The organism is Ruegeria atlantica (assembly GCF_013032455.1).
GTDB lineage: Bacteria > Pseudomonadota > Alphaproteobacteria > Rhodobacterales > Rhodobacteraceae > Ruegeria > Ruegeria atlantica_B.
Genome location: NZ_WQCF01000012.1, coordinates 53,642 through 100,816, shown reverse-complemented (window position 1 = coordinate 100,816; position 47,175 = coordinate 53,642). Strand labels below are relative to the sequence as shown.

The 47,175-nt window shown below is 57.4% G+C and carries 54 protein-coding genes and 1 pseudogene; 21 read left to right on the top strand and 34 right to left on the bottom strand.

The genetic code is table 11. From position 1 onward, the window contains the following. Positions 1–71 (top strand): annotated as a pseudogene (locus GOW93_RS20800) (electron transfer flavoprotein subunit alpha); the annotation flags it as partial. A 60-nt stretch (positions 72–131) separates the two neighbouring features. Here GOW93_RS20800 and GOW93_RS17925 read toward each other — a convergent pair. Continuing rightward, positions 132–950, bottom strand: coding sequence for a DUF6473 family protein (locus tag GOW93_RS17925; RefSeq protein WP_254443674.1), 819 nt, complete (start codon positions 948–950; stop codon positions 132–134). A 163-nt stretch (positions 951–1,113) separates the two neighbouring features. Here GOW93_RS17925 and GOW93_RS17920 point away from each other — a divergent pair, with 163 nt between their 5' ends. After that, positions 1,114–1,989, top strand: coding sequence for a 3-hydroxybutyryl-CoA dehydrogenase (locus GOW93_RS17920; protein WP_170387274.1), 876 nt, complete (start codon positions 1,114–1,116; stop codon positions 1,987–1,989). A gap of 94 nt (positions 1,990–2,083) precedes the next feature. Here GOW93_RS17920 and GOW93_RS17915 read toward each other — a convergent pair whose 3' ends face one another. Genes GOW93_RS17915 through GOW93_RS17885 form a run of 7 tightly spaced genes read right to left on the bottom strand, consistent with a single transcriptional unit; the run spans position 2,084 to position 7,504 of the window. Next, on the bottom strand, positions 2,084–2,983 hold the full coding sequence (locus GOW93_RS17915) for a lysophospholipid acyltransferase family protein (RefSeq protein WP_170387272.1): 900 nt from the start codon (positions 2,981–2,983) through the stop codon (positions 2,084–2,086). A 39-nt stretch (positions 2,984–3,022) separates the two neighbouring features. Continuing rightward, on the bottom strand, positions 3,023–3,292 hold the full coding sequence (locus GOW93_RS17910) for an HPr family phosphocarrier protein (RefSeq protein WP_170387270.1): 270 nt from the start codon (positions 3,290–3,292) through the stop codon (positions 3,023–3,025). A 2-nt stretch (positions 3,293–3,294) separates the two neighbouring features. Continuing rightward, positions 3,295–3,702, bottom strand: coding sequence for a PTS sugar transporter subunit IIA (locus GOW93_RS17905; RefSeq protein WP_170387268.1), 408 nt, complete (start codon positions 3,700–3,702; stop codon positions 3,295–3,297). Next, a complete protein-coding gene (rapZ, locus tag GOW93_RS17900; RefSeq protein WP_170387266.1) occupies positions 3,699–4,580 on the bottom strand; it encodes an RNase adapter RapZ in 882 nt (293 codons plus the stop codon). The genes GOW93_RS17905 and rapZ overlap by 4 nt, the downstream gene beginning before the upstream one ends. Next, complete coding sequence (locus tag GOW93_RS17895) at positions 4,577–5,047, bottom strand: HPr kinase/phosphorylase (RefSeq protein ID WP_170387264.1); 471 nt, start codon at positions 5,045–5,047, stop codon at positions 4,577–4,579. Before GOW93_RS17895 ends, rapZ begins: the two co-directional genes overlap by 4 nt. Before the next feature lie 4 nt (positions 5,048–5,051). Beyond that, on the bottom strand, positions 5,052–6,767 hold the full coding sequence (locus GOW93_RS17890) for a sensor histidine kinase (protein WP_438826202.1): 1,716 nt from the start codon (positions 6,765–6,767) through the stop codon (positions 5,052–5,054). A gap of 32 nt (positions 6,768–6,799) precedes the next feature. After that, positions 6,800–7,504 carry a response regulator transcription factor gene (locus GOW93_RS17885; protein WP_170387263.1) on the bottom strand — a complete coding sequence of 235 codons (705 nt, stop codon included), beginning with the start codon at positions 7,502–7,504 and terminating at the stop codon, positions 6,800–6,802. Positions 7,505–7,851: 347 nt separating this feature from the next. On the opposite strand from GOW93_RS17885, the gene GOW93_RS17880 reads away from it, so the two are divergent. From GOW93_RS17880 to GOW93_RS17870, 3 genes are all read left to right on the top strand, one after another. After that, positions 7,852–9,450, top strand: coding sequence for a phosphoenolpyruvate carboxykinase (locus GOW93_RS17880; protein ID WP_170387261.1), 1,599 nt, complete (start codon positions 7,852–7,854; stop codon positions 9,448–9,450). 363 nt (positions 9,451–9,813) lie between these two features. Next, on the top strand, positions 9,814–10,104 hold the full coding sequence (locus tag GOW93_RS17875) for a hypothetical protein (protein WP_170350384.1): 291 nt from the start codon (positions 9,814–9,816) through the stop codon (positions 10,102–10,104). 111 nt (positions 10,105–10,215) lie between these two features. Next, positions 10,216–10,680: a hypothetical protein gene (locus tag GOW93_RS17870; RefSeq protein WP_254443673.1), complete on the top strand. Its 465-nt coding sequence runs from the start codon at positions 10,216–10,218 to the stop codon at positions 10,678–10,680. On the opposite strand, the gene GOW93_RS17865 is transcribed toward GOW93_RS17870, so the two are convergent. Beyond that, complete coding sequence (locus GOW93_RS17865) at positions 10,677–11,444, bottom strand: sulfite exporter TauE/SafE family protein (RefSeq protein ID WP_170387259.1); 768 nt, start codon at positions 11,442–11,444, stop codon at positions 10,677–10,679. The two genes, GOW93_RS17870 and GOW93_RS17865, sit on opposite strands and share 4 nt — an antisense overlap. Positions 11,445–11,589: 145 nt before the next feature. On the opposite strand from GOW93_RS17865, the gene GOW93_RS17860 reads away from it, so the two are divergent. From GOW93_RS17860 to GOW93_RS17850, 3 genes are all read left to right on the top strand, one after another. Then, entirely contained in the window at positions 11,590–13,281 is a 1,692-nt protein-coding gene (locus GOW93_RS17860; protein WP_170387257.1) for an acyl-CoA dehydrogenase family protein, read from the top strand. Positions 13,282–13,460: 179 nt separating this feature from the next. Continuing rightward, complete coding sequence (locus GOW93_RS17855) at positions 13,461–14,015, top strand: hypothetical protein (RefSeq protein WP_170387255.1); 555 nt, start codon at positions 13,461–13,463, stop codon at positions 14,013–14,015. A 31-nt stretch (positions 14,016–14,046) separates the two neighbouring features. Next, positions 14,047–14,439, top strand: a complete 393-nt coding sequence (locus tag GOW93_RS17850) for an META domain-containing protein (protein WP_170387253.1) — start codon at positions 14,047–14,049, stop codon at positions 14,437–14,439. Here GOW93_RS17850 and recO read toward each other — a convergent pair. Next, positions 14,423–15,148, bottom strand: coding sequence for a DNA repair protein RecO (gene recO / locus GOW93_RS17845; protein ID WP_170387282.1), 726 nt, complete (start codon positions 15,146–15,148; stop codon positions 14,423–14,425). The genes GOW93_RS17850 and recO overlap by 17 nt on opposite strands. Positions 15,149–15,315: 167 nt before the next feature. Here recO and GOW93_RS17840 point away from each other — a divergent pair, with 167 nt between their 5' ends. After that, positions 15,316–15,567, top strand: a complete 252-nt coding sequence (locus tag GOW93_RS17840) for a hypothetical protein (RefSeq protein ID WP_170387251.1) — start codon at positions 15,316–15,318, stop codon at positions 15,565–15,567. Between the two features lie 108 nt (positions 15,568–15,675). Here GOW93_RS17840 and GOW93_RS17835 read toward each other — a convergent pair whose 3' ends face one another. The 11 genes from GOW93_RS17835 to folK all read right to left on the bottom strand — a co-directional run bounded on the left by GOW93_RS17835 (position 15,676) and on the right by folK (position 24,919). Continuing rightward, the gene (locus tag GOW93_RS17835; RefSeq protein ID WP_170387249.1) at positions 15,676–16,005 is read right to left on the bottom strand and encodes a DUF1491 family protein; all 330 of its coding nucleotides are present in this window, start codon (positions 16,003–16,005) and stop codon (positions 15,676–15,678) included. Continuing rightward, a complete protein-coding gene (era, locus tag GOW93_RS17830; protein WP_170333705.1) occupies positions 16,002–16,910 on the bottom strand; it encodes a GTPase Era in 909 nt (302 codons plus the stop codon). The genes GOW93_RS17835 and era overlap by 4 nt, the downstream gene beginning before the upstream one ends. A gap of 368 nt (positions 16,911–17,278) precedes the next feature. Beyond that, the gene (gene rnc, locus GOW93_RS17825; RefSeq protein ID WP_170387247.1) at positions 17,279–17,959 is read right to left on the bottom strand and encodes a ribonuclease III; all 681 of its coding nucleotides are present in this window, start codon (positions 17,957–17,959) and stop codon (positions 17,279–17,281) included. Continuing rightward, complete coding sequence (gene lepB / locus GOW93_RS17820) at positions 17,956–18,792, bottom strand: signal peptidase I (RefSeq protein ID WP_170387245.1); 837 nt, start codon at positions 18,790–18,792, stop codon at positions 17,956–17,958. The genes rnc and lepB overlap by 4 nt, the downstream gene beginning before the upstream one ends. Before the next feature lie 57 nt (positions 18,793–18,849). Continuing rightward, on the bottom strand, positions 18,850–19,269 hold the full coding sequence (gene acpS / locus GOW93_RS17815) for a holo-ACP synthase (protein ID WP_170387243.1): 420 nt from the start codon (positions 19,267–19,269) through the stop codon (positions 18,850–18,852). A gap of 1 nt (position 19,270) precedes the next feature. Then, entirely contained in the window at positions 19,271–20,248 is a 978-nt protein-coding gene (locus GOW93_RS17810) for an NADPH:quinone reductase (protein ID WP_170387241.1), read from the bottom strand. A gap of 39 nt (positions 20,249–20,287) precedes the next feature. After that, on the bottom strand, positions 20,288–21,034 hold the full coding sequence (locus GOW93_RS17805; protein WP_170387239.1) for a pyridoxine 5'-phosphate synthase: 747 nt from the start codon (positions 21,032–21,034) through the stop codon (positions 20,288–20,290). Continuing rightward, positions 21,027–21,725, bottom strand: a complete 699-nt coding sequence (locus tag GOW93_RS17800; RefSeq protein ID WP_170387237.1) for a DUF2062 domain-containing protein — start codon at positions 21,723–21,725, stop codon at positions 21,027–21,029. Before GOW93_RS17800 ends, GOW93_RS17805 begins: the two co-directional genes overlap by 8 nt. A 16-nt stretch (positions 21,726–21,741) precedes the next feature. Further along, positions 21,742–23,874 carry a RelA/SpoT family protein gene (locus GOW93_RS17795; protein WP_170387235.1) on the bottom strand — a complete coding sequence of 711 codons (2,133 nt, stop codon included), beginning with the start codon at positions 23,872–23,874 and terminating at the stop codon, positions 21,742–21,744. A 26-nt stretch (positions 23,875–23,900) separates the two neighbouring features. Next, positions 23,901–24,254 (bottom strand): DNA-directed RNA polymerase subunit omega, encoded by a 354-nt coding sequence (gene rpoZ, locus GOW93_RS17790; RefSeq protein ID WP_170333724.1) that lies wholly within the window; start codon positions 24,252–24,254, stop codon positions 23,901–23,903. A gap of 95 nt (positions 24,255–24,349) precedes the next feature. Next, positions 24,350–24,919 carry a 2-amino-4-hydroxy-6-hydroxymethyldihydropteridine diphosphokinase gene (gene folK / locus GOW93_RS17785; protein WP_170387232.1) on the bottom strand — a complete coding sequence of 190 codons (570 nt, stop codon included), beginning with the start codon at positions 24,917–24,919 and terminating at the stop codon, positions 24,350–24,352. A 139-nt stretch (positions 24,920–25,058) separates the two neighbouring features. On the opposite strand from folK, the gene GOW93_RS17780 reads away from it, so the two are divergent. The 6 genes from GOW93_RS17780 to GOW93_RS17755 all read left to right on the top strand — a co-directional run bounded on the left by GOW93_RS17780 (position 25,059) and on the right by GOW93_RS17755 (position 28,881). After that, positions 25,059–25,631 carry a LabA-like NYN domain-containing protein gene (locus GOW93_RS17780; protein WP_170387230.1) on the top strand — a complete coding sequence of 191 codons (573 nt, stop codon included), beginning with the start codon at positions 25,059–25,061 and terminating at the stop codon, positions 25,629–25,631. 189 nt (positions 25,632–25,820) lie between these two features. Then, positions 25,821–26,771 carry a 4-hydroxy-3-methylbut-2-enyl diphosphate reductase gene (ispH, locus tag GOW93_RS17775; protein ID WP_170387228.1) on the top strand — a complete coding sequence of 317 codons (951 nt, stop codon included), beginning with the start codon at positions 25,821–25,823 and terminating at the stop codon, positions 26,769–26,771. Then, positions 26,768–27,220: a DUF3429 domain-containing protein gene (locus GOW93_RS17770; RefSeq protein ID WP_170387226.1), complete on the top strand. Its 453-nt coding sequence runs from the start codon at positions 26,768–26,770 to the stop codon at positions 27,218–27,220. The genes ispH and GOW93_RS17770 overlap by 4 nt, the downstream gene beginning before the upstream one ends. Next, positions 27,217–27,801 (top strand): class I SAM-dependent DNA methyltransferase, encoded by a 585-nt coding sequence (locus GOW93_RS17765; RefSeq protein ID WP_170387224.1) that lies wholly within the window; start codon positions 27,217–27,219, stop codon positions 27,799–27,801. The genes GOW93_RS17770 and GOW93_RS17765 overlap by 4 nt, the downstream gene beginning before the upstream one ends. Then, complete coding sequence (gene rnhA / locus GOW93_RS17760) at positions 27,794–28,261, top strand: ribonuclease HI (RefSeq protein ID WP_170387222.1); 468 nt, start codon at positions 27,794–27,796, stop codon at positions 28,259–28,261. Before GOW93_RS17765 ends, rnhA begins: the two co-directional genes overlap by 8 nt. Continuing rightward, entirely contained in the window at positions 28,258–28,881 is a 624-nt protein-coding gene (locus GOW93_RS17755) for a trimeric intracellular cation channel family protein (protein WP_170387220.1), read from the top strand. Before rnhA ends, GOW93_RS17755 begins: the two co-directional genes overlap by 4 nt. On the opposite strand, the gene speB is transcribed toward GOW93_RS17755, so the two are convergent. The 6 genes from speB to def (GOW93_RS17725) form a co-directional block, all read right to left on the bottom strand. Next, positions 28,878–29,699 carry an agmatinase gene (speB, locus tag GOW93_RS17750; protein WP_170387218.1) on the bottom strand — a complete coding sequence of 274 codons (822 nt, stop codon included), beginning with the start codon at positions 29,697–29,699 and terminating at the stop codon, positions 28,878–28,880. The two genes, GOW93_RS17755 and speB, sit on opposite strands and share 4 nt — an antisense overlap. Positions 29,700–29,762: 63 nt before the next feature. Continuing rightward, positions 29,763–29,999 (bottom strand): GlsB/YeaQ/YmgE family stress response membrane protein, encoded by a 237-nt coding sequence (locus GOW93_RS17745; protein ID WP_170387216.1) that lies wholly within the window; start codon positions 29,997–29,999, stop codon positions 29,763–29,765. Between the two features lies 1 nt (position 30,000). Continuing rightward, on the bottom strand, positions 30,001–30,237 hold the full coding sequence (locus tag GOW93_RS17740; protein WP_170387214.1) for a hypothetical protein: 237 nt from the start codon (positions 30,235–30,237) through the stop codon (positions 30,001–30,003). A gap of 4 nt (positions 30,238–30,241) precedes the next feature. Then, entirely contained in the window at positions 30,242–31,156 is a 915-nt protein-coding gene (gene fmt / locus GOW93_RS17735) for a methionyl-tRNA formyltransferase (protein WP_170387212.1), read from the bottom strand. Positions 31,157–31,158: 2 nt separating this feature from the next. Further along, on the bottom strand, positions 31,159–31,653 hold the full coding sequence (def, locus tag GOW93_RS17730; protein ID WP_170387210.1) for a peptide deformylase: 495 nt from the start codon (positions 31,651–31,653) through the stop codon (positions 31,159–31,161). After that, positions 31,650–32,168, bottom strand: a complete 519-nt coding sequence (def, locus tag GOW93_RS17725) for a peptide deformylase (protein ID WP_170387208.1) — start codon at positions 32,166–32,168, stop codon at positions 31,650–31,652. Before def (GOW93_RS17725) ends, def (GOW93_RS17730) begins: the two co-directional genes overlap by 4 nt. 94 nt (positions 32,169–32,262) lie before the next feature. Here def (GOW93_RS17725) and GOW93_RS17720 point away from each other — a divergent pair, with 94 nt between their 5' ends. Further along, a complete protein-coding gene (locus GOW93_RS17720) occupies positions 32,263–33,435 on the top strand; it encodes a MalY/PatB family protein (protein ID WP_170387206.1) in 1,173 nt (390 codons plus the stop codon). A 100-nt stretch (positions 33,436–33,535) separates the two neighbouring features. Here GOW93_RS17720 and GOW93_RS17715 read toward each other — a convergent pair whose 3' ends face one another. After that, positions 33,536–33,889, bottom strand: coding sequence for a hypothetical protein (locus GOW93_RS17715; RefSeq protein WP_170387204.1), 354 nt, complete (start codon positions 33,887–33,889; stop codon positions 33,536–33,538). Between the two features lie 211 nt (positions 33,890–34,100). Between GOW93_RS17715 and GOW93_RS17710 the strand changes: the two genes are divergently transcribed. After that, positions 34,101–35,090: a glutathione S-transferase family protein gene (locus GOW93_RS17710; protein WP_170387202.1), complete on the top strand. Its 990-nt coding sequence runs from the start codon at positions 34,101–34,103 to the stop codon at positions 35,088–35,090. Here the strand turns inward: GOW93_RS17710 and GOW93_RS17705 are convergent. Then, positions 35,072–35,434, bottom strand: a complete 363-nt coding sequence (locus GOW93_RS17705; protein ID WP_170387200.1) for a response regulator transcription factor — start codon at positions 35,432–35,434, stop codon at positions 35,072–35,074. The genes GOW93_RS17710 and GOW93_RS17705 overlap by 19 nt on opposite strands. A gap of 182 nt (positions 35,435–35,616) precedes the next feature. Between GOW93_RS17705 and cobD the strand changes: the two genes are divergently transcribed. The 4 genes from cobD to GOW93_RS17685 all read left to right on the top strand — a co-directional run bounded on the left by cobD (position 35,617) and on the right by GOW93_RS17685 (position 40,716). After that, a complete protein-coding gene (cobD, locus tag GOW93_RS17700) occupies positions 35,617–36,582 on the top strand; it encodes a threonine-phosphate decarboxylase CobD (protein WP_170387197.1) in 966 nt (321 codons plus the stop codon). Then, complete coding sequence (cbiB, locus tag GOW93_RS17695) at positions 36,579–37,499, top strand: adenosylcobinamide-phosphate synthase CbiB (RefSeq protein ID WP_170387196.1); 921 nt, start codon at positions 36,579–36,581, stop codon at positions 37,497–37,499. The genes cobD and cbiB overlap by 4 nt, the downstream gene beginning before the upstream one ends. Positions 37,500–37,510: 11 nt before the next feature. After that, on the top strand, positions 37,511–38,674 hold the full coding sequence (locus GOW93_RS17690; protein WP_170387194.1) for a lytic murein transglycosylase: 1,164 nt from the start codon (positions 37,511–37,513) through the stop codon (positions 38,672–38,674). Between the two features lie 272 nt (positions 38,675–38,946). After that, positions 38,947–40,716 (top strand): TadE/TadG family type IV pilus assembly protein, encoded by a 1,770-nt coding sequence (locus GOW93_RS17685; protein ID WP_170387192.1) that lies wholly within the window; start codon positions 38,947–38,949, stop codon positions 40,714–40,716. 166 nt (positions 40,717–40,882) lie between these two features. Here GOW93_RS17685 and GOW93_RS17680 read toward each other — a convergent pair whose 3' ends face one another. The 5 genes from GOW93_RS17680 to GOW93_RS17660 all read right to left on the bottom strand — a co-directional run bounded on the left by GOW93_RS17680 (position 40,883) and on the right by GOW93_RS17660 (position 47,123). After that, the gene (locus GOW93_RS17680; RefSeq protein WP_170387280.1) at positions 40,883–41,221 is read right to left on the bottom strand and encodes an acyl-CoA thioesterase; all 339 of its coding nucleotides are present in this window, start codon (positions 41,219–41,221) and stop codon (positions 40,883–40,885) included. A 245-nt stretch (positions 41,222–41,466) separates the two neighbouring features. Continuing rightward, positions 41,467–41,817 (bottom strand): hypothetical protein, encoded by a 351-nt coding sequence (locus GOW93_RS17675; protein WP_170387190.1) that lies wholly within the window; start codon positions 41,815–41,817, stop codon positions 41,467–41,469. Positions 41,818–41,871: 54 nt separating this feature from the next. After that, positions 41,872–45,327, bottom strand: coding sequence for a chromosome segregation SMC family protein (locus GOW93_RS17670; RefSeq protein ID WP_170387188.1), 3,456 nt, complete (start codon positions 45,325–45,327; stop codon positions 41,872–41,874). 140 nt (positions 45,328–45,467) lie between these two features. Continuing rightward, on the bottom strand, positions 45,468–45,878 hold the full coding sequence (locus GOW93_RS17665; protein WP_170387187.1) for a hypothetical protein: 411 nt from the start codon (positions 45,876–45,878) through the stop codon (positions 45,468–45,470). 45 nt (positions 45,879–45,923) lie between these two features. Beyond that, on the bottom strand, positions 45,924–47,123 hold the full coding sequence (locus tag GOW93_RS17660) for a PLP-dependent aminotransferase family protein (RefSeq protein WP_170387185.1): 1,200 nt from the start codon (positions 47,121–47,123) through the stop codon (positions 45,924–45,926). Positions 47,124–47,175 lie beyond the last annotated feature (52 nt).

Here is a 47,175-nt window from a genome sequence, read left to right as displayed (position 1 = left end):
AGGTCGCCGACTTCGGACTGGTCGCCGACCTGTTCCAGGCCGTGCCGGAACTGACCGAGAAACTGGGCTGATCACAGCCTGAGCCGTTTCGAAGAAGTATCTTAAAAGGCCCGCCAAATGGCGGGCCTTTTTCAATGGAGGTCCCAGATCGGCCCTGCCAGTGCATCCGCGATGGATTTGTGCGCCGCAGGGCCGATCATATGCTCAGCCATTGGCTGCTGCAGGGTGCCGAACAGCATATCTTCGATCTCGTCAGATTGGCCGGACACATAGGCAGAAAGTTCGACACATTCCCGAGTGAACGAGCGAACGACGTCTAGCATCTGTTGCGTGACAGTGACCGGCCCCCTTTCGGTCGGAACGTCGTCTTTGTTTTGCAGGACCTTCAGGGCCAACAGAACAACCGGCGCATCCAGCTTTTGCAGTAAAGTGCTGATTTTCTGCACCCAATTGCGGCGCAGTTCGTCAGCCACTACTTCAAAGCGAGCGTCCTGATATCCTTGCAGCAAGCGCATCAGATGCCCCACGAAATGCACATTGGTGAAGTCGACCTCAGGATAAAGGTCGACCAAGGCAGCAGTTGGCGCCAGAACCCTGTCATTGCGCCGGGGATGAACCCGGTAAAATTGATTCGACTGGCTCAGAACACCGGGGGCCTGCAGAACACACAGCTTGGCCCCGTTCATCAGGTTGAACAGCCCAGCGTCGCCGCACAGCGCCTCGACCCCGCAGAAGAGGCTGCCAAAGTTCAGACAGCGCCGATCCAGCCGGTTTTCAAGAATCGCCGCATAAGGACTCTCGACAAACCGCCCATAGGTCTCATCTCCGCCGAAACAGCCTATGTAGGCTGTGTCCAGCGACCGCTCTGGGCCACGGAACCAAAGACGTGATTCACCATATTGGCATACTGCATGCCCGGCACCCGCCGAGCCTGTTTGATGATAGCTCATAACACTCACCCATTTTTCACCCAGTTGCCATCTTGCAGCCCCATGTCTTGAGAAAATCCTAATGTGCGCATTTGAAGCAAATTCGATGCGCCTGATCCCCTTGCCGCCCCTACCGATCTGCCAGTACTGTTCCCTCAATCCCTTGGCACAGAGGCATCAGAAAATGGACGTAAAATCAGTCGGAGTTATTGGCGCAGGTCAGATGGGCAACGGTATCGCCCATGTCCTAGCCCTGGCGGAGTATGACGTTCTACTGAATGACGTGAATCAGGACGCGCTTGAGGCTGCTTTGACCACGATCGAGGGCAACATGGCGCGTCAGGCCTCACGCGGGAAAATCACCGAAGAGGCGATGCAGGCCGCGCTTGGTCGTATCCAGACCACGCTTGCATTGCCTGAACTGGGGCAGACAGATTTGGTGATTGAAGCCGCCACCGAGCGCGAGACGATCAAACAGGCAATATTCGAGGATCTTCAGCCACATCTCCAGCCGCATACGATTCTGACCTCAAACACTTCATCTATCTCGATCACCCGGCTGGCCAGCCGCACGGATCGACCCGAGCGCTTTATGGGCTTCCACTTCATGAACCCTGTGCCCCTGATGCAGTTGGTTGAACTGATCCGCGGCATCGCCACTGATGAAGAGACTTTCAGCACCTGCAAGGCCGTCGTTGATCGCCTTGGCAAAACCGCTGCAAGTGCCGAGGATTTCCCCGCCTTTATCGTCAACCGTATTCTAATGCCGATGATCAACGAGGCGGTTTATACCCTTTATGAAGGCGTCGGAAACGTGCAATCCATCGACCAGTCGATGAAACTGGGCGCGAACCACCCGATGGGGCCTCTGGAATTGGCGGATTTCATTGGTTTGGATACCTGTCTGGCGATCATGAACGTGTTGCATGAAGGGTTGGCAGACACCAAATATCGCCCCTGCCCGCTACTGACGAAATATGTCGAAGCTGGGTGGCTGGGCCGCAAAACCGAGCGCGGGTTTTATGACTATCGGGGCGAGGTTCCGGTTCCGACTCGTTAAGGCAGGATGCGGTAAGGCAGAGGGGGCCAGCCCCCTCGCCCGGATGTTATCCGGGCTCACCCCTGGGATATTTTCGGCCAGATGAAGAGGCGGATCAGCCTTTGAGGGACTGCCCCAGCGACAATGTGTGCTTTCTGAGCCAGGCCATGAAGCCGCGCGGATCACGCTCCAGCAATTGCATATCCTCGTCAGAAATCGGGTCACCGATGAACGGAGATTGAGGTTTATGGCATGACCGCACGATCTCATGCAGCAACAGGCCCTGCCGCAGAATCGGGGAAATCCTGTTGGCAATCTGATAGGCGCGTGAGTTGCTGCCGGGAAAGAAGATCGGCACCACGCGTGCCCCGGAACGGCGGATCATTTTAGCCGTGAACACGTTCCACTCCCGCTCTTGCGCAGGGCCGAACCAATCGTCCGAGGACATCACGACACCCGATGGGAACAGGGCAACAACACCACCCTCTTTCAAGTGGTCCATGGCTTTGCCGCGCATCTCTAGCATTTTGCTTTGCGCTTCGGGGTCATGCGGGAAAGGCACAGGGATCATGAACGAGGTCGCAGCCTCATCCAGCCCAGTCAGGACTGAGCGGGTCAGAATCCGATAGTCACTGCGCACTTTGCCAATAAGTTCGGCCAGGATCATACCATCCACCATACCGTGAGGGTGATTGGCTACCACGACCACAGGCCCTTCTTTCGGAATACGCGCAATCTGCTCTTGCGGTGTGGTCAGGTTGATCCCCATGATCTCGAGCGCGCCGCCCCAGAACCGCTGACCCCGATAATATTCATTCTTCTTCTCGAACTTGTTGACCATACGCAGGATGGTCAGCTTGCCGGTACACCATTCGATCGCGCGAATGGCCGTCGAGGTCCAAGCGTCATCGAACGAGTTTGCATAGGTCAGGGTTCTACGATCGTAGATTTCGCCCTGATCAGTGGTCCCATCCGCCACCGGGCCGGTCTTCGTCTCGTGCGCTGTTTCCGCCAATTCCTGGTATTCCCGTTCTTCGTCGTGAGGCAGATGACGTCAGTACCCTTCCCCGAACTTGTCGTTCACCAAGGTTTCCAACGCATCAGCCAACGCCTCAGCATCCGGTCCGGACGTCTCGACGTCAATAGTCGTTCCGCGTGAGGCTGCCAACATCAAAAGACCCATAATGCTGTCGCCAGATGCAGAAAACCCATCCTTGGATACTTCGGCCTGTGCGTCAAAGCCCTCGACCACTTCAACCAGCTTGGCAGAGGCGCGGGCGTGCAGACCTTTTTCATTAATGATTTTCAAGCTTCGGTTGGTCATTCTTAATCAGTCCGGTCTTCTTCTAATGTCACATTTTGCGCATTGATATACTTGCGTCCAGCCTCCATCGCCTGCCGCACTGCATCCGCGATGGGCAGGTGGCGGGTTTTGGCCAGTTTGATCAACATAGGCAGGTTGGCACCGTACAGGATACGGCGATCCTGCGGGGTGCAGGCACGCAGGCTCAGATTCGATGGGCTGCCTCCGAACAGATCAGTCACCACAACCACACCATCCCCGACATCAACACTGTCGGCCGCCGCGCAGATTTCTGCCTGCTTGGCTTCACGGTCATGATCGGCCTCAATCGAAATTGCGATCAGGCCGGGCTGCTTTCCAACCACATGCTGCATGGCTGCCAGATATTCCTTGGCCAACCCACCATGTGCTACGAGTACAATCCCGATCAATCCGGCCTCACATTCAACGATCGACGTTCCATTTCGCGGTGCCTAATTGCCACTTGCTGCCCCTCTTGCGCAAGGGCCTTTGCGACCGCTTCTGCCATGGCCACCGATCTGTGTTGCCCGCCGGTACACCCAAAGGCCACTGACAAGTGTGCTTTGCCTTCTGCCCGGAAGGTCGGCAACAAGAGTTTCAACAGATCAACCACCCTCTCGAAAAATGGAGCATAATTTGCGTCGGTCTGGATATAGCGCGCCACATCCGGGTTTCGACCATCTTCCGCCCGCAATTCGGGTCTCCAGTATGGGTTGGCCAGGAACCGGCAGTCGAACACCATGTCCAATCCTCGCGGAAGCCCGCGTTTATACGAAAAGGATTCGATGGAGACTGCCAGATGCCGCCCGCCTTGCGGAGCGAACCAGCGCTCAACCTCTTCACGCAGTTGATGAACGTTCAGCGGGCTGGTGTCGATCAAAGTGTCCGCAATCTCGCGGATCGGTGCCAACAGCTCTTTTTCCTGCCGCACACCGGTTTCCGGACTAGCATCAGTGGCGACTGGGTGCCTCCGGCGGGTCTCAGAAAAGCGCCGTAGTAACACCTCATCACTGCAATCGAGGTACAGCGTCGTCAGGTCGACTTGTTCCATTCGTCGCAACCCGACCGCAAGCTCAATGAACCCAGTCGTCGAGAAGTCACGGTTGCGCGCGTCTATGCCCAAGGCCATAGGACGATCACTCTGTGAGCCATCAAGCAGACGCATCAACAGCCCCATGGGCAAATTGTCGATGGCCTCAAAACCCAGATCTTCGAGAACACGGATTGCGGTTGAACGGCCCGCGCCCGAAGGGCCGGTAACCAGAACTATACGCCTTTGCGGTGTCATGTGCTGGGCCATTCCGGATCCACTCGTCCCATCTTTAGCAACTGCATGAGCGCTTCTGCCAAATTGGGGATGCCCGCAGCCCTTAGCAAGGGAACAGATTGCCTCAACACATCGATAGTTATCGGCTCAGGCAGGCGGGCCGTCTCGGTTTTATCCAGGTCCACCACGTAGCTGACTGGCGTTTGACCTGCAGTTTCAGCACGAAGCAGTCCAACGCCTCGCACCTCGATCAGGCCGCAAAGGTTGGGTGCTGCGTCTGCCACGACCTTGTCATCGGCCCTTTGAAGGGACACCCGATCATCCGCAACCAACTTCGCCCCTAGCGACATCATCCGCAAGGCCAGCGCAGATTTACCCGCCCCCGAACGCCCCACAATCAGCGCACCCTGCCCTTCTACGGCAACGCAGGTTGCGTGGAGGATGGCACTGTCCTGATGTTGAAAATCCGAGAGGCTCTGACCACTCATGCGTCTACACGGGCAGTCCCACGACAAAGCGCGCGCCTTGCGGGTCGGACGTTATATCTGCCTCGGTCGGGCGGATATTCTCGGCCCAAATAACACCGCCATGGGCCTCGACAATCTGTTTCGAGATCGCCAGCCCCAGCCCCGAATTGTTACCGAAATGTTCGACCGGACGCTCTGAATAAAAGCGCTTGAATACTTTGGTCAATGCTTGCTCGGGAATACCTGGACCCGTGTCTTCAACCACAATCAAGACGCGATCTTCACGCCGCCGCACCCAGACACGAATTGCGTCATTCTCCTCGCAGAAGGAAATTGCGTTGGTGATCAGATTGACAAAAACCTGCGCCAGGCGCGCCTCAAGCCCGTTCACGATGATCGGTTGAGACGGCAAGTCGGTGATATATTCGATTCCCTTGGCCCGAGCGTCTTCACCCAGATACTGACCGATATTGCCGAGCAATTTTAGCAAGTCAAAGGGCTGCTCCTCTTCCTTGACCAATTCGGCATCAAGGCGCGAGGCATTGGAAATGTCGCTGACCAGACGGTCTAGCCGCCGCACATCGTGTTCAATAACGCTCAGAAGCTTTTCGCGCTGATCGTCCCGTTTAACCATGCGCAAGGTGCCAACGGCCGATTGAAGGCTGGCCAACGGGTTCTTGATCTCGTGCGCCACGTCAGCTGCAAACTGTTCGTTGGCGTCGATACGATTATAGAGCGCCGTTACCATTCCCCGCAGCGCACGGCTCAGCCGACCGATCTCATCCGGACGCGCGCTAAGATCCGGAATTCGGATGCGGCCGGGATTGACACCCACGCCTCGATCTTTGCCCGTCTCAGCAGCCGAAGCGAGGTCGGCCAGAGGGTTGGCAATTGTCGAAGCCAGCACAAGGCTCAACCCGATAGACACCAACAGTGCCACGACGAACATCTGCAGAATGCGCTCTTGTTCACGCCGGGCGATGGCGTCAATTTCCCCCGCAGGTCCAGCCATGGCCACTGCACCAACCGGCTGTCCATTCAACAATACAGGCGCGGCTGCTGCGATGACGGTCTGGCCGAGTTCGTCCTGAACAGCCCGAACATGCATCTTGCCTTCCAATGCCAGCGGAACGATCTCTTGCACACGCTGGGCAAGTGTAGGCGCATCTTCGCGAACGGAACCCGCAAATACCCGAGAAAGACCTGTCCACACTGCGTTCAGCGCATCGCTTATCAATGTACTTCCAGTGGGAACCTCTGCTTCTGACCGCATTAGGACCGGCATGTCAGATGAGGCGAATGCCCCGCGCGTCCATCCTATAAGTGTGCCACTTGCGTCATAAACAAAAACCTCGCCGCCATCGGGAAGGCTGAGTCCATCAAGTGTTTCTTTAACATCCAGCGCGGCCGCGTCCTGTGCTCCATCGGATAACTTCTGGCGCAGTTGTGCTTCGAAAACGTTGGTGACCAGCCGCGCGTCCCCGATCAGGTTACGCGCTGTCTGCTGGACCTGCTCGCCACGGGAATCGTCAAGGTAAAGAAGCCCGGTAACAAGAGTAACCAGCGCGACCAGATTAAAAGTGATGATTTTGCGCGCCAGCGGTGAACCATGTAGCGAAAACAGGTTACGGCGACGCGTTGCGCGCGACTCGGATGAATCGGTTTCTTGAGGGATGACCCAGTCATCCCCAAGAACGATATCACCGTCCCGCATTTCGCTGACTTGTTCCGTATCGCGCACGAGACCCGATTACCCCTTTTAAGCGATTAAGCTTACTCTTCGTTGTACCGGTATCCGATACCGTACAACGTTTCGATGGCTGAGAATTCAGAATCTGCGGCACGCATTTTCTTGCGCAGGCGCTTGATGTGGCTGTCGATGGTCCGGTCGTCGACATAGACCTGATCGTCATAGGCGACATCCATCAACTGGTCCCGGCTTTTGACGAAACCAGGGCGCTGGGCCAGGGCTTGTAACAGCAGGAACTCGGTCACAGTCAGAGAGACGTCGTTTCCCTTCCAACTAACTGCATGGCGCAAGGGGTCCATCCGCAGTTCACCACGTTCCATTACCTTTGTGTCGCCGGTGTTGGCGTTTGCTACATCACCCGAGGTTGCCTCTTGCCGGCGCAACAGCGCGCGGATGCGTTCAACCAACAGACGCTGCGAGAAAGGCTTTTTCACATAGTCATCCGCGCCCATACGGAGACCCAGTACTTCGTCGATCTCATCGTCTTTCGAAGTCAGAAAGATCACCGGCATCTGGGTTTTTTGTCTTAACCGTTGCAACAAATCCATGCCGTCCATGCGCGGCATCTTGATATCCAGAACGGCCATATCCGGTAATTTCTTATTGAAAGCGTCCAGCGCCGCTTGCCCGTCGTTATAGGTTTCCACCTCGAAACCCTCGGCTTCGAGCGTCATGGAAACAGACGTCAGAATGTTTCTGTCGTCGTCCACCAATGCAATCTTTGACATCGGGATTACCCCTATTCCTGCTCACTCATGCAATATTTCGCTTATTAGTAGGGCATTGTTGGCGTTTTTAGGACTGCGAATCAATCCGTATCTGCGAATCGTGCGATTGTTGTCACACAGCTGCGGCAAAAAAGCCGTTAATGCGCGCGAAAAAGCGCCTCGTTTTCCGGCAGGAAATTCGTGATGGCGCTAAACTTGAACTTGGTTGCGCTAACTGCGCCAAACCGTCCTGTTCATGCCCTAAACGACCGTGATAAGACGCGCCCAGCCGCCGGGCCTTTCCGGCACACTGCCCCAAGAGCGCACGCGACCCAAACACCGCAGCGCCGCCACAGGAGAAGACACACATGACATCTGGACGGGTTAACCCGCAATTCCGCCTCGAAGATCAGGGCATCGAGGGTCTGGGAAATGTCTATTACAACTTCATGGAACCGGCGTTGATTGAAGAGGCGCTCAAGCGCGGCGAAGGCACGCTTGGAAATGGCGGCGCCTTTCTGGTCACCACCGGCAAGTTCACTGGCCGCTCTCCCAAAGACAAACACGTCGTCAAAACCGACAGCGTTGCCGAAACCATCTGGTGGGAAAACAACGCCGAGATGAGCCCCGAAGGCTTTGACGCACTGTACGAAGACATGCTGGCCCACATGAAAGGCCGCGACTATTTCGTGCAGGATTTGGTTGGCGGCGCTGACCCGGCTTACTCGATCAACGTGCGCATGGTCACCGAACTGGCCTGGCACAACCTGTTCATCCGTCACCTGCTGCGCCGTCCGGACCGTGAGGACCTGAACGAGTTCATCGCTGACTTCACCGTCATTAACTGCCCCAGCTTCCAGGCTGACCCGGCCAAACACGGCTGCCGCAGCGAGACGGTGATCGCCCTGAATTTCGACCGCAAGCTAATCCTGATCGGTGGCACGGAGTACGCGGGTGAGAACAAGAAGTCCGTGTTTACCCTGCTGAACTACATGCTGCCAGAAAAAGGCGTGATGCCGATGCATTGCTCGGCCAACCACGCTGTTGGCAACCCGGTCGACACCGCCGTGTTCTTCGGCCTGTCTGGCACCGGGAAGACCACGCTGTCCGCGGACCCGGCGCGCACACTGATCGGTGATGACGAGCATGGCTGGTCGGATCGCGGTACCTTCAACTTTGAAGGCGGCTGCTATGCCAAGACGATCAATCTGAACGCCGAAGCCGAGCCCGAGATCTATGCAACGACCTCGAAATTCGGCACCGTGATCGAGAACATGGTCTTCGACCCCGAAACCAAAGAGCTGGATTTCGACGACGACTCGCTGACCGCAAACATGCGCTGTGCCTACCCGCTTGAGTATATCTCGAACGCATCCAGCAGTGCTCTGGGTGGTCACCCGAAGAACATCATCATGCTGACCTGTGATGCGTTCGGCGTGCTGCCTCCGATCGCGCGTCTGACCCCAGCGCAAGCTATGTATCACTTCCTGTCGGGCTTCACCTCAAAGGTGGCCGGGACCGAGCGTGGTGTTACCGAACCGCAGCCTACATTCTCGACCTGCTTCGGCGCGCCATTCATGCCGCGCCGCCCCGAGGCCTATGGCAACCTGCTGCGTGACAAGATCGCCCAGCACGGTGCCACCTGCTGGCTGGTCAACACTGGCTGGACCGGTGGTGCCTATGGCGTTGGCTCGCGGATGCCGATCAAGGCGACCCGCGCGCTGTTGACTGCGGCACTGGACGGCTCGCTCCGCGATGCTGAATTCCGCAAGGACGCCAATTTCGGCTTTGACGTGCCGGTCGCGGTGCCCGGTGTTGCCGAGGTTCTACTGGATCCGCGCCGCACCTGGGATGATCAGGCCGCGTTCGACAAACAGGCTGAGAAGCTGGTGCAGATGTTCGCAGAAAATTTTGAACAGTATCTTCCGTTCATCGACGAAGACATCAAAGCCGTCGCTATCGGTTAAGAGTTCAAGGGGGCGGCATCGCCCCCTTTTTCGTTTTTGGGCGCCTGAACGAATTCCTCTACTCCTGGTTGCATAATGCAGACTAAAGCCACAAATTCGTTGCTCGGTTGGTCCGATTCGGGCATTCTGCAACACCATTAGCAACAAATAAGCCCGGCGCTTTCGCACCGGGCGGGAAGTAGAAAAACCTTTGGGTAGCTCTAGCAACCACTCACATCTGCACGTTGAGCCGCCTAATGATACGACAAGTGTAAAGCAAAGGGGATGAGTGTCAACATGAGACCTTAATGAAGCCGATAACTACTCGGCATCTTTAAGTGCGTCTCCGGACAGCGACTGTTGGCACGGATTAGCAGGTAGACGATGACTGAAATCTCAAAACTGACCGAACTGCGCAAACTAATGCAAAGCATGGAACGGACCTTGGGCCTTGAGCAGCTGTCTCCGGTAGAGCGTGACATTTACTACGCGGCCGAAGAACTGTCCAAGTCTGACGATGAAGTCCGTACCTTCGGACTTATCGAGCACACGCTGGTTCAAAGCGTTTCGCGCCCGACTTTCTTCCGCGCGCTGAAATCGCTGGTTCAAAAAGGGTACTTATCGCAAAGCGGTACTGCCAATCGGGGACGGTATATCGTTCATGCCCCCAAGTAACGCCTCCAACCTGCGCAGTGTTGGCTGATACTCGTGCGCAGGTGGGCTACTGACACGCTCTTCGCCTCTTTGGCCTATGTCGTGGCATCTTACCTCACGTTTGAGGTTCTGATGCCGCTCCAAAACGTGTTTTTTCCTGAGTATCCCAGTCGGGCCAGTCTGCTTTTCCTGCCGCACGGCGTGCGGGTTCTGTCAGCATGGCTGTTGGGCTGGAGAGCGATATTTGCATTGCTGCCCGGAGTTTTTCTGGTCTTCGCCGCCCTGGGAGGCAGCGATGTCTTTCTGCCAAACCGTTTGATGGCCATGACCATTGCCGTCACGACCGTTCCAGCGGTGTTCTACCTATGCAAATGGGCAGGGTGGGACCTGTTCCCCCGACCGGATCGCAAACCGTGCTGGACCTGCATCATGGGGATCGGGATCATCACCTCATTCCTGGTTTCAAGCCTGACCAACTTGGCTTTCGGAAGTGCGCGGGTGGAATATGTCGCGTATCTGATCGGCGACATCTCGGGTCTGTTTTTTCTGATGCTGGGCCTGCATTTCACATTCCGGTTCGTGGACAAGCGGCGTTAACCTATAAACAGTCCCCGCCGTAACAGGTTCACACCCGCGACGAGCAGAACCAGCAGCGTCACCTTACGAAACACCACCTGATCAATTCGCGATTGCAACCGCAGACCAATCCACATCCCTGCAAGCGCCGGTGCTATCAGAACTGCCGAAAACGGTGCTGTTTTGGAGCTTAAGATGCCGGATCCCAGATGGGCTAACAACAGTGCCACCGCACCCAACCCATAGATCACCCCCTGCACCCGCATCTGCACTGCCTTGGGTGTGTTCAGCGCCGTCAGATAAGCAACGGTCGGAGGCCCCCAAATGCCCGACATCCCACCCACAAATCCGGCTATGGCGCCAATCATCACTTCGATTCGTGCCGACGGATTGCTGAGCTTCAGCCCCACACCTAGCACCTGTATCAGCGCAAAAACTGTAACCGCCACTCCGATTATCAGCAAAAAAGTCTGTGTCGGCACAACGCTGACCAACTGCGCCCCCAGCAGCAAGAACACCAGCCCAACAATCAGGAAAACGCGAAACTGCTTGATCGCGGAAACCGCAGCCGCAAAACCTTCACGCAATGCCTGAACGCCGTTGGTAACCAATGTGGGCAGGATTAACCCGGCAATCGCAATATCAGGCGGCAGGAACATGCTCAGCCCGGAAACCAGCACCATCGGCATGGCAAACCCAACCATACCTTTGACCCACCCCGCGACAAAAGCGACAGAAGTGGCCAACAGTAAGTCCTGAGGAGTGAACAATGAAAACAACGCCATACGTCCGTCATAGCACTGTTGACGCGCGCTGCACTGCAAAATCGTCAACGCAATTTTCGAACTTTTTAACGGCATGATTCGTATTTTTGTTGCGCTGCACGTGCAGCATGATATGACCAGACGACACCAGATAAGGACCTGATTCATGGCACATGACGGACAGGATATGACACAGATGACGACATCCGCGATTTTGCCCGACCTTCTAACATTGACCCGCGCGGCGCTGCCTGCGGTGGAAACGGTGTTCGAACGCGCCCGCGAGTCAGTCCGCGCAATGGTTACCGACGATGGTCGGGTCTCTGGCGCATTGATTGAGGCGCACCAGACCGCAGCGCATGGCCTGTCATGGCTGGCAACGTACAACCAGTCTTTGCAGCAGATGCAGCGTTGGGCCGATGCCTTGAACGCGGATGGCAAATTCGGTGAGATGGAACAGTTGCTGCACCAAATCGCTTTTGGTGAGTACCTGCACCAGATTGCGGGCGGCATCCCGATGAACCAGGGTGAGGTCGTGCGCCTGCAGGATATGGGCCTCGGCTGGGATGCGCTGTCTGGCTTCCAAAGCACCGAAATTCAGACGCTGATGGCGCAAGCCAACTCTCAGGCTGCCCGGACGCGACTGGTGGCCTTGATGGAGGAACAGGCCGGATCCACGATGTTCGGCGCCTCGGGTCTGGATGAAGAGCTGGAGATGATCCGCGACCAGTTCCGCCGCTATGCGCAGGAAAAGGTCGAACCGAACGCCCATGAATGGCACCTGAAGGACGAGCTGATTCCGATCGAAATCATCGAGGAACTGGCTGAGATGGGTGTCTTCGGCCTGACTATCCCCGAGGAATTCGGCGGCTTCGGACTGTCCAAAGCCTCGATGTGCGTAGTCTCCGAGGAGCTGTCGCGTGGCTATATCGGTGTTGGCTCGCTTGGCACCCGTTCCGAGATCGCGGCAGAACTGATCATCGCCGGCGGCACTGATGAGCAGAAAGCTAACTGGCTACCAAAACTGGCCAGCGCCGAGATTCTGCCCACTGCTGTTTTCACTGAGCCAAACACAGGTTCCGACCTTGGCAGCCTGCGCACCCGCGCCGTCAAGGATGAGAATGGCGATTATAAAATCACCGGCAACAAGACTTGGATCACACACGCCGCACGGACGCATGTGATGACCCTGCTGGCCCGTACAAACCCGGACAGCAAAGACCACCGTGGTCTGTCGATGTTCCTGGCGGAAAAGACACCGGGCACCGACGAGAACCCCTTCCCAACCCCCGGCATGACCGGTGGCGAGATCGAAGTTCTGGGCTATCGCGGCATGAAGGAATACGAGTTGGGCTTTGACGGATTCCACGTGAAGGGTGAGAACCTTTTGGGTGGCGAGGAAGGCAAAGGCTTCAAACAGCTGATGGAAACCTTCGAATCCGCCCGGATCCAAACCGCTGCTCGCGCTATCGGCGTGGCGCAAAGCGCGCTGGATATCGCCATGCAATATGCGCAAGACCGCAAACAGTTTGGTAAATCATTGATCAACTTCCCCCGCGTCTCGGGCAAGCTGGCAATGATGGCCGTAGAAATCATGATCGCGCGCCAGCTGACCTATTTCTCGGCCTGGGAAAAGGACCATGGTCAGCGCTGTGACCTTGAGGCCGGGATGGCCAAGCTGTTGGGCGCACGTGTGGCTTGGGCGGCAGCTGACAACGGATTGCAAATCCATGGCGGCAATGGCTTCGCGCTGGAATACAAAATCAGCCGTGTCCTGTGCGACGCGCGCATTCTGAACATTTTCGAAGGTGCTGCCGAAATTCAGGCACAGGTTATTGCGCGGCGTTTGCTGGGCTGACCGGTTTCGGCACTCCTGTTTCCCCAACTGACCCGGCCTTGCGCCGGGTCTTTTTCTATAACCACCCCAAACCACACTAAGATCGGGCAAATCCGCCGAAGCTACGGCATCTTCTTTGAACTCTGACAGAATTCCAGCTAGGGCAGCTAACAGGCTTTGGAAAAATAATGGCATTTGGAATGAGCAGACGACTATTTACACTTTGGGCGGCTCTTGCCCTTCTCGCGCTTGGCGGTTGCGCTGTTTCCAAGCCCACTGCAACTCAGAGCGATGTCGACGCTCTGGCGCAGACCATTCGGGCGCTGGGGCCAGAAGTCGATCCGGTCGAGGCGCAGAAGGCCGCAACCATCGCTTACTCCTATTCCCAGCAGTTGAAGAAGGAATGGAACGTCACCGACTCGGCGATCATCCACAACGCCAAGGTTATCAACGGCTTTCGCGAATTTGGCCTCTGCAATGACTGGGCTCAGGCCATGACCACACGTCTAAAGCAAGAGAACTTCCGCACATTGGATCTGCACTGGGCCACTTCCCCGCCAACTGCATTTCGTATCATCCACCATTCGGCTGCAATCAGCGCCAAGGGGGATTCGATGTATGATGGCCTTATTCTGGACCCGTGGCGCAACAGCGGCACCCTGTACTGGGCTCCGATGCGCGAGGACACGCGGTACAACTGGAAACCCCGCCTGGAGGTACGCAAAGCGCTTCTGAACGGTGAAAACCCTTACTGACGCCAACTTTCAATTGGTCTAATTCCTATTTATGACACGCCTGATTCTGACCCTTCCTCTGCTCGCCCTGTTTCAATGCGAAAAGGATGAAACCGTGGCTGCGTATGGTGCGGCCGATCAGACATGGGCGCTGCAGGAAATCGACGGCCAACCTTTCGAGGCCAGCGCATTGCTGCGTTTTCCAGAAGAGGGCCGGATCGAGGGCAACGCCCCCTGCAACAGCTATAGCGGAACCCTGAACGCGCCTTATCCGTGGTTCGAAATACAGGATCTGGCCGCCACGCGCGCCACTTGTTCCGGGCTCGAGTCCGAAGGGTTCTATTTTGCTGCTCTCATGGCCATGACCCAATCCGAAGTGTCTGGAAATGTACTGATCCTGCGCAATGACGACGGCCACGAAATGGTGTTCACAGCCGTCGAGTGAACTGGTCCAAGAACCGCGCCCGCGCTTCGGGCAATGGATGATGGCCCAATGACGGGGCCAGATGGTGCTTCAGAAAATAGCCGGTGGTATTTAAGCCTTGGGAGATCTCGGCGTCCGGCGCGGTTCCTTCGCCGCGCAAGCAGGGCGGCAGAGGCAACAGCTTGTCCGCCCATTCCCCTGCCCCTTTGGCGCTGACTGCTCGACCGGTTTTCGGTGACACATAGACCAATCCCTCTGTCGCCCCTGTCACGGCACAAGCTGACAGGTCGAGGCCAAATCCCAATTCCTCAAGCAGCGCCAGCTCCCAGCGCAGATAAGCCAGCGGCCAGATGTCATCCTGCCCCAGCAGGTCCATCAGTTGTTCGGTTTGCTTGTAAATCGCCGGATGAGGTTCCCGGTCAGGAAGGCAGAATGAGAGCAGCGCCACTACCCCATTCAACCCCGCCAGCGCTAGCCGCCCCGAAAACGCCGCCGCCGCGCGGGATCGTAGCGGCTCAACCTGAAAGGTGCCGATGTGTTCCTCTAGCCGCGCCCGCCAGAGCACATCCAGTTGCGCCCCCGGTTGCAGTATGGGAGCGATTTTGCGGCTGGTTCCGCCACGTACCACGCCCGCGTGACGTCCGTGACCTTCGGTAAAAACCTCAATGATCGCCGATGTCTCGCCATGGCGACGGGAACTCAGAAGTATACCGTGATCGCGCCAGTCCAATGCTTCCTCAACTCTTTCAAGAAGATTTAGAAAACTCAATCGCAACCCATGCGCTTCTGCAAGGACAAAGCCTGCACGTAGCAATTTTTTGTTTTTCGAAAGTGGGAATGATCCACTTAGCGTGTCCCTCCGTATCTAATTTGTAGTTAAAACTTGGGAGGGAAAAAATGCGCCATCTATTGTCTTCGGTAACGATCCTTGTTGTCACTGCTGGCCTTGCAAACGCGGGTTCGGAAAACAGCAACGCAAGTGCTGCTCGAAACATGGCTGATACGCTTTCGTCAACACCTGGTATCGGAGGAGCCGCTCCCACAGTCAGTGGAAAAAATGCGGCAAAAGGCGACAGCGGCTGGGGAAATGCAGGATCGCGAGAGGTTTCCGGCCAGCAAGTATCGCGTGGGAAAAAAGGCAATCGATAAAGCCTCAGACGAGGCAGAGAATACTAACCGTTTCTGACGACGCGTTGGTTCTGGCCAGCGCGTCGAACTCTATCAGCAGAAGCTAAACACTTCGACGCTGCGAGGTTCCTATTCAAGCCCCTCTTCGCCCAACAAGTGCCGCCCTTCTCGGTCTTCGACCTCAATCACCCAGAGGTCAGGATCAAAACTCCGCTGGCGTTGGATTGCGTTGTCTACGTCAGTCTCTGGTCCGCTGGACAGTTCGACCCATTTGCGCTCACCGCTCATCAGGTCAAAGCTGCGTTGGAATGCAATCGCTTGACCATTAAGCGTGTTCAGCTTGACCAGAACAGCGCCTGCTGTGTCGTCTCCGTGGGCGACAACAAAGGCCGGAATCTCCTGAAACCGTAGCCGCGCCAGATAGGCATGGACCCAAAACTCAGCCGTCAGGCGGGTCATGCGTTGCCGTCTTTAAAGTCCAACCCCATTTCCGAGTAACGCTCGGACTCCTCCAGCCAATTCGGCCGGACTTTCACTTGCAGGAACAGGTGAATCTTGCGGTCGAGAAATTCTTCCAGTTCGGCCCGAGCTGCCTGACTGACGGCCTTGATGGTCTCACCGCGTTTGCCCAGAACGATGCCCTTGTGACCGTCGCGCATGACATAGATGACCTGATCGATCTTGGCGGAACCGTCCTTGCGCTCCTCCCAGTTCTCGGTCTCGACCGTCAGCTGGTAGGGCAGTTCCTGATGTAGGCGCAGGGTCAATTTCTCGCGCGTCATCTCGGCTGCGATCATACGTAGGGGCAGATCGGCGATCTGATCTTCGGGGTAAAGCCACGGGCCCTCGGGCAGTTCCGCCGCAAGCCAAGCCCGCAGATCATCGACGCCGTAACCCTTTTCAGCGGAGATCATGAAGGTTTCGGCAAATGGATAGCGTGCGTTCAGGTCGCTGGTCAGCGCCAGAAGCTTCTCGCTCGGGACCTTGTCGATCTTGTTGATCGCCAGCGCGATGGTGCGGCCCTGCCCGATCTCTTCCAAACCTTCGAGGATGCGTTCGACCCCTTCGGTGATACCACGGTGGGCCTCGACCATCAGAACGACGACATCAGCATCCGCAGCGCCGCCCCAGGCGGCTGCGACCATGGCACGGTCCAGACGGCGGCGGGGTTTGAACAGGCCAGGAGTGTCGACAAAGACCAGTTGCGCGTCGCCCTCCATTGCCACGCCACGAATGCGCGCGCGGGTGGTTTGTACCTTGTGCGTCACGATCGAGACCTTGGCCCCGACCATACGGTTCAAAAGGGTGGATTTGCCTGCGTTGGGCTCTCCGATCAGGGCGATAAATCCGGCGCGTGTGGTCATGTGTCCTGCGATCCTGTTTGCAAGTGCGCACCCCTATAGCAGAAAGCCACCGTGGGCCAGAGGGATTTGTCGCAATACCGCCATGCGTTTAAGGTGACAGGGTTGCCGCACGATACTCCGAAAGAAGCCAGTTGAGTTCCGGCCCCTGGAGTCAGCATTGAACGGCCTGAGTTTCTAAGAGGCAGCGGCGCCACTGCCGCTACACAAGGTATGGGCAGTCTTGGTTTGGTTGCAGTGTCATCCGAACTGATTGTCCAGCTTGCCAGCTTCACGCTGCGAGAACCGGCAACCAATTGGGGGGCCAGCCCCCCAAACCCCTCGAGGTATTTTTAGCCAGATGAAGAGGGATCCCGAGCAGAATGGCTGGGTTATTTCGTCAGGTTGCCTAACAGCGCTTTGGCCGCCGCCTGTTCGGCTTGGCGTTTTGACCCGGCTGTCGCCTGGGCTTCGGTTCCGTCTTGCAGTCGGGCGCAGATGGTGAAGACTGGTGCGTGATCAGGGCCGCTGCGTTTGACCTCGATATAAGATGGCGGTTTTTGCCCCCTAGCTTGCGCCCATTCCTGAAGCGAGGTTTTGGCGTCTCGTGCATCGGCCTCGACCGTGTGAATGCGATCCCCCCATAGCGCCAGGATCACATCACGGGCGGCTTCGAAACCGGCATCGCGGTAGATGGCGGCAATAACCGCCTCCATCGCGTCGCCCAGCAGTGCCTGTTTGCGGCGGCCGCCGGACAGCATCTCGGATCGGCCCAGTTTCAGAACCGCGCCCAAGTCGATCTGACGAGCTACATCTGCACAGGCTTCTTTGCGAACCAGCGCGTTGAACCGAGGAGCCAGCTGGCCTTCGGATGCCTTCTTGTCAGCCTCAAGCAGTGCGGTTGCCATGACAAGGCCCAATACCCGATCGCCCAGAAACTCTAGCCGTTGGTTGTCGGGCCGGGTCGATGACGAGACCGACCCGTGTGTCAGCGCGCGCACCAGCAGTTCGGGGCTCGTGAATTCGTACCCTAGACGCTGCTGGAACGCCTTTATTTCAGCCGAGAGCTTCAATTCACAGCCTTGAAGAAGCGATCGCCGCGCCAAGTCCAGAAGAACAGCATCGACCGGCCAGCGGACGAGAACATGATCCGATCAGCCCGGCCAATCAGATTTTCATATGGCACATAGCCCACCCCACCCGCAGATTGCGGCAGGCGGCTGTCGCTGGAGTTGTCGCGGTTGTCACCCATAAAGAAATAGTGGCCTTCGGGGACAGTATAGATGCCGGTATTGTCCGAACCCTGATTGCCGATGTTCAGCACGTCATACGAAACACCATTGGGCAGGGTTTCGACATAACGGGATTTTTCACAAACGGCGCCGATACCAACCGGACCATTTTCGCAGCGTGGGCGCAGCCGCTGTGGACCCTGTGGTGCGGCGACCTCGGTGAAAACCCCATCCGGCTTCTGCGGCACTGGGGTACCATTCAGGATGAGCTGGCCGTCACGCACCTGAATGCGATCGCCCGGCAGACCGATCAGACGTTTGATATAGTCCCGCCCGGTGACCGGGTGGCGGAAGACGATGACATCACCGCGCTCAGGCTCACCACCCCATATGCGGGAGTTGTCGCCTTTCATCCAGCCGCAGACATCCTCGGCGTCCACATTCAGGCCAACGCTGGGGATGATCAGGCTGGGGCACGAGGCGTAGGAATAGCCATAGGCCATTTTGTTGACGAACAGGAAATCCCCGATCAACAGGGTCTGCTTCATCGAGCCCGACGGGATCCAGAACGGCTGAAAGAACAGGGTGCGGAAAACGCCTGCGATCAACAGGGCATAAACGATGGTTTTGATCGTCTCCCACACGGGATTTCCGGTTTTGACGTCCTCGGCCATACTGCTCTCCGGTCCTTTGATTGTTGGAGTGCTACATGCGGGGCCAATGGGGGCAAGTCAAGGCTGCGTGGCGTGATCTTGAAGCGGACGCGCCTCGATCACCACAAAGGCCTGTGCCCAGGGATGGTCGTCCGTCAGCGTGACATGAATGATCGCTTCATGCCCCTCGGGTGTCATCTCTTTCAGACGTTCGGCAGCCCAGCCGGTGACATGCATCACGGGCTGTCCGGTGCGCAGGTTGGTGACCGCCATATCCTTCCACGCAATGCCCATGCGCAGACCGGTGCCCAGCGCCTTGGAACATGCCTCTTTCGCCGCCCAACGTTTGGCATAGGTTCCCGCGGTATCAGCGCGACGCTCGGCTTTGCTCTGTTCTGTTTCGGTGAAAACACGGTTGCGAAACCGATCACCGAAGCGATCGAGCGTACCCTGAATCCGGTCGATATTCGCTAGGTCTGTACCGATACCCAGGATCACTTCACACCTCCAGAACCACGGTACCCATCTTTTCTCCGGCTTCGACCATCCTATGGGCTGTAGCAGCGTCGGCCAATTCCCCAGCAGGTACAACCGCATGGTTCAATACACCCTGTTCCAGCCATTCTCGCAGTTGAGCCTCGCCCCTGCGTCGTGCGTCAGCGTCCAGTTGATAAACAATCAACATATGCAGGTGGATATTCTTGAACATGAAGCCGTAGAAATCCAACTCCGGGCGCATTTCAGACGCGGATGAATAGCTTGCGATAGTACCGCCCGGCCGGATCAAAGCCAGCGACGCATCCTGGTTTGCGGCAAAATCCACTTCGACAATGCGGTCAACGCCCGTGCCATTGGTCATATCAAACACGGTCTCGGCTACGTTTTGGGTGCGGTAGTTCACAAACTCGGCTGCACCAGAGTGAGCTGCTTTCTCCTGTGAACTGACCGTAGTGATGACCCGAGCGCCGCCGAGTGCAGCCATCTGACAGGCATAACGCCCCACTGTTCCGGCACCGCCGGTTACCAGAATTGTTTTGCCCACAATCGGCCCATCAGAATACAAGCTGTACCACGCGGTCATCGCCGGAATCCCAAAGCACGCGCCTTCAGCAAAACTGGTGGATTCCGGTAAATTTACAGCTTGTTCCGCCGGCAAAGCAATAAATTCAGCACCGGTTCCAAACGCGCGTTGCCATTGACCGTTCCAAATCCAGACCCTTTCACCAATCCGTGAGGGGTCGACATCCGGGCCAACGGACACAATAACTCCGGCACCATCCGAGTGTGGAATGACAATTGGGTATTGCATCACCGCACCGGGCCGCGCGCCACCACGCAGTTTAACGTCTGATGGATTGATCCCGGTAGCTTTGACCTGAACCACAACTTCGCCTGGTCCAGCCTCTGGATCCGGCATATCGATAAGCTCAAGCACGTCCTCTGCCGGGCCAAAGTTACGATATGTGATTGCTTTCATGGCGTTACCTCGTCGCCTGCCGTTGGCTTTGCTGTACGATCAGGCCCGCGCCTCATCCATCAGGCGCCGCATCTCGACAATCGCTGGGGTAAGTCCGCGAAAAATCGACTCGCCGATCAGGAAGTGGCCAATGTTCAACTCGCGCACCTCGGGGAAAGCCGCAATAGGTTGCACCGTGTCATAGGTCAGGCCGTGACCAGCGTGGACTTCCAACCCGAGCGAATGTGCGAATGCAGACATTTCACGCAAGCTTTCCAACTCTCGCACGGCCTCGTCCATGCGGCCTTCGGCATGGGCGTCGCAATAGGCGCCGGTGTGCAGTTCGATCACCTCTGCTCCAATGCGGTGGGCAGCTTCGATCTGGCGCTGATCAGCAGCTATGAAGATCGACACGCGGCACCCGGCCTCTCGCAGAGGGGCGATGAAATGGGCCAGCTTGTTTTCCTCGCGCGCGACTTCAAGACCACCTTCGGTGGTGCGCTCCTCGCGCTTTTCGGGAACGATGCAAACCGCATGTGGCTTGTGGCGCAGGGCGATCTTCTGCATCTCGGGTGTGGCGGCCATTTCAAAGTTCAGCGGGACCGAGAGGACTTCCATCAGCCCGTCAATATCAGCGTCCGAGATATGGCGACGGTCTTCGCGCAGGTGGGCCGTTATGCCATCGGCGCCCGCCTCTTCGGCCAGCTTAGCGGCCCGCAGCGGATCGGGATAGGCACCGCCACGCGCGTTACGCACGGTGGCCACGTGGTCGATATTCACGCCTAGACGCAGGTGGTTGTCAGACATCGCTTGATTCCTTTCCCGAATTCCGGTCCGAGCCTAGAGGTTTTGTTACCGGAACGGCAGCCTTGGTTTCGGCCAAACGTTTGATTTCATCGAATTTCGCTTTGATCCGGGCGCGGCGGCGCTGCTGATAAGTCCGCACCAAAGGAAGACTGAGGTAGTAGCAAATGAAGCCCCCGATAATCCCCGGAAAGATACCTCCGATCAGCCAGGGGAAAAACACTTCGTCATAGAAAATGCTCAGCCCGCTCCAGTCAGCTACATGGTCCGTGAACATGGCGACAAAATTGTTTTTCAAATCGCCTAACGCCTGGACAAAACTGTCCATCAGGCCGTGGGTCTCACCTTCTTCAAAATCGTCGCCGAGAATGAAATGGCCTATCTGCAGACAGACAACACCGATAGGGACATAGGTTAGCGGGTTACCGAAGAATGTACCGCTGAGCGACGCCAGCAGGTTGCCATTGAAGATCCGGCTAAGCACAGCGGCAACCACGAAATGCAAACCATAAAATGGCGTGAATGCCGTGAACACCCCGACCCCGACCCCACGCGCAATACGCTCAGGCGTATCTGGCAGCCGCCGGATGCGATGTTTGACGTAGTGAAAGGCACGGGTCCAGCCGCCGCGCGGATAGACAAATTCCGAAGCGATCCGAATGGGCGAGCGTCGGTCTCGGCGCTTGAAAACCACTCCTGATCACCCCTTCTCAGCCAGCCGCAACCGCGGTTTTTTCCCTGTCTCTGTAGCGCTCGACCGCGGCCACATCGCTTTCTGCCTCAAGCATCAGCATCAGCGAGTGCAACTGTTCCAGATCGCGCAGTTCGACACTGATCAGAAGACGGTAAAAATCCGGTTTGCGATCAACGAACTCCAGGTTCGAGATATTGGCCTTTTTCTCGCCAATCAATGTGCAAATGCGCCCCAGAACCCCGGCGTCATTGCCGATGGTCAAATCCAGCGTAACCCCGTAGACGGCCGGATGGGTGCCCGAATGCCAGTGCAGGTCGACCCAACGGTCGGGTTCGCCTTCGTAATCAGACAAGCGATCACAGTCGATGGCATGCACAACCACGCCCTTGCCACGATAGGTGATACCGACGATGCGCTCGCCCGGCAGCGGTTGGCAACAGGGCGCGCGATCGAATTTCTGTCCAGGCTCCAGACCGATCACCGCACGGCGCGGGGAAATGGCATCGCCTTCGTCCTGTGTCAGTTCGGGGTAGACCGCGCTGACCACATCATGTGCCGTCAGCTCGGCACTGCCCAGACGGGCCAGCAGCTCATGCCGATCTTTCAAACGCAGGTGTTTCGCAGCGGTGTCCAGAGCCTTGTCAGTAGCCTTGCGGCCCACGTGATCGAACCCGGAACGCGCCAGTTCTTTGCCTAGCTTGATGAACCGCTCACGATCCACTTCGCGCAGTGCGCGGCGAATGGCGGTGCGAGCCTTGCCTGTAACCGCGATCTCAAGCCATGTGACCTGAGGGGTCTGCCCATCAGCAGTAATAATATCCACCGATTGACCATTCTTGATCCGGGTCCACAGTGGCACGCGAATGCCGTCTACCTTGGCGCCCACGCAAGCGTGACCAATGCGGGTGTGGATGGCATAGGCAAAGTCTATCGGCGTTGCACCACGCGGCAGTTTCACCACATCGCCCTTGGGCGTAAAGCAGAACACCTGGTCCGAATACATCTCAAGCTTGACGGCTTCGAGGAAATCTTCGTGATCATCCTCACTGTCAAACTGTTCGGTCAGGTTGGCGATCCACTTGGCCGGGTCGACGGCAAAGGGGTTTTCCGAGCGTACACCATCGCGATAGGACCAATGCGCCGCCACACCGGTTTCGGCGACGTCATGCATCTGACGGGTGCGGATCTGAACCTCGACCCTTTTGCCGTCACGCCCCGACACGGTGGTATGGATCGAGCGGTATCCGTTCGATTTCGGTTGGCTGATGTAATCCTTGAACCGCCCCGGCACCGCGCGCCAGCGTTGATGGATCGCGCCCAGCGTCCGGTAACAGTCTTCCTCGGTCTGAGTGATGATGCGGAACCCATAGATATCGGACAGGCGCGAAAAGCCCTGATCCTTTTCCTGCATCTTGCGCCAGATGGAATAGGGTTTCTTGGCGCGTCCGAACACCTCTGCGTCAATCCCGGCTTTTTCCAGCTCGTGGCGCATGTCGCCGGTGATGCGATGGATTACATCGCCGGTTTCGCGTTGCAGAGTGATAAAGCGGCGGATGATCGACTGACGGCCTTCGGGGTTAAGCACGCGGAAAGCAAGGTCTTCCAACTCTTCCCGCATCCATTGCATACCCATGCGGCCTGCCAGCGGCGCGTAGATATCCATCGTCTCACGCGCTTTGACAATCTGCTTCTCGGGGCGCATCGCCTTGATCGTGCGCATGTTGTGCAGACGGTCGGCAAGTTTGACCAGAATGACCCGCAGGTCCTTGGACATGGCCATGAACAGCTTGCGGAAGTTCTCGGCCTGCTTGGTCTCGCGGCTGGAAAGCTGCAGATTGGTCAGCTTGGTGACGCCATCAACCAGCTTGGCGACCTCATCGCCGAACAACTCTGACACCTTGCCGTAATTGGCCTTGGTGTCTTCGATCGTGTCGTGCAACAGCGCCGTGATGATGGTCGCATCATCCAGACGTTGTTCTGTCAGGATGGCGGCAACAGCAACGGGGTGGGTGAAATAAAGTTCGCCAGAGTGGCGGAACTGCCCCTCATGCATCTGCATCCCGAACTCATAGGCCCGAGCGATGCGGTCAGCATTGGTTTTGGGGTTATAATTGCGGACCAGCGCAATCAAATCGTCAGCAGAAATCATCCGGTCCGCACCTTCGTGTTTGGGGATTACCCCTGGCCTTGAGCCTCCATCAGAGCGCGCAGCAGCTTCTCTTCCGACATATCGTCGTCCGCAGGCTTATCGGACTCCGCGCCCATCAGCAGAGCCATCTGATCTTCTTCCGGCTCGTCGACCTCAATCTGGGTCTGGTTGGCTTCGATCAGACGCTCGCGCAGCTCATCGGCGCTCTGGGTTTCGTCGGCGATTTCGCGCAGAGAAACGACTGGGTTCTTGTCGTTGTCACGGTCGACGGTGATCGACGCACCGGCGGAAATCTCGCGCGCACGATGGGCGGCAAGCATCACCAGTTCAAACCGGTTCGGAACCTTGTCTACGCAATCTTCAACCGTCACGCGGGCCATGGGGCGCTCTCCGTTACTGAATCTATATCAGGAAGCCGTTTATCTAAGCGCGATTCCCTGCCTTGACAAGCAAGAAATAGCGCCAATCGCACCAATCACAGAGGGGTAACGGCTTCAATGTCTTCGGCAGGCAGGTCTGCAAGCATTTCGATGACCGTCCGCCCCAGCACCGGATGGCGCCAATCCGGGGCCACATCCGCCATCGGCACCAGCACAAAAGCTCGATCCTGCAAGCGTGGATGCGGCAGGATCAACTCCTCGGGCGCTTGCTGTTTCTGTACCTCGGATGGCAGGTTTAGCCAGCGAGCAAATTCCGCACGATCTGGCAAAACAAGATCGCCATAACAGATCATATCCAGATCAAGCGTGCGCATCCCCCACCTCTGTATCCGTTCGCGGCCGTATTCATGCTCGACCTCGTGGAGCAGTTGCAAAACTTCGAGCGGGTTTTTGTCAGTTTCTATCAGAGCAGCCGCATTCACGTAATCCGGCCCAGCACCAGGAGGGAAGCATGGAGTCTCAAAAAAGCGACTGACAGCGCGAATCACCACCCCATGACGCGAAATCGCGTCAATACCCTTTTGAAGTGTCACCTTGGGTCCCGACTCTCTCATACTGAGATTTGCACCCAGTGCAATCACCGCTTTTAACGAAGAATTGCTCATCTTACTCCCTATATTCGGCGAATTGCATGCTTGCGATACACATTAAAACCCCTAATTATAGTGCTATCAGCGCGCTGCTTATTTCTAGCTCACTCACCTAACACTCGGCGTTGCTGGATTGTACCGGAAGGAACTATTTATGTTTTATAAAGACGAACGGCTAGCGCTGTTCATCGATGGCTCGAATCTTTATGCAGCCGCAAAAGCACTGGGGTTTGATATCGACTACAAATTGCTGCGCCAGGAGTTCATGCGCCGCGGCAAAATGCTACGAGCTTTCTACTACACAGCGCTACTTGAAAACGACGAGTATTCGCCGATCCGTCCCTTGGTCGACTGGCTGCACTACAACGGCTTCACCATGGTGACCAAACCGGCAAAAGAATACACCGACAGTATGGGGCGTCGGAAAGTCAAAGGAAACATGGATATTGAGTTGACCGTAGATGCCATGGAACTGGCGCCGCGGGTCGATCATATCGTGCTGTTCTCGGGCGATGGGGATTTCCGCCCACTGATTGCCAGCCTGCAACGTCAAGGCGTGCGAGTCTCGGTGGTTTCGACCATTCGCAGCCAGCCACCGATGATTTCGGACGAACTGCGTCGTCAAGCCGACAACTTTATCGAGCTTGAAGATCTGCGTGACGTCATCGGACGCCCCCCGCGTGAAATGCCAATGGAGCCGCGCAGCGTCGCGACTGCTGGCGAATAAGACCCGGCCTCTCACCAAACCGGGGAATAATTGGCGCGGTTCGAACCGAAGTCCGGACCGCGCCTTTTTAACTATGAACTGATACTTAAACACCCTTCGAATAGCACCGATTCATGTCAGCTAAATGACAAGGTCGCGTCTGGACCATGGCCGGGAAAAGACTTACCTGTGGCCTATGGAGACCGAGACATGACCAAGCCGCCCCTGACTCTTTACCTTGCTGCCCCACGTGGCTTTTGCGCCGGTGTCGACCGCGCCATCAAGATCGTCGAAATGGCGCTGCAGAAATGGGGCGCCCCTGTCTATGTACGCCATGAGATCGTGCACAATAAATTCGTAGTCGACGGCCTGCGCGCAAAAGGTGCAGTCTTTGTCGAAGAGCTGGACGAATGCCCCGATGACCGGCCAGTGATTTTCTCGGCCCACGGTGTGCCGAAATCCGTGCCCGCCACGGCCGCCCAGCGCGAGATGATCTATGTCGACGCCACCTGCCCACTTGTCTCTAAGGTGCATGTCGAGGCGCAACGTCACGCCGATGCCGGTCTGCAGATGATCATGATTGGTCACAAGGGCCACCCCGAAACCGTCGGCACAATGGGTCAACTGCCCGATGGCGAAGTTTTGTTGGTCGAAACCGTCGAGGATGTTGCCGCTGTGCAGGTGCGCGATCCGGACAAGCTGGCCTTTGTCACCCAGACCACACTGTCGGTGGATGACACCAAGGACATTATCGCGGCGCTTGAGACACGTTTTCCTGCCATCGTCGGTCCGCACAAGGAAGACATCTGCTACGCCACTACCAACAGACAAGAGGCGGTCAAGGCCGTAGCACCGAAGTCAGATGCTTTGCTGGTCGTCGGTGCGCCAAATTCTTCGAACTCGCGCCGCTTGGTCGAAGTCGCCTCGCGCGCCGGGTGTGACTATGCGCAACTGGTGCAACGCGCGACCGAGATTGACTGGCGGGCGCTGAAAGGTATCTCGTCTGTTGCCATCACAGCCGGAGCATCGGCCCCCGAGGTTCTGGTCAACGAAGTAATCGACGCGTTCCGTGACCATTTCGACGTCACCGTCGAGCTGGTGGAAACCGCTGTCGAAAACGTCGAGTTCAAAGTCCCGCGCGTCCTGAGAGAACCCGCATGAACGGCGTTCCAAGGGCTCCGCTGATCCTAGGTTTGGCAGGGCTGATCCCGTTCATCTGGGGCGCGTTGACTTATCTGAGCGATGATCTGCACGCATGGGGCACACAAACATTTGGTTCGCGCTTTGTCGGACCTTATGTCCAACTGTTTTACGGTTCGGTGATCCTCAGCTTTATGTCCGGCGTCCTATGGGGCTTCGCCACCAAGACCTCGGGCAGCAAGGCAGCGACCTTCTATACGCTGTCCGTTCTGCCTGCGCTCTGGGCATTTTTCAAAACCGGCGGAGGGCCAATTAGCGCTGGTATAAACCTGATGTATGGTTTTGCCGGACTGCTGGTGCTGGATGCAATCTTTGCCTATTGGCGACTGACCCCGATCTGGTGGCTGCGATTACGTGTGACGCTAACGGCCATCGTGATCGCCTGTCTGGCAGTGGGAGTGTACCTATGACCGACGAAAGAACGATCAACGCTTACGCGACCCGCGTGGCGGACTATCTGCAAATTCCGTTGCCGCCAGAGCAGATTGAAGCCCGCATGGCCTTTACCGAGGCCGTCGGCACGGGTCACGTTCTGGATCTCGGCTCTGGCCCCGGAGCGGACAGCGCCTTTTTCATGCGCGAGGGCCTGACAGTTCGGGCGCTGGATGCCACCCCGGCCTTTGTGGAATATGCACGAGAAAACGGCGTCGATGCCCATCTGGGTACGTTTGATGACGTGACCGAAGAGGCGGAATATGATGGCATCTACGCCAGCTTTTCCCTGCTGCACGCCCCGCGCGCAGAGTTCCCACGCCATCTGGCCGCCATTCACCGCGCTCTGAAACCCGAGGGCGTCTTTTTCCTCGGACTGAAACTGGGCACTGGTGACCATCGCGATGATCTGGATCGGTACTACACCTATTTCTCGCAGACCGAGATCGAAGAAGCTCTGACCCAGGCCGGGTTCACCATCGACCGCATCACCACCGGCATGGGAACGGGTCTGGCCGGGTCGTATGACGGGTTCATTCTGGTGCTGGCTCATGCCTGAACTGTTTGCCTATACCGATGGTGCCTGTTCTGGCAATCCCGGCCCCGGCGGCTGGGGCGTACTGCTGCGCGCGATGGATGGCGAGACCGTCCTGAAAGAGCGTGAACTGAAAGGCGGAGAAGCCGAAACCACCAACAATCGCATGGAACTGTTGGCGGCGATTAGCGCGTTGGAGACGCTAGAGCGGGCCTCGAAGATCACTGTCGTCACCGACAGCGCCTATGTCAAAAACGGTGTGACGGGATGGATATTCGGGTGGAAGCGGAACGGCTGGAAGACCTCGAACAAGAAGCCGGTCAAGAATGTCGATCTGTGGCAACGTTTGGATGAGGCGCAAACCCGGCACGATGTGACCTGGGAGTGGGTCAAGGGCCACGCTGGTCATCCAGAAAACGAAAAGGCTGACGAACTGGCCCGCGCCGGGATGGCCCCCTATAAGCCTAAGAAGACGCAGGCATGAACGGACTGGCCCTGCTAGACTACGCCTCGGTTCTGGTCTTTGCTCTGACAGGAGCGCTGGTGGCCAGCCGGGCGCAGCTTGATTTGGTCGGGTTTGCCTTCATCGCCTGTCTGACGGCGGTCGGCGGAGGTACTGTGCGCGATCTTTTGCTGGACCGGCATCCGATATTCTGGGTTGGCGAACCCACCTACATCCTGATTGGCACCGCAGCGGCCGTGTTTGTCTTCTTCACCGCACATCGGGTCGAAAGCCGGTACAATTGGCTTGTCTGGCTGGACAGTTTTGCGTTGTCCATATCCGTCGCCGCCGGGACGGGCGCGGCAATGTCGCTTGGACATTCCGGCACAATCGTCGTGCTGATGGGTATCTGCACCGGCTGCCTGGGCGGGTTGATGCGCGATGTTGTCTGCAACGAGGTGCCGCTGGTTCTGAAACAAGGGGAACTCTACGTTTCCTGCGCCTTTGCGGGCGCCGTGACCGCCGTAATCGCGCACCGGATTGGGTTCGACGAACTTGTCACGCTGGGGGGCTGCGCGTTGACGTGCTGGGCCTTGCGCGCAGGATCGCTGTTCTTTGGCTGGCAACTGCCCGTCTACAAAAGCCGCCCACCGCGCCATTAACGTGTCAGTAACCGCGCGCCGATTTCCTTGACGAATTTCGCTGCAACCATCGCGGTCATGCCGTAAGGATCACGATGGGGGTTCAGTTCGACAATATCTGCACCAACCAGCTGACCTTCGAACCGATGGATCAGGTTAATCACCTCGCGCGTACTGAGCCCACCGGGTTCGTGGTGCGAAACACCAGGGGCAAATGCCGGGTCCAGCGCGTCCAGATCCAGCGACAGATAGACCGGGCCGTCAAAGCTGATCTCAAGATCAGGGCGCCAGTTGCGCATGTCGATCACCTCGACCCCAAACTTGTTTGCCTGCTCCTGCTGGTGCTTGTTCATGGTGCGGATGCCCACCTGCACCAAACGGTTGATCTTGCAGGTTTCCATCACTCGGGCAAACGGGCAACCATGGCCCAGCGGACCGATCTGCTGACTGTCATAAAGATCCGGGTGCGAGTCGATATGCAGGATATTCAACCCCTCATACCGATCCGCATGTGCCTTGATCAGCGGATAGGCCACCGAGTGATCACCCCCCAAAGACAACAACCGCGCACCACTTGCAATACGATCGATGGCTCCGGCTGCGATCCGGTCGAGGGGCTCCTGCCCCATCATCTCGAATACGTCTAGATCACCTGTGTCCTTGAACCGGTCGGTCGCGCCAAGGTCGGTGCCATCCTCAGCAGTCAGGTTGGCCGCACCTGAATGCAACGCCTCACGGATGCGGCCCGGCGCGAAAGCTGGGCCTTGTAAAAAGGACGAATGCAAATCCAACGGCACCCCCATCAGGGCAACATCACCGGGGTTCAGATTGTGGGACATGGGGCACCTTTTGCGCTGGATATTCCGGCGATCTGGCCGGTAACTCGCGAAAAGGTCAAGAGGTTAGCGACGCAGGTAGGTCTGCCAAATCCAGATCACAAGCAAGGCCCCAAGCACCGCGCCGACAAAACCCGATAGCCAGCCTGCCACGGCAATCAAGGCCCGCAACAGAAACCCACCCACCAACGCACCCACGATACCGATCAGCATGGTCGTGGGGATATCCGCCTCGATCCGCATAAGCCGAGTGGCCAGAAATCCGGCGGCGGCTCCGATGACGATCAAGGCAATGACAGGCACGTTATTTCCTCCAATGTGTCGGCACGATGATCAAAGCGCCGATAGACGACAGAACCGCATTCAGACCGGGCGGGCCAAAGCTGATCCCAAACATGATGCGGACAAAGTAGAACAGGAAGGCACCGCCCACGCAAATGATGATCGAGGGCAGGTATCCATTGTGAGTAAACCCAGTTTTCTCGGACAGGTACCCGACGATCCCGGCTATCACGACGGTGCCCATCAAGACCATGAACATCGGCTTACTCCGAACTCAGGCGGGTTCCAGCCGCAACTGGCCAGCCCCGCAGAAAGGTTTCCATATCCTGTGCACCTTTGCCTGCCCGTTGCAGGCGCAGTAGGTCAATCGCACCTTCACCACAGGCCACGCGGAGCGTGTCATTCAATACCTCTCCTGGCGCGCCCTGCCCCTCGGCCAGCTTCGAGGCCAACAGCTTGACTCGGCTATCCCCAATTTCGGTCCACGCACCCGGAAAGGGCGACAAACCGCGGATCAAGCGATCAACCTCGATTGCTGGGCGGGTCCAGTCCACCCGCGCCTCGGCCTTGTCTATTTTTGAGGCATAGGTCACGCCGTCTTCGGGTTGCGGTTCGGGCGTCAGATCCGGCAGGCGGTTCAAGGCCTCGACGATCAGTCTCGCGCCCATGGGGGCGAGGCGATCATGCAGTTGCGCTGTGGTTTCCTGCGGTTCGATATCGGTCGCCTGACGCAACAGAACGGGGCCGGTGTCCAACCCGGCCTCCATCTGCATGATGCAGATACCGGTCTGCGCATCCCCCGCCATGATCGCGCGATGGATCGGCGCGGCCCCGCGCCAGCGCGGCAGCAGGCTGGCGTGGATGTTCAGGCAGCCATGCGTGGGCGCATCCAGTATGGGTTGGGGCAACAGCAGACCATAGGCCACAACCACAGCCACATCAGCATTCAGATCGGCAAACGCGGTCTGCTCCTCAGGTGATTTCAACGAAACCGGGTGACGGACTTCCAGGCCCAGCGCCTCAGACCGCGCATGAACCGGAGTCGGGCGGTCTTTCTTGCCTCGACCCGCAGGGCGCGGTGGCCGACAATAGACAGCGGCAATCTCGTGCCCGGCTTCGACCAGCGCGTCCAGCACCGGCACCGAAAAATCGGGCGTCCCCATGAAGACAACGCGCATCTTTACCCCTGTTTCTTGGCTTTGCGCAGTAACATATCGCGTTTCACCTTGCTGAGCCGATCAAAATACAACTTGCCGTTCAGATGATCGATCTGATGCTGCACACTGGTGGCCTCGATCCCGACAAAGTCGCGGCGGTCGATCATGCCCTGTTCGTTCAGAAACTTTACCGTCACCGCGCGCGGGCGTTTCACCTTGGCCGACACACCGGGCAGGTTTGGGCTGGCCTCTTCATGTTCACGCAGTTCAATCGAGCTGTGAAGGATTTCAGGGTTCGCCAGACGGACTGCACGGCCCCGCTCGGTCGACCCATCAACAACTGCCAAGCGCAGCATCACACCTATCTGCGGGCCTGCGAGACCAACGCCAGGCATTGCCTCCATCGTGTCGATCATGTCGTCCCAGATGGCCCGGATCTCATCAGTGACCTCGGGCACCTCTTCGGCCTTAGTCCGCAGGCGTTTATCGGGCCAAGGCAGGCAGGTGCGAACGGTCATGCGCGGGCCTGCTCGCGCTTCAGCTTCTGCATCTTGCGGGTGATCATTTGGCGTTTCAATGGCTTGAGATAGTCGATGAACAGCTTGCCATTCAGGTGGTCGATCTCGTGCTGCACGCAGGTTGCCCAGAGCCCATCGAATGTTTCTTGCTGCAGGTTGCCGTCGCGATCCATCCATGTGACGTCGACCACTTTGGGGCGCGTCACCTCGGCGAATTGTTCGGGGATCGACAGGCAGCCTTCTTCGTAGACGTTGGTTTCGTCCGAGGATGCAATGACCTCGGGGTTGAACATGACCAGCGGGCGAGGCGCCTCGCCTTCTTCCTTGATACAGTCCATCACGATCAGCCGTTCCAGCACACCGATCTGCGGCGCGGCCAGCCCGATACCGGGGGCGTCATACATCGTCTCAAGCATGTCGTCGGCCAATTTGCGCAGCTCGTCCGACAGGTCGGCCACCGGGGCGCAGACCTTTTTCAGACGAGGGTCGGGATGGATCAGGATCTTGCGTTTCATGGGCTTGATTTAGGGCATCCCGCCCCCCGCCGCAACGCCCCCCTTGCACCTGCTGCAATTGTGGCTAGCTTTCGTCCGGACAGATGGAGCAGACATGACTTTCAACGACCTGATCGACCGCCGGGGAACCAACAGTTCAAAATGGGACAAGATGGAGAAACTGTACGGCGTTTCTCCACAGGACGGGCTGGCCATGTGGACGGCCGATTCCGACTATGCGACCGCGCCGTGTGTGATCGAAGCGGTACGGGACGCTGCTGATCACGGTGCGTTCGGGTATTCCTGGGAGCATCCTCAGTACCTGTCTGCGGTTCAATGGTGGATGCAGAACCGACACGATTGGGCAATCGAAACCGATTGGGTTCTGACCTCACAGGGTTTGGGCAACGCGATCGCCCTTTGTCTGGATGTTTGGACTGAACCGGGGGATGGCGTTGTCATCTTTACCCCGGTTTATCACGAGTTCGCGTATAAGATTAACACCGCCGGACGGCGTGTGGTCGAATGCCCGCTGGTGCGGGAGGGCGACAGCTATGGCATCGATCTTGAGGACGCACAGTCGCGGCTGGACGGATCAGAAAAGCTGTTGATGTGGTGTTCGCCACAAAACCCGTCGGGCCGTGTCTGGGCGCCCGAAGAACTGCGAGCTGTAGCCGCTTTTGCCGAGCGTAACGGACTGATCCTTGTCTCGGACGAAGTTCATCAGGATCTGGTTTATCCCGGTCATACCTTCGTACCGATGGACAAGGCCGCACCCGAGGCGCGCCCCTGGACGGTGACCCTGACCGCAGCCTCCAAAACCTTCAATATCGCGGGGCAGCGGACCGGCAACATGATTGTTCCCGATGCCAAGCTGCGGGGCGAAATGCGGCATCGGCTGAAAACGTTGGATTATGCGCCCAGCGCATTGAGCGTTGAGATGATCACAGCCGCATATTCATCTGAAGGCGCGGCATGGGTGGACGCGCAGGTCGCTCATCTAGATGGCAATCGCAAGCTATTCGACGCAACCATCGCCGAAATACCTGGTCTGTGGTCAATGCCCCTGCAAGCCACCTACCTTGCCTGGGTCGACTTCTCGGGCGCGGGGATGGATCACGATGAGTTCGTTCGGCGCTTGCGGGAAGACGCTAGGATTGCCACTTCATCAGGCCCCGGATTTGGAACTGGCGGAGAAACTTTCGAGCGGTTTAACCTGGCCACTCAACGCGCGCGGGTCGAAGAGGCCTGTGCACGGCTGAAACGCGCATTCTCGGATTTGCAGTAATCAGAGTAACCCAAACCGGTGGGGCATACCCTGTTTCGGTGATTATGAAGAACTCAAACGGCTCTCTATACAGAGGGCCCATCCTTCCATTTTTCTGCCCCTAGTCATCATGCCCCAACAGGGCGATCGGCGCGTCGGGCGCGCGGTAGAAATCCAGCGGGGCCTTGTCGGCTGCGGCTGTGCTGCGCTTGAATTCATAGCGCATTTCACCCGCTTGTTCGTCATCGGCAATTATCAGGCACTGATACAGATGACGCGCGCCGTCGTAGATATCGACAAGACCACGCAATTGGGGCGTCGTAGCAGCTTCAACCGTAAAGCCATCTTTCCACAATCTGAGGATTTTGAAGGTATTGCCTCCAAATTCGACACGAAGGCGGCTGGTTTTCTTTAACCCGGCGATTCGCGCCGCATCCAATTCGGCGCTTATTTCCTTTGAAACATAGGTACTCATATCAATACTCCCCGCGCGATATCTACTATTGTGAAGGCCAATTCGTAAAAATCCAGTGAAGGTGCACACACAGAACCGTTCGAATTCAGCTTGTTGCGCGGAAATCCCTCCAAAAGCTGTGCGCAGATGCAGGCTCGTTGCGCGCGCCTTGGCATAGGAACGGCCCAACCTCCAACCTATCTTTGCTGAAACGCAATGCGGAGGATTTCCAATGGGCCTGTTGGTCGAAGGCAAATGGCAAGACACCTGGTATGACACCAAATCTACCGGTGGCGCTTTCAAACGCAGTGCCGCGCAGTTTCGCAATTGGTTAACCGCCGATGGCAACGCTGGCCCATCTGGAAAGGCCGGGTTCAAAGCCGAACCCGGACGCTATCACCTTTATGTCAGTAATGCATGCCCCTGGGCCCATCGCACGCTGATCTTCCGCGAACTTAAGGGGCTGAGCGACTTGATCTCAGTCTCGGTGGTGCATCCCGATATGCTGGACAAGGGATGGACCTTTGAAACTGATGACCACGGCGCAACCGGCGACGAATTGTATGGCCTGAGCTACGCCCATCAAATCTATACCAAGGCTGACCCCCAGTATTCCGGGCGCGTCACCGTTCCGATCCTTTGGGACAAGCAAAAAGAGACCATTGTCTCCAACGAAAGCTCGGAAATCATCCGAATGTTCAATTCGGCCTTTGACGGGATCACCGGCAATACTGACGATTACTGGCCCGAGGCCATGCGGGGAGAGATCGAAGAGGTCAACGCACGCGTCTATTCCAACGTCAATAACGGCGTCTACAAATGCGGTTTTGCCACCACTCAAGAGGCCTATGACGCCGCCGTTCACCCCCTTTTCGAAACACTGGACTGGCTAGAAGACCGCTTGAGCAGCAACCGTTATCTGATGGGCGATCGTGTGACCGAGGCAGACTGGCGCTTGTTCACGACACTGATCCGTTTCGACCCGGTCTATCACCTACATTTCAAGTGCAACAAACGACGGCTGGTCGATTACCCCAATCTCTGGGCTTACACCCGCGAATTATATCAGTGGCCGGGCGTTGCGCAGACAGTGAACATGAACCACATCGTTCGCCATTATCACTACAGTCATGACACAATTAACCCGAACCGGATTGTTCCGGTGAACCCAGTGCTAGACTACCTGGAACCGCACAGACGCAATCAACGGCCCGCCGCGTAATGTTCGACCATCGCCGCCAGATCCTCTGGCGGCGTTTCACTTTGAACATAGGCACATGCGTTAGGGCTGTGGGCAAAGATCGAGCCATCCGAGAAAAAGGTAGTGTTGGTGACAAAGATCACCCGCGCCTCAGGGCGGCGGTAGCTGGCAAAGTCCGCCACGGCCAACGCGCTGCCAGTCTCCAGCACAAGGTCCAACACGATAATCTCGAAATCCTGACCATACAGCGCCAAAATCGCGGCCTCTTGCCCGGCAACCAGCGTCACTTCGGCGCCGTGCCGTTCCAGATGCCTTTTCCAGACCCGACCAAGATCGGGGTTACTCTCAACAATCAAGACATTCATTTGCAACAACCTCGGCACTAAGAAGCGTTAGTGATGCCGATCCCCGTAAGTTGTGATCCCGCCATTTCCTTAACAAAGTGTTAATACGATCTTTCACGGCCACGCCTCATGCGGATTTGCTTGTGTAGACGGCAAAAATCCGCTTGAAACGGGCCGAAATAGGCAATTCCGACGAGATTCCCATGACGAGCCCTAACGAAAACTTGAACCCACGCGCCCAGCGCGATCATGGCGGCGGGTTGGACGGGGCCGTGTCCACCTATGGCGGAGCGCGCGCGGGCTGGATTGATCTGTCCACCGGTATCAACCCACATCCGTATGGGATTTCGGATCTGTCCCCTTCGGACTGGACCGAATTGCCCGATCATGGTGCGTTCGAGCGCCTTGCAGATGCCGCCCGCCAATTCTGGTCTGTTCCCGACCGCGCCGCCATTCTACCTGCTCCGGGCGCCTCGGCAGTAATCGCCCGCATTCCTGCGCTTGCCGCACCGGGCCGAGTTCAAATCACGGCGCCGACGTATAACGAACACGCCGCCGCCTTCACCGCACAGGGTTGGAGTGTTCAGCCCGACGGCCCGGCCGACGCCCGCGTCATTGTCCACCCGAACAACCCCGACGGGCGGGTCTGGACCGAGGCAGACGTGAATACCCCCCTGACCGTAATCGACGAAAGCTTTTGCGATGTTACCCCTGAGGCATCGCTGATCCACTTAGCCGAACATCCCGGCGTGGTCGTTCTGAAAAGCTTTGGAAAATTCTGGGGGCTCGCTGGCCTGAGATTGGGTTTTGCTATTGGTCATCCCGACCTGATTGCACGGCTCAACGATCTTACGGGGCCATGGGCTGTATCCGGCCCTGCACTGCGGGTTGGGGAAAAAGCCCTACGAGACACAGGTTGGGCGAACGCCACACGACAACGCTTAAGCATAGAAGCCGACCGGTTAGACAATATGCTAATCACCAAAGGTGCGCGCCTTGTGGGCGGAACCACCCTGTTCCGGCTGTATGAGGTTGATGATGCTGCCACGTGGCAAGACCGTCTGGCCCGCGCCCATATTTGGAGCCGTGTCTTTCCTTACTCACAAACCTTTCTGCGACTGGGTCTGCCGCCCTCGAATGTGTGGAACAGGTTAGAGGCCGCTCTGTGAACACCGCTTTCCTGTTGATCTGCGCCATGTGTCTGGACGCGGTATTGGGAGAACCTGAATGGCTGTGGTCTCGGGTCCGCCACCCGGCCGTGATGATAGGCAACCTAATTGGCTGGCTGGACAAACGCCTTAACCGCAGTGCTCAACGACGCTTAAAAGGTGTTGTCGTAGTGCTGTTGTTAGTGGTCGGTTCATTGGTCATCGGGCGTGTGCTGTCGCTACTAGGCCCGGTGACCGAGATCATTATCTGCGCCATTCTGTTGGCACAGAAATCGCTGGTGACACATGTGCGCGACGTGGGCAATGGGTTGCGAATTTCGTTGGCTGAGGGGCGTGCCAAGGTAGCGATGATTGTTTCTCGCGACACGCGCGACATGACCGAGGCACAGGTCGCCCGCTCCGCAATCGAAAGCGCGGCTGAAAATCTCAGCGATGGGATCATCGCACCAGCATTTTGGTTTCTGGTCGCCGGGCTGCCGGGGTTGCTCGTCTATAAGGCCATCAATACAGCCGACAGTATGATCGGCTACCGCACAGAAAAATACCGCGAGTTCGGCTGGGCTGCTGCACGTCTGGACGATGTTCTGAACCTGATCCCTGCGCGCCTGACCTGCGCCATGATCGTGTTGCTATCCGGCCAATGGGCGCGCTGGCCCGAAATGGTAACAGATACGAGGCGCCATATTTCACCCAATGCTGGCTGGCCCGAGGCCGCCATGGCCCAGGCCCTGAACGTGGCGCTGGCCGGACCGCGCAGCTATGACGGGCAGGTCCGTGATCTGGCCTGGGTAAATGGGGATGCTCCCCGCGAAATCGGTGCGCCGGAAGTTTTCCGCGCATGCCGCATGCTGTGGGCCGTTTGGGGGCTTGCGCTTGGCCTTCTGTCAGTGTGGGTTGGGGTCAGCTTTATTCTCTGACGGACCGTCTCATGCGCTTTCTTTTTGGCCTAGTCGCCGCCACCCTGTTCGCCTCACCCGCTCTGGCCCAATGTGGCGGTGGGTTCAATTCCTTTGTCAAAGGATTGAAAACAGAGGCTGTGCAACAAGGGTTCGACAAGGACCCTGTCAACGCTTTCTTCAAAGGCGTGCAAAAAGATGGTGCAGTGCTCAGGGCCGACCGCGCGCAAGGCGTGTTCCAGAAACCCTTCATCGACTTTTCCCGACATCTGATCTCACAGAACCGGATCGAGCGTGGTCAGGCGATGTCGCGCAAATACGACGCCGTGTTTGATCGGGCCGAGGCAGAATACGGCGTTTCACGCGGGGTTCTGCTGGCTTTCTGGGCATTCGAAACAGATTACGGCGCCTTTCAAGGAGACTTCAACACCCGCAACGCGCTGGTGACGCTGGCCCATGACTGCCGCCGACCTGAGCTGTTCAGACCGCAAATTTTCGCGGCTATCGAACTTTATAGTCAAGGGAATTTCGATCCCGCCCGAACAACCGGTGCTTGGGCCGGAGAGATCGGAATGGTTCAGATGCTGCCCCGCGACATTCTGGAAAACGGGGTCGACGGCGATGGCGATGGTCAAGTTTCGTTAAAAACCTCTGCCCCTGATGCGTTAATGTCAGGTGCAAAGATGCTGTCGCATCTGGGTTGGCAGCCGGGCCAGCCTTGGTTGCAAGAGGTAACGGTGCCCGCGCAGATGGACTGGTCACTGTCCGGCCCCGGCAAACCACGCTCGGTGGCCGACTGGCAAGCGATGGGCGTGCAGGCGCGCAACGGTACTTTGTCAGACCTGCCCGCTTCTCTGATCCTACCACAGGGGCACAAGGGGCCGGCCTTTTTGGCCTATCCGAATTTCGATGTTTATTTCGAATGGAACCAGAGCTTTGTTTACGTCCTGACCGCTGCTTATTTCGGAACCAGACTGGAGGGCGCCCCGATTTACAATGCGGGCAAACCAGAGCCTGGGCTGCCAGGCGCGCAGATGAAACAACTGCAAAGCAAACTTCAGGCACGTGGCCACGACGTCGGTAAAATTGATGGCATTTTGGGGGCGGGGACACGAGCCGCCGTTCAAGCCGAGCAAATCCGTCTTGGTTTACCTGCAGACGCTTGGCCGACGGCCGAGCTGCTGAACAGGCTGTGAGTCCATCCTTCGCCACATTTTATTTACAGAAGAACTCGGCTGCCTTGATGTCTGGCCAGCGCACAGGAAAGATATAAATACCTGAAACATCTATGCTTTATGACTTTTCCAGAGCATTTAGCCCAGAACGGCATCCAAATTGGGAAGCCTCTCGTTCATATTACGTTAACATTATATTCATTTTGAGTAATTTAAACAGCAAATTTGGGGCCTAAATACGCCAACATCCTACGCCATGGTTAATCCGATTTATGCATATCGCGGAGACTACCATGAGCAACCTGCTGCCACCGAAGGTTTCGAACTCTGCACGCAATTACAAAAGCTTGAATAAGGCCAAGCTTTTTGCGGCCGAGGAAGACGGATCTTTTACAATCTTTGTTCTGCTTGGCTTTGTGGTCATTCTGGCCATGACCGGCATTGGCGTCGACATGATGAACTACGAGCGCGACCGGGCAAAGCTGCAATGGACCCTCGACAACGCCGTATTGGCCGCTGCCGACCTTGAACAAGAATTGCCACCCAAAGAGGTGGTGAGCGCATATTTGGCCACCCAAGGTCTTTCTGGATACGATGACAATGTCGTAGTCGACGACGCCTATCTGGACCGGACGGTTAGCGCGGGCCTAGACATGGATTTTGATACCAACTTCATGAGATTGAGTGGTATCGACACCATTCCAATCGGTGTGTTTGCAGCCGCCCACGAAGCGGCGCCTTGCACCGAGATTTCCATGGCCTTGGATATCTCAGGGAGCATGGGGGAAAACGACCGCCTTGCTCTGATGCAGAGCGCAGCCAAGGCATTCGTCACGAAAACCCTTGAGCGGAATACTGATCCCGACACCGGTGAAAAAACCGTGTGCCAAACCTCGATCAACACGATCCCGTTTGCGGGCCAAACCAATCCCGGCGCCACGATGTTTACATATCTGGGTGGTGTACGTTTTGGTACAACCACGGACGACAACTACTTCCCCAAGTGGGAACAGGACATTTCCAACGTTGTCTTCTGGTTTGATACAGATGGCGATAATGAAGTCGACTTTTCCGTCAAAGTCGACAACTTTCCGGACAACACGACTGATGTTTTCGAAAAAGACGACGTAGATACCTACTATCACTATGTCAGAGACTATATCATCGATCATTCATTGGCTGTACCTGATGATGCCGTGCTGGTTGGGGCCTCGATCAAGGGCGGCAAACAGCAGACTGAGTTCTTCAGCATAGCCGGGGATCACATTGTTGGATCAACGAAGTTCAACAATACGGACATCACAATCGAATACGCCGATTTTGAGACCTACGTAGATACTATCCCCAACAACACCTCATCGTGCTTGGAAATGACCTATGCGGACTTCTTGAACTCCAATCTGCCGTCCGGGTCGATCGACCAAGTGCCCTATTTCGTGAACTGGGAGTATGATGCAACGACCCAGAACTGGGGGTGGTGCCCCGATGATGAAATGAGCATCCAATACGCTCAGAACGACGAAGCCGCTCTGCACGCATTCATCGACGACCTGCGGTTGTTCGATGGAACTGGCACCAACTACAGCCTGAAATATGCGCTGGCCCTGCTGGACCCATCCTCACGAGACGCCTTTGAGCATCTCAGCGATGCAGGGGAAATCCCGGCTGAATTTGCAGACCGTCCGTTGGATTGGGACGCAGAGGACGTCGCGAAATACATTGTCATCATGACCGACGGAGCGACCAGCCCGCAGGTTCGTCCAACCGATGAAATGGACGCGGATAACGGGACCACCGAGCTTGTGATCCGCCCTGACAGCGACGCCACAATTACGTCATCGCACACGACCAACCTTCAATTGTTCCTTGAGCAATGTGCCATGGCAAAGGCCAAGGGTGTTACGATCTTTGCCGTCTCGCTCGAAGCCTCGAGTGCAGCCGCGACAGAGCTCAGAGCCTGTGCCTCGTCCGAATCGCACTATTACGAAACAACCGGTGAAGAAGTGGTCGAAACTTTCGTATCGATCGCGGGTGCGATCCAGAACCTGAGGCTGATCCAATAATCCAGCTGGGTGACGTGGCTGCTCGGTCCGGTCTGACTGGATAGCGTCCCCAAGTACAACAATCTTGATCAGTCCTTCGCCGCTGCGCACAAACAAGTCGCAGCGGCGATTTTCATTTTTGGAAAGCTGTGGCCTCCACACTGCTTAGCGAATGCAAGCCAACTTTTCAGGTGTCTTCAAAAACAGGCCGAGGCGCGCCTTCGTCATCCAGCGCGACGAACACGAAATCCGCATCCGTAACCTTATGACCTTTCTCGGAAAATCGGGCACGCGCCCAGGCATCCACGTGAATGCGCATCGACGTGCGCCCCACCTTGCGCAGGGTGGCATACAGGGTCACTTCGTCCCCTACCTTGACCGGGCGCAGGAACTGCATCGCTTCTACCGAAACCGTAGCCCCGCGCCCTTGCGAGACCCGGCCGGCCATGTTCCCCGCTGCAAGGTCCATCTGGGACATTAGCCACCCTCCGAAAATATCGCCCGAGGGGTTTGTGTCCGCAGGCATTGCTACAGTGCGGATCACCAGAACGCCCTCATCTTGCTGGCGTCCGTGTGACCCGCGCTGCTTTCCAAGGGCCAGGTATTTTTCGGTTTCGTCGGACACTTGGTTGCTCCTTTGGTGGCTTGTATAACTGGCATAGCGTGTCGGGCTTTCCCGACCTTAGTTTCTTGGACAATTATCTGAAATACAAAGCTGGTCTGCGTCAGACACGGTCTTTCGGTGCGAAACCAGATCAGGTGTTTGAATTTTCACTCGGGGCGCACCGGATAACGGTCGCCCTTTTGATCAATCAGGATCAACCGCTCACCGCTATGCACATACAGATCGCAGCGACTAAAACCGTTGCGATATTGGATGCAAACGCTGCCATCCTCGGCTATCGAATAAGTGCCAAACGCAGATTCCCCGCTAGCATAGGTATAAGAATAGGCGCCGCCTGCCGAATATTTGGACTGGCCATCATCGTAAAACGTCAGCGTGCGACCAGCCAACGCGTCCAATTCTGCGGGTGTCAGCGGTACATCGCCGGGTTTCATGCGCCATTCAGCGGCCCAAACCGGGCTTGCGGCCAACACCCCAAGGATTAAAATTCGGCTCATGCGGCCACCTTAGACGGTTGCACTGCAAATGGCTTATAACGTTGCGGTGAGGGATCAGGCTACCATCTGCTCCGCCTTCTTCAGATCGACCGAGACCAACTGACTGACACCCTGTTCCTGCATGGTTACGCCAAACAGACGATCCATCCGCGCCATCGTCACCGCGTGGTGGGTGATGATGAGGAACCGTGTGTCGGTCTGGCGGCACATCTCGTCCAGCAGATCGCAGAACCGAGTAACATTGGCGTCGTCCAAAGGCGCGTCGACTTCGTCCAGAACACAGATCGGGGCCGGGTTGGCGAGGAAGACGCCAAAGATCAGTGCAGTTGCGGTAAGGGTCTGCTCCCCCCCCGACAACAGGCTGAGGGTCGAGAGCTTCTTTCCCGGCGGCTGGCACATGATCTCAAGCCCGGCATCCAACGGATCATCGCTTTCGACCATCACCAGATTGGCCTCACCGCCGCCGAACAAATGCTTGAATAGCATGGCAAAGTTCGAGTTCACCTGTTCGAAAGCGGTTAGCAGCCGCTCGCGCCCTTCGCGGTTGAGGCTGGCTATTCCGCTGCGCAGAGCCTTGATCGCCTCCTCCAGATCTGCCTTTTCACCGTTGAGTGTATCGAACTCTTCCTGAACCTCTTTTGCATCTTCTTCGGCGCGCAGGTTCACCGCCCCCATCGCATCGCGCTGACGCTTATGGCGGTTCACTTCGGCTTCCAAAGCATCCGCTGCCGGCATTTGATCAGGGTTCACATCCAGTTGGTTCAGCAATTGGTTCGGGGTCAGCTGCTGATCTTCGGCAATGCGTTCAGACGCTGCAGTCACGCTTTCCTTCGCCGCATCACAGCGGGCCTCGGCCGCAGCCCGGCTTTCGCGTGCTTCCGAGGCCAGGCGTTCCGCGTCCCGCTCGGCCATCACCACTTCGCGCTGCTGCGTTTCCGCCTCGGCCAACTTGTCGGCCGCCTCAGCGCGGCGGGCTTCGGCGGCGTCGATCAGTTCATTCAGCTCTTCACGCGCCTCGGCAATTTCACCCGGCGCCGCCATGGCTTCGGCCAATTCTTCTTCCGAGCTTTCCTTGCGCTCAGCCAGTTCAGATATCCGCTTTTCTGCGCTGTCCAGACGGTGCCGCCAACCACTCAGGTCTTTTGTCACCTCTTGCGAGCGACGCGTCCGAGCCTCGCCCTCACGCCGCAACTCATCATGGGTCGAGCGGTGCGTCAGCATGGTGATCCGCGCGGCCTCGACCGTCTGCTTGATGTCCTCAACCTGCGCGCGGGCATTATCGAGGTCGCCCAGACCAGCCAGCCCACCCTCGGCCTCGCGCAGTTGTGCACGGGCGGACATGGCATCCTCTTTGTGACGGTCCACTGCAAGAGCCAGGGTTTCCAGCTTGCCCTGCGCCAGATTGCGATCAGCCTCGGCCCGGCTAAGCTGCCGTGCGGTTTCGGCCATGCGTTGGTCAGCGGCGCGGCGCGCTTCACGCGCGCGGCGATCAGCGTCAGTCACATCGGCCAGTTGCTGCGACAGCGCCTCATGCGCGGCGCGTGCACCATCGGCCTGCGCCTCAGCCCGGGCAAGCTCCTGTTTCAGCGCCTCAAGCTTGTTGAGTTGCTCCAGCCTCAGGGCCGCGGCACTTGGCGCATCTTCGGCCCAGGCGCGGAATCCGTCCCAGCGCCACAGATCACCAGATCGAGACACCAACCGTTGTCCGGGTTTCAGCGACGCCTGCAACCGCGCGCCCTGATCTGCGTCGACCAGACCGATCTGCGCGATCCGACGGCTCAGGCGATCCGGGCCTGATACGTGCAACGCCAATGGCTCAACACCATCCGGCATAGGCTGGTCCGACTCATAGGCTGTTACCTGCACCCACCCCGAAGGACCGTCCCCTTCGACCAGCGGCGCGCGAAGGTCATCAGCCAGTGCTGCACCCAATGCTTTTTCATACCCCGGCGCGACACGCAGCAAATCGAGCACCTGACCGCCCTCGGCGGTATCGCGTTCGACCAACTTGGCCAGTGCAGAGGTTTCAGCACGAATTGCACCCAGCTCACCTTCAGCTTCGGATCGCTGCGCCCGAGCTTCGGCCTCTCGTGCCTGCGTATCATTGCGCAGTTCATCCGCAGCGGCCAGAGCCTCTTCGGCGGCTTCGGCGGCCTCACGAGCTTCCTCTTCCCCCTCCTGAGCAGCCTCGAAAGCCTCGCTAGCGCGGGTTAGCGCGGTTTTGGCATCATCCACGGCGGCACGTGCTTTTTCCTCTTCCGCTTCTGACCTGGCCAGTGTCTTGCGACTATCCTCGACCAGTCGCTGCGCCGATTGGTGACGGGCAACCAGACGGGCCATATCCTCGGTTTCCTGCGAAAGATGATCTTCACGATCCTGCAGCACCGAGGCCGCTTCGCGGGCGATTTCGGCGGCCTCAGCCACCTTGTCGTCGTGCCCCTCAGCCGCTTTGGCCAGTTCACGTGCTTCCCATTCCAGGCGCTCGATCATCTGACCCGCATCGCGGTTCAGACCCGCCTCGCGCTCGATGTCATTGCCCAACTGCTGAATACGATTGGTCAAGGTCTCGATGGTCTGACGGGCGCGTGTTTCTTGATCCGCCAATGCGTCGCGCTGAACTTGCTGGCGTTGTAGAACTGCGGCAGCGATAGCCTCTTCTTCGCGCAACGGCGGCAGCGTCTCTTCAATCTCGGCGCGTTTTGCGGCAGCCGCGCGAGCTTCGGCCTCGGCACGGGAGGCTTCGGTGATCCGTTCGCGCAGCTTCTCTTCCGCCTGCTGGCGGGCCATGTCAGCCTCTTTCCAGCGACGATATAGCAACATCCCTTCGGCCTGCCTCAGCTGTTCGCCAATCTCGCGATAGCGCGCTGCCTGACGTGCCTGACGCGCGAGTTGCGCCAACTGCGCACCCAACTGTTCCAACACGTCATCGACACGGGTCAGGTTCGTCTCGGTGCCTTTCAGTTTCAACTCGGCCTCGTGCCGACGTTGATAGAGGCCCGAGATTCCGGCAGCCTCTTCCAAGATCCGGCGGCGCGCGCGGGGTTTGGCGTTAATAAGCTCGGCGATCCGGTTTTGTCCCACCAGCGCAGGCGAATGCGCACCCGTCGAAGCGTCGGCAAATAGCATCTGCACATCGCGCGCGCGGACATCTTTACCATTGGTCTTATAGGCGCTGCCAACATCGCGGGTGATGCGGCGGACGATCTCCAATTGATCATTGTCATTAAACCCCGAAGGGGCCAACCGTTCCGAATTGTCCATGGTCAGGACAACTTCGGCAAAGTTGCGGGCTGGACGTGTGGCCGCACCGGCGAAGATCACGTCTTCCATCGCGCCGCCTCGCATGGATTTAGGGCGGTTTTCCCCCATCACCCAGCGCAAGGCCTCGAGTAGGTTGGACTTGCCGCAACCATTTGGCCCCACCACGCCAGTCAAGCCATCCGCGATAATCAAATCGGTCGGATCAACAAAGCTTTTGAAGCCGGTGAGTTTGAGTTTGCTAAAGCGCAAAGGCGGCGGGTCCCATGATTCCTACGTCTTTGAAGTCTGCGCAACGGATTGGGCATGAGTCAACGAGGTTGCGCAGGATATGGGATATCAACCCGACTTATCCACAATATCTTGCCGAAATGCGCAGGAAAGCGCGTATTTCAGTAAGGCGTACACTCGAACACCTGATATCCGTAGCCATTACCAACATCTTCGTAGACCCCGTAATCCACACATTCATAGTTCGGGGTCGAGATAGAAGTCAGCAACAAACGCTCTCCTGCTTCGCGATCGCAGCCCAGCACGCCAACCGTCACCGCCGCATCGCCCAGCACGTCCAAAACTGGGCAACCTGCGACCTGCGCCATCGCCAACCCGGCCCAGTCCCGGATCGGCCCCAGACGCGGTGCGTATTGTGTATTAACCCGAACGGCCTCGGCGATATCTCCGCGTATGCGCACATCAAAAATGCTGCCATTCACCGCCACTCGGGTTGCGGGTATATCGCGAAAATAAGGCGTGCCGGCCGAACAGGCGGCCAGCACCAGCATGAGGGGCAGATACCGGATCATACGGCCAGTTTTGCCGCCACAAGGTTAACAAAATCTTGCCGGCACTCAGGCGCGCAGGACCTCTCCCAACCGGCGGACACCCTCTCGGATCGTCGCTTCGTCGGAATTTGAAAAACTCAGGCGGATCGTGTTGGCCCCTGACCCGTCCGGAAAAAATGCCTGCCCCGGCACAAAGGCCACTTTCACCGTTTCAAGCGCCCGAGCCAACAGATCAGCCCCGACCATGCCTTTGGGCAAGGTTACCCAGACAAACATGCCGCCCTCGGGTTTGGTCCATTCCACACCTTTCGGCATATGTTCAACCAGCGCATCCAGCATTGCGTCACGGCGCGCTCCGTAAACACGCCGCAGCATGGGGATATGCGTATCGAAACAGGCCCGCGCGACGTCATTGATAGCCATCTGATTAATCGTTGCAGAATGCAAATCGGCTGCCTGTTTCATCAGCACAAGTTGCGAAATCACCTGTTTGGCAGCCACAACCCAACCCACCCGCAAACCCGGAGACAGGGTTTTCGAGAAACTGCCGCAATAGATTGTCCGACAGTCCTCAATCGAGCCCTTACGCGCAAGTTCCAGCGCCAGAACCGGGGGGATGGGCTCTCCTTCATAGCGGAGGGCCTGATAGGCACCGTCTTCGATCACAGCGCAGTTCAGGTCCTCGGCCAAATCCAACAACGCTTCCCGACCGCGAAGGTCCACGGTCTCGCCAGTTGGATTGGCAAAGTCGGGCGAAAGATAAGCGAATTTCACCAAGCTTTCGCCTGCTGCCGCGGCGTATTCAGCCGCTCCGCGATTGCCATTGATGCTGAGCTTGTCAAAACGCGGCTCATAGGCGTTGAACGCCGCCAGCGCACCCAGATAAGTGGGCCACCCCACCAGCGCCGTGTCACCCGGAGAGAGGTATAGCTTACCGAGATAATCCAGTGCTTGTTGCGATCCCGAAGTGATCAGGATGTTGTCCAACCCGCATTCAATCCCGATCTGACGCATGTGATCGGCCAACCATTCGCGCAACGGAGCGTACCCCTCGCTAACCGAGTATTGCAACGCCTGCGCTTGTTTCTCAGTCCCCAACGCGTTCTGAAAGGCATCAGCAAAAGCTTCCGCCGGGAACAGCGCTGGGTCAGGAATGCCGCCTGCAAAGGAAATGATGCCAGGTTGGTCCAGCAGCTTGAGCAATTCGCGTATCTCAGACGCCTTCATCCGCGACATTCGCGTTGCAAACAAATCTTTGGTCAACATAGGCTTCCTCCGCATTCACGTTGGGCAGCCTAGGCATTGACTCAACAATGTC

Coding starts and splice junctions, on each gene's coding strand:
- GOW93_RS17925 (WP_254443674.1), bottom strand. CDS start 950: ATGAGCTATCATCAAACAGGCTCGGCGGGTGCCGGGCATGCAGTATGC.
- GOW93_RS17920 (WP_170387274.1), top strand. CDS start 1,114: ATGGACGTAAAATCAGTCGGAGTTATTGGCGCAGGTCAGATGGGCAAC.
- GOW93_RS17910 (WP_170387270.1), bottom strand. CDS start 3,292: ATGACCAACCGAAGCTTGAAAATCATTAATGAAAAAGGTCTGCACGCC.
- rapZ (WP_170387266.1), bottom strand. CDS start 4,580: ATGACACCGCAAAGGCGTATAGTTCTGGTTACCGGCCCTTCGGGCGCG.
- GOW93_RS17895 (WP_170387264.1), bottom strand. CDS start 5,047: ATGAGTGGTCAGAGCCTCTCGGATTTTCAACATCAGGACAGTGCCATC.
- GOW93_RS17885 (WP_170387263.1), bottom strand. CDS start 7,504: ATGTCAAAGATTGCATTGGTGGACGACGACAGAAACATTCTGACGTCT.
- GOW93_RS17880 (WP_170387261.1), top strand. CDS start 7,852: ATGACATCTGGACGGGTTAACCCGCAATTCCGCCTCGAAGATCAGGGC.
- GOW93_RS17875 (WP_170350384.1), top strand. CDS start 9,814: ATGACTGAAATCTCAAAACTGACCGAACTGCGCAAACTAATGCAAAGC.
- GOW93_RS17870 (WP_254443673.1), top strand. CDS start 10,216: ATGCCGCTCCAAAACGTGTTTTTTCCTGAGTATCCCAGTCGGGCCAGT.
- GOW93_RS17865 (WP_170387259.1), bottom strand. CDS start 11,444: ATGGCGTTGTTTTCATTGTTCACTCCTCAGGACTTACTGTTGGCCACT.
- GOW93_RS17860 (WP_170387257.1), top strand. CDS start 11,590: ATGGCACATGACGGACAGGATATGACACAGATGACGACATCCGCGATT.
- GOW93_RS17855 (WP_170387255.1), top strand. CDS start 13,461: ATGAGCAGACGACTATTTACACTTTGGGCGGCTCTTGCCCTTCTCGCG.
- GOW93_RS17850 (WP_170387253.1), top strand. CDS start 14,047: ATGACACGCCTGATTCTGACCCTTCCTCTGCTCGCCCTGTTTCAATGC.
- GOW93_RS17840 (WP_170387251.1), top strand. CDS start 15,316: ATGCGCCATCTATTGTCTTCGGTAACGATCCTTGTTGTCACTGCTGGC.
- GOW93_RS17835 (WP_170387249.1), bottom strand. CDS start 16,005: ATGACCCGCCTGACGGCTGAGTTTTGGGTCCATGCCTATCTGGCGCGG.
- era (WP_170333705.1), bottom strand. CDS start 16,910: ATGACCACACGCGCCGGATTTATCGCCCTGATCGGAGAGCCCAACGCA.
- lepB (WP_170387245.1), bottom strand. CDS start 18,792: ATGGCCGAGGACGTCAAAACCGGAAATCCCGTGTGGGAGACGATCAAA.
- GOW93_RS17810 (WP_170387241.1), bottom strand. CDS start 20,248: ATGAAAGCAATCACATATCGTAACTTTGGCCCGGCAGAGGACGTGCTT.
- GOW93_RS17805 (WP_170387239.1), bottom strand. CDS start 21,034: ATGTCTGACAACCACCTGCGTCTAGGCGTGAATATCGACCACGTGGCC.
- GOW93_RS17795 (WP_170387235.1), bottom strand. CDS start 23,874: ATGATTTCTGCTGACGATTTGATTGCGCTGGTCCGCAATTATAACCCC.
- rpoZ (WP_170333724.1), bottom strand. CDS start 24,254: ATGGCCCGCGTGACGGTTGAAGATTGCGTAGACAAGGTTCCGAACCGG.
- folK (WP_170387232.1), bottom strand. CDS start 24,919: ATGAGCAATTCTTCGTTAAAAGCGGTGATTGCACTGGGTGCAAATCTC.
- GOW93_RS17780 (WP_170387230.1), top strand. CDS start 25,059: ATGTTTTATAAAGACGAACGGCTAGCGCTGTTCATCGATGGCTCGAAT.
- ispH (WP_170387228.1), top strand. CDS start 25,821: ATGACCAAGCCGCCCCTGACTCTTTACCTTGCTGCCCCACGTGGCTTT.
- GOW93_RS17770 (WP_170387226.1), top strand. CDS start 26,768: ATGAACGGCGTTCCAAGGGCTCCGCTGATCCTAGGTTTGGCAGGGCTG.
- GOW93_RS17765 (WP_170387224.1), top strand. CDS start 27,217: ATGACCGACGAAAGAACGATCAACGCTTACGCGACCCGCGTGGCGGAC.
- rnhA (WP_170387222.1), top strand. CDS start 27,794: ATGCCTGAACTGTTTGCCTATACCGATGGTGCCTGTTCTGGCAATCCC.
- GOW93_RS17755 (WP_170387220.1), top strand. CDS start 28,258: ATGAACGGACTGGCCCTGCTAGACTACGCCTCGGTTCTGGTCTTTGCT.
- speB (WP_170387218.1), bottom strand. CDS start 29,699: ATGTCCCACAATCTGAACCCCGGTGATGTTGCCCTGATGGGGGTGCCG.
- GOW93_RS17740 (WP_170387214.1), bottom strand. CDS start 30,237: ATGTTCATGGTCTTGATGGGCACCGTCGTGATAGCCGGGATCGTCGGG.
- fmt (WP_170387212.1), bottom strand. CDS start 31,156: ATGCGCGTTGTCTTCATGGGGACGCCCGATTTTTCGGTGCCGGTGCTG.
- def (WP_170387210.1), bottom strand. CDS start 31,653: ATGACCGTTCGCACCTGCCTGCCTTGGCCCGATAAACGCCTGCGGACT.
- def (WP_170387208.1), bottom strand. CDS start 32,168: ATGAAACGCAAGATCCTGATCCATCCCGACCCTCGTCTGAAAAAGGTC.
- GOW93_RS17720 (WP_170387206.1), top strand. CDS start 32,263: ATGACTTTCAACGACCTGATCGACCGCCGGGGAACCAACAGTTCAAAA.
- GOW93_RS17715 (WP_170387204.1), bottom strand. CDS start 33,889: ATGAGTACCTATGTTTCAAAGGAAATAAGCGCCGAATTGGATGCGGCG.
- GOW93_RS17710 (WP_170387202.1), top strand. CDS start 34,101: ATGGGCCTGTTGGTCGAAGGCAAATGGCAAGACACCTGGTATGACACC.
- GOW93_RS17705 (WP_170387200.1), bottom strand. CDS start 35,434: ATGAATGTCTTGATTGTTGAGAGTAACCCCGATCTTGGTCGGGTCTGG.
- cobD (WP_170387197.1), top strand. CDS start 35,617: ATGACGAGCCCTAACGAAAACTTGAACCCACGCGCCCAGCGCGATCAT.
- GOW93_RS17690 (WP_170387194.1), top strand. CDS start 37,511: ATGCGCTTTCTTTTTGGCCTAGTCGCCGCCACCCTGTTCGCCTCACCC.
- GOW93_RS17685 (WP_170387192.1), top strand. CDS start 38,947: ATGAGCAACCTGCTGCCACCGAAGGTTTCGAACTCTGCACGCAATTAC.
- GOW93_RS17680 (WP_170387280.1), bottom strand. CDS start 41,221: ATGCCTGCGGACACAAACCCCTCGGGCGATATTTTCGGAGGGTGGCTA.
- GOW93_RS17675 (WP_170387190.1), bottom strand. CDS start 41,817: ATGAGCCGAATTTTAATCCTTGGGGTGTTGGCCGCAAGCCCGGTTTGG.
- GOW93_RS17665 (WP_170387187.1), bottom strand. CDS start 45,878: ATGATCCGGTATCTGCCCCTCATGCTGGTGCTGGCCGCCTGTTCGGCC.
- GOW93_RS17660 (WP_170387185.1), bottom strand. CDS start 47,123: ATGTTGACCAAAGATTTGTTTGCAACGCGAATGTCGCGGATGAAGGCG.